The sequence below is a fragment of the Streptomyces sp. NPDC046727 genome (assembly GCF_040645635.1).
Taxonomy (GTDB): domain Bacteria; phylum Actinomycetota; class Actinomycetes; order Streptomycetales; family Streptomycetaceae; genus Streptomyces.
Genome location: NZ_JBEYYR010000013.1, coordinates 113,536 through 170,530, shown reverse-complemented (window position 1 = coordinate 170,530; position 56,995 = coordinate 113,536). Strand labels below are relative to the sequence as shown.

Here is a 56,995-nt window from a genome sequence, read left to right as displayed (position 1 = left end):
GGGCGTGGCCTTCGGGTCGGGCGCGTCCTCCTTCACGGCGCATGTGGCCTCGGGCAGCGGCGGCGGCACCGTCGAACTGCGCCTGGGCTCCCCGAGCGGGACGCTCGTGGGCCGGTGCGGCGTGCCCAGTACAGGTGGCTGGCAGGCATGGACGTCGGTGACCTGCCCGGTCAGCGGCGCCACGGGAACCCAGGACCTCTACCTGAGGTTCACCGGCGGCAGTGGCTACCTGCTCAACATCGACTGGTGGCAGTTCACCCCCGCCACGTCCTGACCCGACAGATGGCGATGCTCGAACAGAAGGGGAGTTGCATGACGACAAGACGAGATCCCTCTTATGGCCGGCCCTGGTCGCGGTGCTGTTGGTCCTCGGCATGAGCGGCACGGCACTGGGCCGCGCCGCTGCCGCACCCGTCAGCGCCGCTGCCGCACCCGTCAGCGCCGCTGCCGCACCCGTCAGCGCCGCTGCCGCGAGTCCCGGATGCGGCAAGGCTCCGACTCTGACGAGCGGTACGTACACGATCCAGAGCAGCGGCAAGAACCGTAGCTTCATCCTGCGGATCCCCGACGGCTACGACCGTAACCGCGCCTACCGGATGGTCTTCGGATTCCACTGGCTGGGCGGCACCTCCACCGACGTCGCCACGGGCCGCACCGTGGAAACGGGCACCTGGGCCTACTACGGGCTCCAGCGACTGGCGAACAACAGTGCCATCTTCATTGCGCCCCAGGGCCTCGACAACGGCTGGGCCAACACCGGGGGAGAAGACGTCACCTTCGTCGACGACATGATCAGGAAGATCGAGGCGGATCTGTGCGTCGACACGACACAGCGCTTCGCGCTCGGCTTCAGCTACGGCGCCGCCATGTCGTACGCCCTCGCGTGCTCCCGGGCGACGGTCTTCCGCGCGGTCGCGGTCCAGAGCGGCGGGCAGCTCAGCGGATGCAGCGACGGCACCCGGCCCATCGCCTACCTCGGAGTGCACGGCCTCAGGGACAGCGTCCTCGGCATCTCCGGCGGACGGGCGATGCGGGACAGGTTCGTCAGGAACAACGGCTGCACACCCCAGAACCCGCCCGAGCCGGCGCAGGGCAGCCTGACGCACCGGGTCACCAGCTACGCGGGCTGCTCGGCCGGGCATCCGGTCGTCTGGGCCGCGTTCGACGAAGGCCACATCGCCGCTCCGCAGGACGGTGCCACCGGGGACAGCGGCTCCAGGACCTGGCTGCCGCAAGAGATCTGGAAGTTCTTCACGCAGTTCCAGACGTCCAACCCCTCCCCGGGGACGGCGACCTGCCAGGTCACCAGCACCGTGAGCGCGTGGGACACCGGCCTGACCTCGAACCTCACCATCACCAACACCGGTACGACCGCGATCGACGGCTGGTCCCTCGCCTTCACACTGCCCGAGGGCCAGACCATCACCTCCGGCTGGAACGCGGACTACTCGCCCGCCTCCGGCCGGGTGACGGCCAGGAACGTCTCCCACAACGCCACCATCGCGCCCGGCGCGTCGGTCGACATCGGTTTCCAGGCCACCCACAGCGGCAACACCGCCGGGCCGAGCTCCTACGCCCTCAACGGCACAGCCTGCACAGCCACGGGCAGTGCACCGAAGTGACCAGGAGGCCGCTGAGCGCCTGACCGGTGAACTCCGGCTGCCGTGACGCCGTCACCCCGGGCCGAGCAGATCGGGCCGGGGCTGACGGCACCACGGCGAAGGTGCCGCTCAGCGCGCCGCACACACTCGAGTGCCTCCCGGGATGGAGGGATGAGCCCGGTGCACGACCACCTTGCACGGTTCAAGGTGGCGTACGGGGCGTTCGACTTCGGACCGGACTCAGTCGGCGTCCACCCAGGCACTGGTACGAGTGCAATCCGAACGGCCAGGTCGCCGTTGACGCCATCGCAGACCAGCTTCAGCAACCGGATCGAGATCACCGATAGGGTCGACCCCTTGACTGGCCGGCAGCGAGCGCATGACGTGCTCCGTCCCGGAGGCTGGATGGCGCTCCTCGGCAACGTCGTCGTCCGCCGGCCGGGCCCGATGTTCGTGCGGTGGTATGCAACCCGTTCAGTGGTTCAACGGGGACGGCTTTGCCGATGTCCTTCGCTCCACGTCGCTGCATCGGAGGCTCGACCGCGACGTCCGTGAGCCCCTGTTCGACACCATCGCCGAGCGCATCCGCACGCGGATGGGCGACCCGGCATGACGCCGATATCGGAGCGTCCTGCGTGTCGGACGGCGCGCCTACGAAAAGTCGTCACCAGGGCCAGCGTTGCCTGATGCGGCAGAGGCGCGGCGTCCGCCTCGGCGGTCGGAACTGCGGCGGCCCGCTCCAACGGCACGGCCCGTGGCCCCGCCGGATCCGGCCCGGCGGGCGGAACCGCGCCCGCCGGTTGCGGAGGTGCTACCAGACGCTGTCGCCTTGGCCGCGGCCCGGCGGTCGGAGCCTTGGCTCTCCGTCCTGGTGGCGGCGCCTGTCGCCGCTCCGGGCCCGCCGCCGTTTCGGCGTCGGCGGCCGGATCGCCTGCCGGGCTTGGTGCCGGTCTTCTGGTCAGCGCGGGACGCCGTCGGTGTCGCCGGCTGGGGGACCTCGATGGTGACGGGCACGCCGGAAGGCTCCCTGGCGCCGGTGATGGTGGCCAGTTCCGCGTCACTCGACGTGATGCGGGCCGTGCGGGGTCGGATGCCCGCGTCCGACATGAGCCGGGTGACGTCCCTTTTCTGGGCGGGCAGGACAAGCGTGACCACGCTGCCAGAGCCGCCGGCGCGGGCCGTGCGGCCGCCCCGGTGGAGGTAGTCCTTGTGGTCGGTTGGGGGATCGACGTTCACGACGAGGTCGAGATCGTCGATGTGTATGCCTCGGGCCGCGACGTTCGTCGCCACCAGGGCGGTGACCTGGCCGCTCTTGAACTGTTCCAGGGTGCGGTTGCGCTGCGGCTGGGAACGGCCTCCATGCAGCGCCGCCGCACGGACACCGACGGCCAGGAGCCGCTTGGTGAGCCGGTCAGCGGACCTCTTGGTGTCGAGGAACAGGATGACCCGGCCGTCACGCGCCGCGATGCGCGTGGTGACCGCCTTCTTGTCGGTCTCGTCCAGGACGTGGAGCACGTGGTGCTCCATGGTGGTCACCGCCCCCGCGGACGGGTCCACGGAATGCACCACGGGGTCGGTCAGGAACTTCTGCACCAGGCGGTCGATGTTGCGGTCCAGGGTGGCCGAGAAGAGCATGCGCTGCCCGTCGGGCCGTACTTGCTGGATCAGCTTGGTGATCTGCGGCAGGAAGCCCATGTCGGTCATCTGGTCGGCCTCGTCCAGCACCGTGATCCGTACGTCGCCGAGCGCGCAGTCGCCGCGTGCCACAAGGTCGTTGAGCCTGCCGGGGGTCGCCACGAGCACCTCGGCGCCGCGCCGGAGCGCACCGGCCTGCTTGGTGATGGACAGCCCGCCGACCACCGTGGCCAGCCGCAGGTTCACCGCCGTCGCGTACGGGGTCAGTGCGTCCGTCACCTGCTGGGCGAGTTCGCGGGTGGGCACCAGCACGAGGGCGAGGGGTGCCTTGGGCTCCGCGCGCAGTCCGGCCGTGCGGGCCAGGAGCGCGAGCCCGAACGCGAGGGTCTTGCCGGAGCCGGTGCGTCCCCGTCCCAGCAGGTCACGGCCGGCGAGCGAGTTCGGCAGGGTGGCGGCCTGGATGGGGAAGGGGGTGGTTACGCCCTGCGCGGTGAGGGTCTTCAGCAGTCCCGCGGGCATGTCCAGACCGGCGAAGTCCTCGACGGCGGGAAGTGCGGGTGTCGTGCTTTGCGGCAGCCGGAATTCCCTCGGTGACGACGCGGACGGTGGGGGTGACGAGGCACGCCGGTTCGGTTTCTGGGGCCTGCGGGACATGCAGTTGTCTGCCTTCCTGGAAACAGCACGAACCGGGGTCCGCACCATGACGGTGCGGACCCCGGTGAGCGGGAATGCGCGTCCGGCGATCAGGCGGGGACGATGTTCTCCGCCTGCGGGCCCTTCTGGCCCTGCGTGACGTCGAAGGAGACCCGCTGGCCCTCCTGCAGCTCACGGAAGCCCTGGGTCGCGATGTTCGAGTAGTGGGCGAAGACGTCGGGGCCGCCGCCGTCCTGCTCGATGAAGCCGAAGCCCTTTTCAGAGTTGAACCACTTGACGGTTCCCTGTGCCATGACTTTCTCCTTCTGTAGGCAGAGGCCCCATCCGGAGATGCCGGAAACAAATAATGCGCCTGAAGGAGAAACATTCCCGTCAGGCGCGCATAAGTTCATGGGTACCACAACTGCAACACCAAGAGAGTAGCACAGCTCGGCGGCCCGTGGTGGATCACTGAGGGGCACGCCGGGAGCGGTCGTACGAGGCGATCCGTCCTGGGGTGTGGGTGGTGGACCCGCCAGCGGGGAAGTAGTCGGAGGACGCAGCACCACCCAGGCCTTCCTCCCCCTCCGGGTCCCCGACGTCCTTCAGGAGCTGCTGACGTGCTGGCCCGGCACCTACAGGACCTGCGGCCGACCCCTGCCGACCAGCAGAACCAGAGCCAGAACCTTCGGCCCCTTCGAAGCAGCCGTGTACACGATTCCGCGCCGTGGGCGCCCAGCCGCGCCGAGTGGCCGTCGCGGCCTACTACGTCGGTCCAATGGGGCTGACCGCAGGCGAGCGCGTCGTTGCCGGTCTCGTGGGATGCGGTCGGGGACGTTCGGCCGGTAGCGGCCCCGTCGCTCGCCCCGCCTGTTCGACTGCCCGGTCATCACCGGCATGGTCTCCCTCGGGCAGTACCCAGCGATCACCGGACCCGACCTGGCACAAGCATTCGACGCCCACTTCGTCCGGAACGTGGCCTTCGAGCCGATCACCCGAGCAGATGGGCACCTCCGTCGCGCCCGTGATCGGAGAGGACCCCGCCGCCGACGTCACCGGCCGCTATTCCCTGGTCGGCAGCTCGCAGCGGACCAGCTGGCTGCACGACAGGGCCCGCCGGGCATCAGCGAGTGGCGCGCCACCGTCGGCGACGTCACGAGCGCCTTCTGTTTCCGTGCACCCGCACGTGGGACACCGGGCAGGGCTCGGACCGTCGGGGCCCGGGCCCTCGCACCGGCTCTTTGGCGCGTCGGTCCGTCTGCGTCAGGGCCTGCCGCAGGGATGGGAACCCTTGCCTTCTTCATGCTGAGCGCCATGTGGGCCCTGGCGTGTGGGCATGCCGCGCATGCCCACACGTGTCGTCACAGGGACGAACCGGGATCTCCGGGTCGGATCCGGCCGCGCCAGCCACCGCCGGCGTCGCCGCGCGTTTCGACGTAGCTCTTGAAGCGGCGCAAGTCTCCTTTCACCCGCCGGTCGATCACGCCCAGCGCGTCCGCGCCCTTCTCGGCGACGCCGGAGGGCTCGACGTCCATCGTGAGCTCCACGCGCGTGTGCGTGTCGTCGATGCGCTCGAATCGCACCGATCCGCGCTGCTGGGTTTCGCCTGCGATGGACCGCCATGTGATCCGGTCGTCCGGCAGCTGGTCGACGATCTCCGTGTCGAACTCGCGCCGTACCCCGGCGATGTTGGTGGTCCAGTGATTGTGCCGGTCGTCGAGCTGCCTGACCTCCTCGACACCTTCCATGAAGTTTGGGAACTCCTCGAACTGCGTCCACTGGCCATACGCCACGCGGAGCGGAACCTCGACGTCGACCGCTTCCTTGATCGTGCTCATCGACTCCTCCTTGTCGGCTCGTCGTGTGCGTGGTACCGAGTACCCGGCACAGCGGTGCGAAGGCATTGTCTGTTGCCAGGCACCCCGGCCCAGCTGCGATTGCCTTCGGGCGTGGTCGCGTGTGTCACGTCGTCGAGGCGGAGACTCGGCGGCCACGAACGCTGAGCATGGAATCCGTAACTGCTCGTACCGGATCGAGACCGCGCCACATGGATGGGGCCCTCCATTTCTGACGCGAGTGTCCGTATCCCCGAGGAAGCCGGGGACCGGCTTGCCGCCATACCGGCGGCCGAGGGCATGTCGCTGCGCGCCTGTCCGGCCCGGCTCGCCGACACCCTGCTGACCCTTGCCGAGCGGGCCGAGCAGACGCGCGCCGGCTTGAAGGAGTGGATCGGCTACGGGCCGCCCCAGCGGAGGATCAGGACACCTCGGCAGCGCGCTGTGCCACCGCCGGCCGGCCGAGGCGACTGCCTGGTGAGCGACGCCATGCACACCGTCCTGGACGACACCGCCATTGCCGCAGCCGGCCGCAGCGATGTCCTGGCCTCCCGGTTGATCCACCGCGCCCACGTGGAGACCGGCGCGCGGTCGCTCTGCGGAATACCTGTGCGGCGGCGCACTTGCCAGTACGTCGCCCGGCCCACCCCGGACCGTCCCGACGGAGCGCTCACCGCCACCACGGTCCCTGACCGGTGGATCGGCGAGCCGGTCCGCGTGCTGGACGCGACCCCCTGGTCACCTGCAGAGAGGCGGACGGCAGTGACAGCCCTGGATCCAGGTGACCGCGGACACAAAGAGGAGGGTGCGTCACCACGCGGATACGGCGCATCTGCGCCAACTTCACCGATGGTGTATGCGCTCCTACTGAGGGCTGTGGCACCGTGGTGCCTGGCCGGGCTGGTCACTTCCCCCGTAGTGACGGGCCCGGCCGCCTTGCTCAGCGAGCGAGGGGGAGGTCTGGCACATACGGCAGTACGAGGCGCAGATCGCGCACCGGCTGCTGGGTCTTCTCCTCCACGCCGCCGCCCCCGACACCTGGACCTGTCCGATCATCCAGGGTGGGTTGCTGGATGAGGTGCAGCCCTGGCGGGCAGGACGGCCGGCTGGCCGCCTGGTCACACCGTGCTGTCCCGGGTCGGTGAATCCGAAGCCTCGCCTAGAACATGGTGTTGTCGTTCTTGGAGGTGGGCGGGACGACCTGGAGAACGTCCCAGTGTTCGACGATCTTGCCGTCGGCGTCGAAGCGGAAGATGTCGATACCGGCGTACTCCTCATCGGGCCAGGTCTGGTGGCAGTGCAGGATGACATGGTCGCCGTCGGCGAAGGCGCGCTTGAACTCGACGCGCTTACCCGGGTATTCGGCGGCCATGCGCTCGAAGTAGTCGATGAATGCCTGCTTGCCGTCGCCGACGTGCGGGTTGTGCTGGATGTAGGTGTCGCCGACGTACTGGTCGATGGCTTCGGCGGGGCGGCACTGGTTGAACATGAGGTCGTAGAACGCCTTGGCCGTGGCTTTGTTCTTCTCCGGGTCACTCATGATGCCACCGTAGGTGTGTTGACTGGGTCGGGGTGAGTGGGGTTGATGCGTACGAGGCGTGCCTGGGGTAGATGGCGTACGAGGTGTTCGCCCGGCCATTGGATGACACCGGGGGTGTTGAATCCGGTGCCGAGCTCAAGGATCAGCCGGCAGGGGCCGGCGGGGGCCGTGCCCAGCCAGGGGTGAAGACCCGGTCGGGGGCGAAGCCGCCCCGGGTGAAGAGGCCGTCCACGTTGGACGTCATCACCCAGTGATCCTTGTCGCCGACGAGCGCGCGCAGCCGCTGGTAGAGGGGGTTGGGGGCGGGGGAGGAGCGGATGTCGTCGATGTGGACGGCCCAGTAGCCCCACAGTAGGGCGGTTGGCAGGGGCACGCCGACCATGTAGCGAGAGCGCAGGCCGTGGCGGTGCAGGGCGGGGAAGAGCTCCCGGAAGCGGTCGTCGTCGCCGTAGTCGTATCCGACGGCGGCACTCAGGCCGGCGCCGACGGTGATCAGGACGCGGCCGGCCTCGGTGAGCCAGGTGCGTGTCGTGCCGGCGGCAGCTTCCAGGTCGAGGGTGGGATGGTTCATCGGGGCGGGGGTCCTTCGGTCAGTGCGTGGGTGTAGGCGACGTGGTCGTCGTTCGCGTACACGTTGAAGACCACGCGGTCGAAGCGTCTGGGGTGGTGATCGAGCCAGTCGGCCACGGTGTCCAGGGCGGTGCGGGCGGCGGGCTTCCTGTGGTAGCCGAAGACGCCGGTGCTGATGCTGCAGAACGCGACGGTGCGTCTCCAGCCTCGTTCCAGTCCCGCAGACGGCGCCGGCAGGTCATGCCCGAGCCCAAACCCAGCCCCTGTGGCAGGTACTCCCCTTGGATGCCCGGTCAGAACGTAGAGGATCCCGCACAGCACGTCCCACAGTTCATCCGACATGGTCCACGGCGACGTCACCACACCGGCCTGAGGACTCAACTACCGTCCTGGACACGGCCACCAGGTTCGATCCACCTCATGCCGTTCCGTCGAACCACGAGCGATGTGTTCCAGCCAACATTGAGATTCGCGCGGGCGAATTTTACCTACCCTTTTAGCCCGCTTTTGAGTCTATTTGACACCCCATTCATTGTTTCGCTGACCAGCGTGAGAGCGCCGGGTTGATTGTGTCGTGACCTGCATCTTTGCTTGACGCAGAGATGTCAGGGCCTCCTTGGCCGTCGAGCAACAACAAACATGGGCATATTGCGAAAAGCAGCAAAGGCTGAAAGTTGCCCTTAGTGACGGAGCTCGCTCGGCGTTGTCCGCACTGTTAGGCTCTCCCTCATGGGACCTTTGAAGCCAGAGGTAAACGAGCTCATCATTGCGGTGATCTGTTTCGCAGTAGTCTTCTTTACTTTCGCGAAATTCTTGGTGCCGCGAATCACCAAGACGCTTGAGGCCCGGCAGGACGCTATCGAGGGCACCATCGAGCGTTCCGAAGCCGTCCATGCGGAGGCGCGGCGGATTCACGCCGAATACCAGGCCGAACTCTCCGAGGCGCGCCACGAGGCTGCCCGCATCCGACAGGCCTCAGCCGACAAGGGAAGCCTCCTCATTCAGGAGATCCGGGCCGAGGGGCAGCGGCAGCGCGATGAACTCGTGGCATCGGCCAGGGCGCAGCTGGAAGCCGATCGGATCGTCGCCGAGGCGGCACTCCGGGAGGATGTGCTCAGGCTGGCCATCGATCTGGCCGGGCGCATCCTCGGCGAGCCGATCACGGACGAGCGCACGGCACGGGAAATCGCTGATGCGTTCTTCGCCGAGGTGGACACCGACTCCTCGGCGAACGCGTAAACAAGCTCAAGCCAAGGTTCGGTGTTTGATCAAACAACAGAGCCCACGACGCCTGAATCAGTCAGAGTCGTGGGCTTCTTCTGTCTCGCTGGTCAGCGAAGTGCGGCCCGACAGGACCGCGCCGTGGCCGTTCACCCAGGTCAGCGCAAGCCAGCCGAAAATGATCGCAGTTTCCCAAGGGCTCAGGCACCGTCGTCACGGGCCGGCCGCTGCGGCTTGCTCTGGCCGACGGAGCCGGCGGCGTGGTTGAGGCCGGCGGGGCTGCAGCGAGACACACGCGCGCCTGATCGGTCGGCTGTCCCGCCATCGCGGCTGACGGGTGCATGTGGTCGAAGGCGACCTTCTCCGAGTGGTGGTTCGTCGGTGCGCCCACGGTGTGTGGGACCTTCCCGGTCGTCGTAGAAGACCTGGCGGCCGCTCACCGTGCGCTGGGTCAGGGGTGTTCCGGCTTGACGTCCGCTGACGCTTCATCCGGATGACCCTGCGGCCGCGGCAGACCGCTGTCCCCTCCCAGCATTCGATGGGCTGCAGACCGTCCGGGTCGCTCTTGGTGCCCGGGTTGTTGTCCGCGTAGGCGTAGCCGTTGATCTGCAGCGGGTCGGACGGGTCGATGACCGGGTCCACGGAGAGGAAGCGGCCGGCGGACTGGTCGTACTCACGAGCACCGAGGTGGATCAGGCCGGTGCTCGCGTCGTCGATGCCCGTGCGCAGGTAGGAGCGCCGGGCGGACCAGCCGGCCGGCTGGGCGCCGCGTGTCTGTCCGAACGGTTTGACGAAGCGGCGGGTAACCGGGGGTGAATGAGGTGACAAGCTCGGATCAATAGGTGCTCGATTCTCTCTCGTAGGTGCTCGTAGCTGCAGTCAGGCCGTCGAGGACGTGGCGGGTGTCGGGGTGCTGGCCGGTTCCTCCGCGGTAGAGGGCATGGATGCTGCGGTGCACCGGCGTTTTCAGCGGATGGATACTGACGTCCGGTGCGGGGATCGGCAGTGCGAGCCGGGGGATGAGGGCTACTCCCGCCCGGCGAGCTGCCAGGGCGGCCAGGACTGTGAAGTCGCTTGCGACGGCCACCGGACGAGGGACGAAACCAGCAGCTCCGCAGGCACGTTGGGTCATCTCGTGGCAGGCGGTGTCAGGCCCCGGCAGCAGCCAGGGAGTGTCGGCGAAGCGGGCGAGGTCTGCGGCTGCTCCGGGATCCAGGCCGTGGTTGGTGGCGTCAGCCGGGTGAAGGACGAGGTAGACGGGTTCGTGACCGAGACTGCGCTGCTCACAGCCCGCCGGGAGTGGGCGTGGCAGAAGGCTGTAGGAGTGCGTGACCGCGATGTCGATGTGGTGTTGGCGTAGCGCGAGTTCGGCGTTGTCCGGGTCGCATTCGATAACGTGCAGTGACGGGGTCCGAGGGTCCTGGGGCGCATGTGGCTCGGGCCACAGCCGCGGGATCAGGGTGCGAGCCGCCGAGGCGAAGGCGGCGATGCGTACGGTGCCGCGCTCGCCGCGCTGCAGGGCCGCCAGTTCGGACTCGGCCGCCGCGAGATTGCCCAGTACCACGTGGGCGTGATCGACCAGGCGCTGCCCGGCGCTGGTCAGACGCAGAGTCCGGCCGCGCTTCTGCAGCAGAGTCAGCCCGGTCTCCTTCTCCAGCGCCGCCAGTTGCTGGGATACCGCGGGCCCGGTGAGATGCAGGGCCCGCGCGGTGGCCGTCACCGTGCCCTGTGCGGCGAACTCGGCGAGCACCCGCAGCCTGCGGACCTCCAACAAGAAGCTCACCTACCGAATGACGGAAGAAAAGGTAACTGGACCTAACTGATACTAGGTTGCAGAGTCGGTGAGGTGAAGTCCTACAAGACCTTGCTCGCTCTGGCCGCAACCGTGTTGCTGTGGGCCTCTGCGTTCCCCGCGATCCGCGTGGCTCTGGCCGGCCTGGGCCCGGCCGATCTGTCCTTCCTCCGCCTCGCTGTCGCTTCTGCCGTACTTGCGGTGGTGGCGCCGCTGATGAAGGTCCGCCGGCCCGCCCGCGAGGATCTGCCACACATCGTTCTCGTCGCCGCGGCAGGGATGAGTGCCTATCAGTTGCTGTTGAACTGGGGTGAACTCCATGTGCCCGCAGGCACCGCGAGCCTGATCGTTGCCGTGGTCCCCGCTGTCAGCGCCCTGCTCGCTGCCGCGTTTCTGGGAGAGCGCCTCACCTTCGGCCAGGCCATCGGCTCCTGTACCGCCCTCGCGGGGACGGGGATCATCGCGGTGGCGAGTGGCGATACCGGGTACACGACTGCCGCCTGGACGGTCCTTGCCGCTGCCGTCGCCCAGGCCGTCCACCACCTGGCCATCAAGCCTCTGCTGCGTCGCTACACCGGGCTCGAAGTGGCCGCCTATGCGATGTGGGCCGGGACCGTGCTGCTCCTCCCGTTGGCGCCGGCAGCGCTGCACGCAGCTCTCGAGGCTCCGGCCGATATCTGCATGGCCATGCTCTACCTGGGTGCTCTGCCGTCCGCCGCTGGGTTCGTCGTCTGGGGCTACGCCGTTGCACGACTCAAGGTCACCGCAGCCACGGCGGCCCTCTATCTGGTACCCGCTGTCACACTTGCCGTGTCGTACTTCTGGCTGGGCGAACGCCCCCGAGCCTTCGAACTCCTCGGCGGGCTCATCACCATCGGCGGTGTGGTGCTGCTCGGCCGCCGCTCCCGCCCGTCCCGCCGCAGCCCGCAGCCAGGTGCTGTCCCGGCCGGCCGAGGAGCACGCGACGACGTCTCGTGGAATCGGATGGGCACGGCTCGACAGGACGACTGGTGATCGCCGGCGTGATCGGGGCCGCCATCGTGAATGACGTTGCGGAGATCGTGCAGTGATCCGTGAATGTGCGACGTACGGGTTCGGCGTTGTCCGGGCAACTGGCGTGTGGAACGGCGTGGCTGAGGGGCAGGAGGTGCGTGTGTGAGCGACCCCGGCGCATCGATGAGCATTGTCAAGGCGGCCGCGCCGCTCTACGTGTCCACCCTCGCTGCTACGGCGGCCTCCCTCGTCGACACGGCACTCCTGGGCCGGCATGGCAGCGTTTCCCTCGCCGCATTCGCCGTGACGGTGGCGGTCTTCAGTCCGGCTACTGCCACAGTGGCGGGAGCGCTACGCGGGGTGATGCCGTTCGTTGCGCCGCACCGCGGTTCTCCTGAAAAGCTGATACCGCTGGTGCGCAGCGGTATGTGGCTGGCGTTCTCTGTGGGCGCGGTGTGTGCGGCGGCGGTGGCGGCGGTGCCGCTGGCCGGCGGTATGTTCGGCATTCGGGCTGCTGTACTCGCCGAGCTGGGTGCGTTCCCCTGGATGCTGGCGGTCAGTGTGTTGCTGATCGCGGTCAGTTCGTCGGCGACGTCCGTGCTGGTTGCTCTTGGCCACTCCGCTCAGGTGATGCGGTCCGGCCTGGTGGCTACCGCGGTGTCCGTGACGCTGTCGGTGCTGCTCGTCGCAGGCCCGGGATCGCTGCCCAGCTACGGTCTGACCGGCGCCGGGCTCGCCATGCTCGCCTCCAGCCTGGTCGGCACCGGCCTCAACCAGTACGCGCTGCGCCGCCTTACGGTGCTGGCCGGCCGGAGGATCCGCCCCGGTCGGCCGGATCCGCGCCAGGTGCTGCGGCTGGCGCGGGTAGGACTCCCGCTCGGTGGGACCGTGCTGGTGAAGTTCTCGGTGCTCGGGGTGCTCACCTTCGCTGCCGCCCGGATCAGCGCCGACAGCGCCGCCGTGCACAGTGTCTCCGAATCGCTGGTGAACGTGATCTTCACCGCGGCGGTGGCGGTCGGTCAGGCCATGGTCCCGCTGATCGCCGAACACGCCGAGGCACGGGACGTCGTGCGCATCCGGAGCAGTGTGTGGGCGGGAAGCCGGGTGGCGCTGTGCGCAGTCGCCGTGCTGGGGACCACCCTGCTCGTGCTGCAACGTCCGGTGGTGGGCCTGTTCACCAAGACCACAGCTCTGGAGGAGCAGGTCGTCCGGTTGTTGCCGCTGGTCCTGGCGGTCGTGGTCACCGATGCCCTGCAGGCGGTGGCGGGCTTCGGCCTCGTGGGGCTCAAGCGCACCGGGCCGAGTCTCGTGTCGACTGCGGTGTGGTTCGGGATCCTGGCCGCGCTGTCCGTCCCGGTCGCCGACGCGGCCGGTCTGCCCGGCCTGTGGACCGCCCTGGCATGTGCGAACCTGCTCCAGGCCGGCACCAAACTGGTTTCTTTCCTTCGGCACAGTGCCCGCATCGGGGCGTCCGTCCCATCGAATGCGTCGGGCGCGAACGTCGCCGCTGTACCAGGATCAGGTCCAGAACGCTGAACGCCTCCGGGTATGACAGCCCTATGCCCGGGGTGTGACGTCGCAGCACCATGTGGTCGGACCAGAGGAGGCTGGGCAGTGAGGCGCGCCCGGCGGCCTACAACAAGGTGGGCCAAGCTAGCGTCAGAGCCATAGGCGAGCTTGCGGGCGAGGGTGCCGTCCGGCTGGAGCACGTAGCCGGCGCACTGGTAGCGGCCGTCCTTGCGCTTGGGTTCGGGTTGCGCTTGCGCTGACTGACCATCAGGAGACCTCCTCGATCCGGCCGTCGCACCAGTCGCCGACAGCAGATGGAGCGGGACCGGCCCGAACTCCTTGAGCGGCGCTCATGCACGAGCGCCCTCACGGCCGTCCTCGGACCGGAGAAGGGCGCTCAGCACCATCGACTCGGGGTTCACCGGTGGCGGCTGTCCGCCTCCGCCTGGATCAGCATCCGCTTGAGCAGGGCGCTGAGCGCGTCCTGCTCTGCCGGGTCGAGCGGGGCGACCATCGAGTCCTCCGCCTGCCCGCGCAGCTCCATCGCGGCCAGCCAGCGGGTGCGCCCCGCTTCGGTGAGCTCCACGTCCACCCGGCGTCGGTCCTGACTGCTGCGCACGCGCCGCACCAGCCCTGACTGTTCCAGGGTGTCCAGGCGGCCTGTCATGCCAGCGGGGGAGAGCATGAGTTCAGCCGCCAGCTCGGAGGGGGTGGCCCGCCCCGGGGCCTCGCGCGCGGCGAGCCGGTGCAGCGTGGCGAACTCGAACTCCTGCAGGCCAACCTCGGCCAGGGCGCGGTCTTTGGCTTGGCCGACATGCTTGGCCAGGAGCTGAATGCGGGTGATGATCCCCTCCACCCGCGCGTCGAACGGGGCCTTGCCGCGCCAGCGTGCAAGGTGCACGTCGACGGAGTCGTCCCCTTCTGCGGGCCGCTCCCGGCCCTGACTCACGGTGTCCATGCCCTCAGTATGCTACGCCAGCTTATATTTCGTTGCCAAACGATTCGCTGGCGAAATACTATCCGTGCATGACGCAACCCATGCGCCGACTGCTGGTCGGCCGTACCTGCGCGGCGCTGGCCACCGCGCTGATACCCACCACGCTCACGCTCGCGCTGCTTCGAGGACACGCCGCAGGCTCGACGGGTTCGGCAGGGGATCTGGGCCTGGTGCTGGCATGCGAACTGCTGCCCATGCTGGTGCTGCTGCCGGTCGCCGGCGTGCTGGCGGACCGCTTCCCGCCACAGCGGGTCGTGCTCGCCGCCGATCTGCTCAGGGGCGCGGCGCAGACCGCGATCGGCGCGGAGCTGCTCTGCGGCCTGGTCCGGGTGCCCGACCTCGCCGTGCTCGCCGCGGTCACCGGCGCCGCGGTCGCCTTCGGCACCCCAGCGGTCCGCACCCTGGTCGCGGCTACCGTCGACGCCGACCAGCGGCTGCGGCTGAACTCGCGGCTGGACGTCGCCACCGGCCTGGCCCAGACCGCCGGCCCTGCTACGGCGGGCGGCATGATGCTGATGCTCGGCGCCGGCTGGTCCTCGCTGCTGACCGGCGCGCTCTTCATCGGCTCTGCGACCACCCTGGGCGGCCTGCACACCCGCCGGGCCACCAGGCCGGCCGACGGCGGCCACGCGGGGTTCCGGGCGCAGTTGCGCGAAGGCTGGACCGAGACCCGGCGCCACCGCTGGTTCCTCACCAATGTGCTGGGCCATGGAGTCTGGCATCTGGCGGCCGGCTTCCTGCTCACCCTGGGACCGCTGATCGCTGTCCGGAGCATGGGCGGTGACGGCGCGTGGGTCCTGGTGGCCCAGCTGGGGACCCTCGGCATGCTGGTCGGTGCCTTTGCCGCAGGACGGCTGCCGGTGCGCCGCCCGCTGGTCGGCGTGGCCGTGGGCGCAGCCGTCTACGCGCTGCCGCTGGCGGCCTTCGGGCTGGAACTGGCGCTGCCCTGGGCGGCGTCTGCGTACTTCCTGGCGATGTTCGGTCTGGGAGTGCTCAGCCCGCTGTGGGAGACCGCCATCCAGCGCCGCATCCCGCAGGAGGTGCTCGGGCGGGTGGGCTCCTTCGACGCGCTGATCTCGTTTGCCGCCCGCCCGTTGGGCCTGGCCGTGGCCGTTCCGGTTGCCACCCTCCTCGGCACCTCGGCACCACTGCTGGCAGGTGCGGTGCTCGTGGCAGCGGCGAACCTGGCCGTGCTGCTGCTGCCCGAGGCATGGGAGCACCCGGAGCCGGTCATGGCACGGGGCGATGCCAGGCGCGAACCTGTGGCCGCGGCGGGCCAGGGTCAGTCGGAGGCCGGCTCCACGGCAGCGGACGGCAGGTAGCCGGGGGAATGCAAACCCGGTGTCGGCCCGTGCCGTTTCCTGACTGGCTGTCGTCGTGGCCATTTTGAGGGCCACGACGGGGTCCCGATGGGGTGATCGTGGCAACTGTCGTGCGTAAGAACAGGGCGTCTTGGTAGCTCGAAGGGTGTCTACGCCAACACGCTGTCCAGAAGGCCCTGTTGCCGCGGTTCTACGGCATGGCGGGAGCGGAGTCCACATCGGTCAGTCGCGCGTGTGACTGCTTGGCGCACAGGTTCGGGAACGCCGGCGACCACGGGCGCGCCAACGCCGCTACCCGACCGACATGTCGGACGCCGAGTGGGCGGTGGTCAGGCCGCTGCTGCCGGTGCCGGGCTGGCTGCGGGGCCGGGGCGGCCAGCCGGAGGCATACTGCCACCGAGCGATACTGGACCCGGTCCGCTACCTCTTCGACAACGGCACAAAGTGGGGGCGATCCCGATCGACTTCCCGCCGTGGGACCGGGTCTATGCGTTCTTCCGACGCTGGCGCGATCACGGTCTGGTCCGGGAGTTCCACGACAGGCTCCGCCGCCGAGTGCGCGAACAGGCGGGGCGGGATCCGGAGCCGAGTGCGGGCGTCATCGACTCCCAGTCGGTCAAGACGGACGCGGTGGTCGGATCCGGCAGCCGGGGCTTCGACGGTGGCAAGTTGATCAACGGTCGCAAGCGGCATGTCGTGGTCGACACGCTCGGCCTGCTGCTCGCGGTGATGGTCACCGCGGCGGACGTGGGCGACCGTGCCGCCGCCAAGGTGCTGCTCGCTCAGGTCGCCGCCGCACCACCTGCTGGCCCTCGTCTGGGCCGACGGCGGCTACACCGGCAGCCTCGTCGAGTACAGCCTCGCCGTTCTCACCGTGGTCCTTGCCATCGTCAAGCGCAGCGACGACACGCGCGGCAGTCGCATCAGTATCACAACAGCTGACACAATGAGCCGAGGTGTCGGTGGGTGATGAGGCAGCAGGCGAGTTCCAGGAATGCCTCGTGGATGTCGGGCCACCGTTCCCAGCGGATCCGCAGGCGTCGGAAGCCGTGCAGCCAGGCAAAGGTCCGTTCGACCACCCACCGGTAAGTTTCCAGCCCGGTGCCGTGCCGGGTTCCGCGTCTGGCGATGACCGGCACGATGGCGCGAGCGCGGACCTGGTCGCCGTAGATGTCGTGGTCGTAGCCGCGGTCGGCGAACAGCGAGTCGGGCTTACGGCGAGCACGGCCGATGCGGCCACGGACCGGCGGGATTGCGTCGAGCAGAGGCAGGAGCTGGGTGACGTCGTTGCGGTTGCCGCCGGTCAGCCGGACCGCGAGCGGGGTGCCGTGTCCGTCAGTGATCACGTGGTGTTGTGAGCCTGCCCGGCCCCGGTGACCGGCGACGGGCCCGTGTACTGCCCCCTTTCAGCGCCCTGACGTGGGAAGAGTCGACCACGCAGCGCGCCCAGTCCAGCTTCGCCGCCGCCGCCGTTCAGCTCGGCCAGCAGCACCTCGTGCAGCCGCTGCCACACTCCCGCCTCGTTCCAGTCTCGCAGCCGTCGCCAGCAGGTCATACCCGAGCCGAAGCGCAGGTCCTTCGGCAGGTACTCCCACTGGATGCCGGTACGCAGCACGTATCCGCAATATCCGGGTCGAGCACGGCGACGACTGCCAGTCGTGACCGCACACGAGGCGAGAAGCCGCTGTTCGAGCCGGTCGCCCGCGTGGCTGTCACCCGCGACGTCCGGCTCCCGTCGCCCGCGCCGATGTCTGTCGGGAGAACGTCCTTGCCTGGACATGCTGCACTGGCTGACGCTTCGGTCAAGCGCCGTAGTGGACGTAGGAGGACCACACGTCGGGGCGTCGGGGATGGCGCTCACGGGCGTGGTGGATGGCTTGGTGAAGTGATCGGGCGGGCCCGGTCGTCGCAGCGAGCGACTCATAAAAGTCCTTGGCGATACGCGGGGCTTCCGCGTCGTAGATGGGCCACAGGGTGGCGATGACATTGCGGTATCCGGCCAGGAGGAACGACGAGGCGAGGGTGATGGCCTCGTCCGGCAGGGTGTAGCCGCCCTGTGCGGTGCTGCACGCTGACAGGAAGGCCAGGTCAGCGTCCATGTCGATGCGACTGACCTGACTCGCCCGCAGTGGGGTCCCCCCGTGCAGGATCAGGGAGCTGTTCGATGGGCTGTAGGGGTCGCTCGTGCCGTGGCAGGCGAAGTGCACCCGGTCAGCGTCGACCAGCCGTGCGAGTACCTGCTGCTCTGTCGCGTGGGGGCCCGAGAGGAAAGCACCGGCGGGGAAGCGGTCGCGCAGGAACTCGATCTCGTCCGGCACACCGGGCAAAAGGGGCCGGCCAGGGACGTCGGGGACGGCCACGCCGAGGAAGCCGTCGGTGCGGGTCGACCTAGGCCTTCTGGCGTGGGCGAGCGCGCGGATGGTGGGGATGAAAGAGGACACGGCGTAGTCGAGGACCGTGTCGCAGGAGCCGTGATGTCCCGCGGCCCCCAGAGGCAGGAAGGTGAACACTCCGGTCGGGCACCACCACAACCGTGGGGCCTGCTCGGGAGCACACGGGGCGTCCAGGCCCAGCGCATGCAGGACGGGCTGGGTCACGTTGTCCCACAGCCATTCCAGGATCTCGAACATGTGTTGCTCGGCGCCGCCGCCGGCACGGACGCCCGGCTGGATACGAAGCAGCTCGTTTGCGGCACGACCGACATCCTCTTCTGTGACCGGCAGCCTCAACGCGTCGATGTCGTTGCCCGAGATGACGATGGCGTCGGTCCGTGACGCGTGGGAGTTGACCACGACAACGGCGCCTTCGGCGGCGGCGTTCGCGAGGGCCTGGTGAGACAGCGGCGCGAGCATGTCTCCCACGTCCGGCAGGGCGCGCAGGTCGTTGCGCAGGCCGGCCCATCGCGCGGCGCGCTGGTGGCGCTGGACCAGCGTCTCGGGTCCGGAGACGGACGATTCCTCCCGTAGTTGCTGCCACTGAGCAGCCAGGTGGGGAGCGCGCTCGGCCACGCCCGACAGTGGGCCACGCAGGTCGAGCGCCTGCGCGATCAGGGTTGCCCGGCCTGCTTCGAGCAACCGTACCGCCCGGAGCGGATCGCCCAGTTCCAGTGTGCAGGCCGCTGCCGCGAGAGCGACTCCCGTTGTCTGTGACAGCAGTGCCTCCTGAGCCTCACGTGCCAGGCGCGGGCCGATGGCGAACGGCAACTGATCGATCGCCACGGCGTAGTCGTCCGTTGCCGCCTCCCAGTTCCCGCACTCTGCGTTGAGCTCCCCGCTCTGCCGTGCCGCGCTCAGCCGTTGCATGGGAGAGGCGTTCGTGAACCGGGCGGCTCGGCCGAGCGCGGCGATGGCGGCCTGCAGGTCCGTCGGCTCGCCGGTAGCCGCGTAGCGGTCGTGATGGAGGCGCCCGAGGTGGAAGAAGCGCCGGGAGCGGCGGACGTCGTCGACCTGCAGATCCTCGGTGAGAGCGCGGAAGATCCGGATGGCTTCGTCGAGGTGGCGGGGGTCGTCCTCGAGCCTGGCTTGGATCTGCAGGCCGAGCGCCAAATCGAAGGCACAGCGGTCGTGCTGGTCCGTGCCTGACTGCGTCTCCCTGACCAGAGCACGGGAGATCCGCAGTGCCTCCTCAAGGTGGCGTTTGCTCCCGGTCCTGTTCGCATGGTCCTGCAGTGCGCCGCTCAGTGCGGTCCGTGCGCTGAGCTGCCTGGGACTGCCGGACGGAAGGAGTTCGACGGCCTCGCGCCCGAACCGAATGGCGTCGGTGAGCGCGGTCGGCCCCTGGAAGCCGACCGCGGCGGTCAGCAGGCTGCACAGCCTCAGTGCGACCTGCGCCCTGCTCTGGTCCAGGCCGGCGAGTAGCGCGTGCGCGTGCCTCAGGATGCGGATTGCCTCATCGAGCGCGACGGGGTCGCCGCAGCTCTCGAACAGTCTCAGGAACGGTTCCGACTGGGCGATCAGATAGTCGGTCAGGTGGATGTGGTGCTGCCCGGCGTCGGTGGCGAGCACGGAGGCGGTGTCAACGGCTTCGTCCAGCAACTCGGGACGCGGGTCGAGCTGGTAAAGGAAGCACAGCCCCTCCGACAGGGCGACAAGCAGCTCGGCGTGTTCGGCCGAGCCGTGCTCGGCTGTCTCCAAGTACCCGCGGATGACCGGGAGGAGGCGCGACAGGTCTTCGAGGGACGCCGCCTTCTCGGCGATGGCCTCCCGCCACGCGTTGACCAGGCCACGCAGGATCTCGGCCCTCCCGAAGCGGGTGGACGTGACCGTCCCGCTCGCCTCCCTCAGTGCGTCCACGGCCTTCGTGAGATAAGCCCGCTCGCCCGTGCGCCTGAACTGTGCACGCAACGCGGCCGCGTAGTTGTAGATGACACCCGAATAGTCCGGGTGGGACGGGGGCACGGCGGCGACGCCACGACGCGTGATGTCCGCGCACTCGTCGAGAACCAGAGTGTCGTCGGTCGAGCGATAGCACTCCAGCAGGGCCCCGGCGAGGGCCGCCAGCCGGTTGGGGTATTCGGGGTGGCCGGGCGGCGTCACCTCCAGTGCGGCGCGGGCCATGCTGAGGGCTTCTTCGATCAGGCTGTCGTTGCCGGTGAGTGTCATGAGGTTGAGCAGGGCGAGGGACAGGTTGCCGCAGTACAGGCCGTAGTGGACGTGCTGGGGAGGTGTGACGGCGACCGCGCGCCGCCCGGCTTCGACCGCCCGGCCGAGGCCCGTCGCGTCGGTCGTCGGCAGGAACCGCACTCTCAGCGCTTCGCCGAGGTTCGAGTACCCCATTCCCGGGTCGGGCTCGTCCGGGTGCTGCCGGGAGACGACGCGCGTGTACAGATCGATTGCCTCGTCGATGTCGCTGCTCCGTGCGGTCACCTTGAAGCGCAGGGACAGAGCGCTCGCCAGATTGTTCGCCCGAGCCGGCCAGTTGACGTCCTCGGTCGGGGTGTGCTCCACAGCCTGTCGTCCGTAGTCGACGGCTTCGTCGATACGGCCGAGGTCGGACGAGATCTCGTAGGCGACTCGCAAGGCCACCGACAGCCGGGACAGGAACCGAGGGCGGACCTCACCGCGGGCGCGGGCGACGGATACCGCCCTTCGGCTGAGGTCTACGGCCTCCTCGATGGTCTCCCGCGCGCCGTCGGCCTCGGCCTTGAGGCGCAGGCAGTCCGACAACTGGTCGGCCAGCTGCGGCCAGCCCGCTTCGGGGCTGTTGGCCACGCCCCGGCGTGCGGCTTCGATCGCCCGGTCGAGCTGGTCGGGCTGCCGAGTTTGCTGGTACAGCCTGGCGTGGTGCTGGGACAGCGTGAAGTAACCGGCGACCAGCCGGTGCAGCCACGCGTCACGCTCCGGGTCATCGGTGTCGATGGTGGGTACGGCACCTTCGAGGAGGATGACCGCCAGGAAGAGCGCCTCCTCATCACCGGACCGCTCGTACTCCTCGAGCTTCCAGGAGCCATGGAGGAGGGCGTGTCCGGGGGATTCGTCGATGAAGGTTGCCAGGGTCTCGTCCGGGACGCGCGCGGGATCGTGTTGGTAGGTCAGGTAGAGGGCGGACCACGCCTGCTCCCAGGCGGTGGCGTTCTGCCCCGCAGGCAGGACACGGGCCCTGAGGAACTGCACCCACCCGAAGGCCTCCGTCGCCTCGAAGTCCAGTTCGCCGGGGCGGATCTCCTGTCCGGACGCGAACCGGTCGAGCCCCGTCGTGTCGGCCAGAACGGCCAGCGCGAGACCAGTCTCCGGCGCAAGCACGATCCGGACGAACTCCGCGGTGGCCGCCGGCTCCGGTTCGGTGCCCAGTAGTCGGTAGCGTTCGACGAGCAGTGCCGCCCGTGCCAGAGCCTCCTCCCGCTTCACTCGCGGGCCCCCGCCGCCGGGGGTTGCTCCGCCGTCGTGTCGATTGCCCGCGCAGGCGGACCGTCGGTCGGCTCGATCACCCAGACCCGGCGCGCGTAGTCCTTTCGGACCAGCAGCCAGGCATCGCTGTCGGTGGGGAGCCTGAGCTGGAGGATGGCCACCGCCTCGCGGTCGGTGAGGTCTGCAGGGAGCTGGAAGACGACGCGGCGTACGGTGTCGACCAAGGCCACCTGGCCGTCGTCCAACAGGTGTTCCTCGGCAGTCCGGGCCTTCTTTCCCGACAGGATTCTGCGCACCCACTCGTAGAGGTCCTCGCCTGCCTTCTTCGCCATCCCTCCGAGGAGGGGAAGCATGACGGATCCTTCCAAGAAGGCGAGGAGCACGTCCCCGGCCGAGCGGGTGGGCCCCGCCGCGTCGGCCGGTTGTGAGGGGGATTCTTCTGCCATGACGTCATGCTGCCTGTCGGCGCCTCCCGGCACGACTGATCAGTACTGCACCTGGGGCAAGCGCTAGCGCCGGAGTGGTCAGGGCCCTGCCCCGGCGGTGCGCCGTCGGCTCCTCCGCCTTGGGACGTCTCGTCCAGATCTCGCTGCGCCGGCCACCGGTGAGAGGTGCCCCCGGACCTGCGCCGTCCGGCACCGCACCTCGCCGCCGTCGCCCGCACCGGCTGGCGACGGCGGGCTGGGATTCGCCGACCGTCTCGCCCAGGCCGACCCGACAGCCTCCGACGCGCTCGCCGCCTGGCCGGACGCCTCGTTCCCACCTGCGTCGTAGCTGTCGCGTTGCTTGTTGATCTTGATTGTGACCTGCTGTTGCTCAGATGTACTGAGCGGTGTGTCTGTTCCGTGGATGAGTGTCACGGAGGTCGAACTCCCCGGCGAGCTGTCGCCCACTGGTAACAGCTGTTACCATGCCGCTATGGCGAAGACACAGCTGGGCGCGCGCGTGGACGAAGACGTCGCGGAACTCGCGAAGAAGCGCGCCGCCGACCTCGGACTGAGCATCGGCGACTACCTCGCCCGTCTCGTGCAGGACGACGCCAGCGGCCTGCGCGCCCGCGCGGTCGACGCCGCCGCCCGATTCCTGGCCGAACATCAGAGCGTCTTCGACGAAGCCGAGGGCGCCCAGCAGGCACCGCGGGGAGCACACGCGGCCTGATGGATCTGAACATCGACGTGCCCTGGATCCTGCAGGTGGCCGAGGCGGCCGGAGCGAACGATCCGGCACCTGACGATTACGGCGTTCCCATCTCGGCGGTGGCCCGCCACCGGGCCGAGCTGTTCGAGCAGGCCGTCTACGACGGCCCCTACGCCAAGGCCGCCGCCCTGGTGCACACGCTGGGCCGCTGCCGCTGGCTGGAGCGCTCCAACCTCGCCGTCGCCGCCGCATCCGGTGTCATGTACCTCGAGGCCGCCGGAATCACGGTCAAACCCGCCCGTGAGGACGCCATCGCCCTCAAGGACCTGCTCCTGGACCCGGCCTGCACCGCTGGGAAGATCGCCACCCTCCTGCGGGCCTGGCCGACCATCACCTGAAACGACTCGGTGGCCGGCCCCGCACTCTGGGGCGGGCTTCGCGGCGGCAGAACACCAACCACCAGGGGGAAGCGCAGATGGACATGGGATCGGTGCTCGGCGGCATAGGCCGGGTGGCGGCCGGGGTGGGCCGGTTCCTGTGGGAGGCGATGACCGCGCCGACCACGGGCACAGAGGATGACGCCCGGTACGAGATCGGCAGGCTCGCGCAGAAGATCGAAGACGAGGTCCCGGAGGAGCTGCGAGACCGGGCGTGGGGTCTGGTCCTGGAGGCGCTGTACGAGGTCCCCGGGGAGATAGAGCAGCTGGTGGAGGAACACCAGGGGCCGGGAGACGAAGAGGCCGAAGAGCCGCCGGCCAAGCAGTGAGGCCGGCCCCAACCCTCCCCGGCCGCCGCTTGGGGCGGGATCGCTTCGACAGAGGGGCCCCCGGCTGCTCGCGGCGTGGGCCAGTACCGAGAAGGCGGGCTAGCCGCCGGTCAGGTGCTGCTTGACGCGGACGCCGTCCAGGTCGAGGTCCATCGCGGACCGAGGCATGCCTGCCGTGAGGCATTCCCGGGCGATGGCGGCTTCCGCACCGACGGCGGCGATCCAGGGACGCATCTCCACGCGATGTAACTCAAAGGCTGCGGTCCTGGTGCGGTTCTGTGGCGAGAAAGTCTCGCGCCGCAGAGGTGACTCGGTCGCGCATGTGCTGCCGGTCCGGAGGTTGACCGTTCGGCGAGTCGAGTGCTCTCGCCAGATCAACGATGGGCTGCAGCGCGTCGGGGTAGTCGAGTTCGGCTGCAGACTCCCGATGGATCAGCTTGGCTCCGTGTCCAGGATCGAGTCGGCACGCCACGATCTGGCCGGCCCACCACCGGGCCGCCGTCCATCGTGCCTTGGCAAGATTGTCCGAGGCCAGCGGCAGCAGACCCAACTCCTCCAGCACAAGGTCGAACAGCTCACGGGCCTGGGAGTACTCGCCACGCGCAAGGCCGGCCAGCAAGGGAAGCGAGGGAGCCTCGACGTCGGCCATCAGGGCGTCCAGGCCCAGCTGGACCAGATAGGCGTCCGAGGGGCGCTGCCAGGATTCCATGGCCAAGTCTGCAGCGGCCATGCGGATCAGGCTTGTCGCTACTACTGCGTCCATGCTGTCGCCCCCCTCATTGTCCTTCCGTAGAGGCAAGTCCTATCACCGAGAGCCGTGCGGTTGATCAGTCCACCGCGACGACTGCTGTCGGCATCGCACGCTCCTGTTCACCGGTCACAGCTCGCACACCGGGAAGCGACTGCTCAGACGTGGCTCGGCCGGGGGTCGCAGTGGAGAGGCAGGGGCAGGGCTGATGTCTCCATTGCCCCCGGACGTCGGTCGAGGAGGAACCGTCGTTTCCCGTGCAGAGCCAGCGGTGGGACACGGGGAAGGGCAGTGGCGGACCGGGTGGCTGGGCCTCGGTCCGCCATGCGGGCAGTCCGCAGGTCGCAGCGGCACTCGCCGGCCTCGCTGCTGAAGCGGGTGTCGCGGGTTCGAATCCTGCCGGGGATACAGGAGCCGGCGGAGGCCCCCGAGTCCGCCGGCGCGCTCGTGCCCCTGCTGTACGACCCGCCGGGCTGCAGTGGTGACAATGGGGCCGTGGAGATCCCGCCGTAAGCTGCGCCGGGTTTCTGATTTCAGGGGAGGCGTGGGTGGGGCGGGATATGGTCCTCGGTGGCCGGTACGAGCTGGTCGAGATGCTCGGTCAGGGTGGCATGGGAACGGTCCATCGCGGGGTGGATCAGCGGCTGCGCCGCGCTGTCGCGGTGAAGCTGCTCTCCTCGGCGCTGGCCCACGACCCGCAGTCGCGAGCCCGTTTCCGGCGCGAGGCGCACGCGGTCGCCGCGCTGAACCACCCGGCGGTGGCCACCATCCACGACGTCGGCGAGGAGCCGCACCCGGATGGCCCACGGCCCTACCTGGTCATGGAGTACGTGCAGGGCGCCACGCTCGCCGAGGTCCTGCGGGACGGCCCGCTGCCTGTCGCCGACGCCGTCAACGTGGCATGCGCGGTGCTGGACGCGCTGCGGCACAGCCACGAGTGCGGGATCGTGCACAGGGACATCAAGCCCTCGAACATCATGCTCACCGGACCCGACACCGTGAAGGTCCTCGACTTTGGCATCGCCAAGGCTTTCACCGAGACCGCCACCCGCATCACCGGCAGCGGCGCGGCGATCGGCACTCCCGCCTACCTTTCCCCCGAGCAGATCAACGGGGCGGAGATCGACCACCGGGCCGACCTGTACGCGATGGGGTGCCTGCTGCACGAACTGCTGGCCGGGCAGCCGCCGTTCCGCGGCGAATCACCCTTCGCCGTCATGCATCAGCACCTGTTCGCCGCACCCGAGCCGGTCTCCCGGCTGAGACCGCAGACACCACCGGCGGTGGAGGCGGTGATCCTGCGCGCCCTCGGCAAGGACCCGAAGGAACGGTTCGCCGATGCCGGGCAGATGCGCGAAGCCCTCGCCGACGCCCTGACACAGGCATCCATGCCGACGGTCCAGGCCGCCACGCCCGGGCCCCCGGCGGCGCGACCCGGCGGCCGAACCGCTCTGCGGGACACGTTCCGTATCTCACTGCGCCCTTCCACCGACAGCGCCCTGGCTCTCCTCGGATGCCTGCTGTCGCTGCTGTGCGCACGCGGCCGGCTGGTCGACACCGCTCACTTCGGCTGGGTCGCCATCGCGGCCGGCGTGCTGGGCCTGGTGGCTCTGCCGTGGTCGACACGCCTGTCGTGCGCGGTGGGCTGGGGACCGGTGGCCGAGGCCGCGGCGGTCAACTCCGAACTACGCCGCGCCTACGTCGGATGGGCCCACTCCTACGTCGCCATCGCCGCCCTGCTCGCACTGGCCGCCGCCTGCTGCCTCGTCAGCGCGGCACGCGGCCGGGAACGCGGCGCCGGCTCGCTGGTCGCCTTCTGGTTCAGTGCCACGGCGTCGATCTGGTACTTCCTCGACGACCTGCACAAGCTCTACGTCTTCTACCTGCTGCTGTCGCTTGTGGCCATGGCCACCGTGTCGTGGGAGACCGTCGAACTCGTACGCCGCCGGGCCTCGGACAGACGGGGAGCCCCGAAAGCCCCGTAGCAAGAGACGATCTTCACCCGGGCCCGCTCGGCTCGCCGAACGGGGCCGGTGCTCGGGGCTGCTGCGCTGTGGGGGCGCATGGCCGGCCGGGCCGTCGCTGTTGACCGGCCCGCGCGGGCGTCATGCCGTGTGCTGGTACGCCGGGTAGGTGAGGTAGCCGGTGTCGCCGCCCTGGTAGTACGTGGCCTCGTCGACGGGGGCGATCGGCAGGCCGGTGCGGAGGCGTTCGACGAGGTCGGGGTTGGCCAGGAAGCCGCGGCCGAAGCTGATGAGCTCGGCGCCGAGGCCCAGCCAGTGGTCGGCTTCCGCGCGGCCGGTCTGCTTGGGGCCCATCGGGAGGACCGGATTGACGATCAGAGTGCCGGGCCAGGCGCGGCGCAGCCCCACGAGCACCTCCTCGTCCGTTGTCACCTCCAGGTGGACGTAGGCGAGTTGGAGCCGGGCCAGTTCGGTCAGCAGCGCGGTGTTGAGGGCGAGCGCGTCGGTCTCCTCGACGCCCCAGAAGCCGCCCCCTGGGGAGAGGCGGATGCCCGTCCTGGCCGCGCCGATGGCGTCCACCGTCGCGGCCACGGCCTCCACGGCGAACCGGATCCGGCCCGCGATCGTGCCGCCGTAGCGGTCCGTGCGCCGGTTGGCGTTGGAGGAGAGGAACTGGGAGATCAAGTAACCGTTGGCACCATGGAGTTCGACTCCGTCGAAGCCGGCCTCGATGGCACGGCGAGCCGCCTCGGCGTACGCGTGGGCGTGCTGGGGCACCTCGGTGGTGTCCAGTGCGCGGGGCATGGGTGCGGGTTGCGGGCCGGTCGGGGTGAAGACGTCACCCACTGCGGCGATCGCCGAGGGGCCGACGGGCTGGTGGCCGGTCGTGTCGGGGTGCGAGACCCGGCCGCCGTGCATGATCTGGGCGAAGATCCGCCCGCCGTTGATGTGTACGGCGTCGGTCACGGCACGCCATGAGGTGGCCTGCTCATCGGTGTGCAGTCCGGGCGTGCCCGGGTTGGACTGCCCGATGAGGCTGGGCTGGACACCCTCGGACACGATCAGTCCGGCCGTCGCGCGTTGCGCGTAGTAGGTAGCCATGGATGGTGTGGCGAGGCCGTCGGCCGTGGCCCTGACGCGGCTCATCGGGGCCATCACCATCCGGTTGGGCAGGGTCAGGTCGCCGAGTCGGTAGCTGCTGAACAACGTCGTCACGTCGGGCTCCTCCGTCCGTATCGCGTGCCCGGATGCCGGGCACAGCGCTACGCTAAAACCTGACATGGATGTCAGAGGCAAGCGGTGTGGTGTGGTTCACCATGGGAGGCAGTCGTGCGGATCGGCGAGCTCGCGGCGCGTACCGGCGTCAGCGTCCGGTCGCTGCGCTACTACGAGGAGCAGGGGCTGCTGACCAGTAGTCGTAGCGCCAGTGGGCAGCGGCATTACACGGATGCCGAGGTGGAGCGGGTGCGATTCATCCAGCGCCTGTACGCGGCGGGCTTGTCCAGTCGTACGATTTCCGAGCTGCTGCCCTGCGTCGACACGCCCAGTGAGGGCAACTACGATGCCGCTCTTGAGCGGATGGCGCAGGAGCGCAACCGGCTCTCCGAGCACATCGACGAGCTCGTGCGGACCCGTGCCGCATTGGACGGCCTGATGGCCACGGCCCGGGCCCATCGGGAGAGCGACGCGCTTGCTCAGGGTGTCCGCTGTGGGTCAGGTGATGGGGTGAGCGTCCCACGCGTTCCGGAGAGCTGACTGCACGCCGTCCCCGAGAACCAGCTGCGTCATCCCGCCTGGCAGGGTGGGCAGCTCAGCCCAGTGAGTCACGGTTTCAGCACTGGCAAGGCCGTGAGGCAAACGGACAACACCGTCGGAATCGACGAAGCAGTCCCTGTGCTCGGCCCCGTCCTCACTCCAGTGCAGAGTCGTGAAGACCATCGGCCTCACGAGCCAGAATTCCTCACCCGACGCCGTATCGGCCTCGGACCCGGTGGCGCTGTCAGCTGGATACCGGCCCGTGATCGCGGCTGCCACCGGTGTACCGCTCCGAGGCAGCCGCTCGCGTGCGTCAACCCACGTCACCACGGTGTTCAGATTCGTCATCTCCACCTTCACCCGGGTACTCGGCACATCGTCCTCTGCCCATACGCCGGCGTCCGGCAAGGACACTGCCCCGACCCCGGCATCCGGTAAGACCGACCGGCGCGCGAGGGTTGCTTGAGCCGGAGCGAACACCGCGCCGGACAAGCGCGGCCTCAGGCGCGTTCCGGCTCGTTCGTCTCCTCGGCGGCTGGGGTCCGGGCGCGACGGCGGCTCAGCAAGGTGCCTCCAGCGACCACCAGGCCGACGGCGATGGCCCTAGCGGCCTGGTAGTAGCCGGACGCCTGCTCCTGTGGGGTGCCGGGCAGCCGGAAAAAGACCCACGCTGCCGCGAGACCTCCGAAGACGATCAGTGCAAGAGCCCCCCACGTCCCCAGGCTCGCCCACCAGGGCCCCGGGTCGTGGCCCCGCTCGTCAGTCTGCTCAACGTCCCTGTCGGTCACGGTCTGTTCTCCTGGGCGCGTGGTGGCGGTCGCGCGGGAAGACGCGGGCCGAGCGCGGAAGGTTCACCGGGCCGGGCCACACGTTTCCGGCCGGAGCCGGCATCCTGTCGGCCGGCGAAATCCCCCGTCGGCCAACTCAGACGAACGACTACCGCTGGGATGCCGGCAGGACCGGTCACCGATGCCGCCCCCGCGTCGATCGCCACGCGCAGATCCTTGGCACCGTCGTACGTCATCTCGTTCTTCCTCCGATGGATTTTCTGGCCAGCGGCGCTACGCGGACGGTGCGGTCGACCATGCGCCCGTCGCTCGACGCTCGGACAGGAACTTGACTCCAGCTCGACGCACTTGGCAAGCGCGCCTCTCCAGGGGCGGCGCCGACGTGGAGGCGCGGTGCGCACACGAACGCACAGCGGGCGCCGAGCGCAGTGTCAGCCGACCCGTTTCAGCTCGCGTTCGGCGACCTCCCGAAAGCTGTGCGGCGGGCGGCCAGTGAGACGCTGCACGGTGTCGGTGGTGCGGTCCTCGGCACCTGCGGAGATGGCGCGGTCCATGCCGGCCAGCATCGCGGCGAACTCCAGCGGCATCTGTGCGGCCAGGCGGTCACGCATTTCCTCGTACGTCACAGCGCGGTGGACCACGGGACGGCCGGTGACCTCCGTGACGACGGTGGCGACGTCGTCGTAGCCGAGCGTCTGCGGTCCGGTCAGGATGAGGTCGGTGTCAGGCGCGCGGTCGTCGGTCAGGGCGTGTACGGCGACGGTGGCGATGTCGTCGGCGTCGACGAACCCGACACGACCGGTTCCGGCCGCGGTCAGGCCAAGGGTGTGTGTCACGCTCCCCGAACGCCGCTGCCCGGATCCCTGCGCCCCGGAGGACTTCTCCTCTTTTCCCTGCTCGACGTGCGCGAACGCCACCATCTACGTCATCGACAGCGTTCTCCAGCCCCCGTCCTGACCCACGGCTCTGGTTCCCGGTGCGGCGCGGTCATCGAGGGCGACGGCGGACCACCCCGCGCAGCCACCGCTCAGGCCGCGCGGGACCGAGCTGAGCGGTCAGCTGGTGCGCCGCACGGCGGAAAGCCCCCTCGTGTGACCGATGTCTGAAATGCGACTTTTAGCCTAATGTATGGATGAGGTCATTTGGCTAGATCATCCTGTTGGTTGATCACGCTCGGGTCAGGAGACTGTGGGTGCACAGACCGCGCGAGTGGATGCACGAGGGGCTCCGCCGGGTCGTGGAAAGCGGACATGGCGGGCCGTCGTACTGCGACGTCGGCTCGTTGGGGTATCCGAACCCGGACAAGAAGGAGAAAGGCGCCCACTCAGGCATCACCGTCTTCTGCCCGCAGAAGGCGGCCGAGAACGAGTACCGGTCTGCCAGGCGATCGTGATGGCGGGCGGCAAGGAGGGCAAGGCGGCGGAGCAGTCGCACCGTCCTGACCTGCTGGCACGTCTGGACGCCGAGCTGGGTCGGATCGACGAGCAGTTGCGCGCCCTGACTGCCGCCAAGGACCGGGTTCAGAGCCTGCTGGACGCGGTGGTGACCATCACCAGGGAGGTGGAGCTGCCCGCGGTGCTGCGTCGCATCGTGACCACCGCCATGCACCTGGTCGGCGCCCGTTACGGGGCACTGGGGGTTCTGGACGAGTCCGGCGAGTATCTGAAGCAGTTCATCGTCGCGGGTCTGTCCGAGCAGGAACACGCGGCCCTGGCCGAGGTGGGGTTTCCTCGCGGCCTGGGCGTACTCGGACACCTCATCGGTCACCCCGAACCCCTGCGGGTGGAGCACATCCCCTCCCACCCCGCCTCTGTCGGGTTCCCGGCCGGTCACCCGCGCATGCGCACCCTGCTCGGCGTCGCGATCAGCGTCCGCGGCGAGATCTACGGGGACCTTTACCTCTCCGAGCGACGCGACGGACGGCCGTTCGACGTGCACGACGAGAACGTCGTCGTCGCTCTCGCCAGCGCCGCCGGCATCGCGATCGAAAACGTCCGGCTGCTCGAACAGGTGCGGGCCGGGTCCGAGCAGTTCCAACGGCTTCTGTTGCCGACGCTGCCGGACATGCGGCCTTTCGGCGCCGCCGCCATCTACCGGCCCGCCGCCGAACCCCACCATGTCGGCGGCGACTGGTACGACGCCATCCTGCTGCCCGACGGCGCGGTGGCGGTTGTCATCGGCGACGTGGTCGGCCACGACCTTCACGCCGCGGCCGCCATGGCCTCCACTCGCAACATGCTGCGCGCACTGCTGTTCGCCCTGCGTACTCCGCCCAGCGCGGTCCTCGCCCAGCTCGATCGGACCCTGGAGGCCATCGCTGACGGCCCCGTCACCACCACCAGCCTGGCGCGCGTCGAACCCGTCGGCACCGCCTGGAGGCTGCACTGGAGCACCGCGGGCCACGTCCCGCCGCTGCTGATCCTGCCCGGCGGCCGGGCGGAATATCTGTTCGCCGAGCCCGGACTGCCACTGAACGTCAACAGCGCGCAACACCGTCCTGACCACACTCACCCCCTGCCCCGGGACACCACCGTGGTCTTCTTCACCGACGGCCTCATCGAGCACCCGGACCGCTCCATCGACGAGTCCCTGAACGACCTCGCCGCCCTCGCCGCCTCGCACGCCGCCCTGCCCCTGCAGGACCTGGTACAGGCCCTTGCCGACCACCATCCCAGCGACGGGCACGACGACATGGCCATCCTCGCCCTGCGCACCCCGCGCTGAAGCGTCCGACAACCCTCGGAGGCAGGGCTGAAGAGGGACCGTCAGAGCGTGTCACCCCTCCCGAGCGGTCACCCGAAGCAATCCTGGCAGGGAAGATCGCGAAAGGTCACACAGATGAGCAGAGGTGTGGTGGATCCGGCGAGGTCAGCGCACGGGGACCGACCGGCCAACGCGGACCGGACGACTTTCCGATGACTCCGGCTCACCGTGACAGGCTCCGGCGCGGTGGCATGACGGCCCTGCAGATAGGTGCCGTCGCCGCGCTGTACTACGTCTCGGGGAAGTTCGGACTGATCCAGCAGCTCGTGCGCGGCCAGGTCACCCCGCTGTGGCCACCGACCGGCATCGCGCTGGCCGGCCTGCTGCTGTTCGGCCTGCGGATCTGGCCCGGCATCGCGCTCGGCGCCTTCCTGGTCAATCTCTCACCCGGGCCGTCGGTCCTCGCCGTACTCGCGATCACGACGGGCAACACACTCGCACCCCTGTGCTCCTACGAGCTTCTTCACCGCGTCGGGTTCCGCACCCGGATCAACCGCTTCCGGGACGCGCTCGCGCTGGTCTTCCTCGGCGGGCTCACCGGCATGCTCATCAGCGCGACCGTGGGCAGCGGCACCCTGCTCCTGGCCCACGCGCTGCCCGCCGGCGGGTTCTGGCCCACGTGGTGGGTCTGGTGGACCGGCGACGCCATGGGCGTCCTGGTGGTCACCCCGGTGCTGCTCGTCCTCCGCTCGGCGCACTGGCCGAAGCACGCGCCACCCTCCCGATGGCGGGAGGGAACACTGCTCGTCGCGGCCACCATCGGCGTCGGCTTCCTCGAAAACGCCCCCGCCCCGCTGGCCTTCCTTGGCTTCCCGTTGCTGACCTGGGCCGCCTTCCGCTTCCAACTCGCGGGAGCCGCACCCTGCGCGCTGGCCGTATCCACCAGCGCGATCCTCGCCGCCACCCGCGGGACAGGCCCGTTCGCCGGTCACACCCTGGTCACCAAGATGATCGGGCTGCAGGCGTTCAACGGCGCCGCCGCGATCACCGCGCTGCTCCTCGCCGCGGTCATCACCGAACGGAACGAAACCCAGAAGAAGATCGAGGAAACCTGCAGGCGGCTAGCCGAGATGGCGGCGCGGATCGCACCGGATACCGGCGGACCGCCGGTTCTTCCTGGCGACCGGGGTGACGAGCAGGAGAACGGCGGACCGACTCGGTGGCCGTGATCGATCGACAGCACCGTCGCAGCCCACGCCATGGCCGTCACCCAACGAGCCTTTTGCCGCTCTCGGCGTGCCTCACAGAGAGAACTCACCTGTTTGCGCCGCTGGGGCAGGCAATTCCGCCCAGATCGTCTTGCCGTCCGCGAAGTGGCGGGTGCCCCAGCGCATGGCGAACTGCGCCACCAGGAAGAGACCTCTTCCTCCTTCCTCGCCGAGCTTCGCCCGTCTCAGATGCGGAGAGGTACTGCTGCCGTCCGAGACGGCGCAGATGAGCCGGTTCTCGGTCCTGATCAGCCGCAGCGAGACGGGATCGCGGGCATGCCGGATCGCATTGGTGACCAGTTCACTGACGATCAGTTCCGCGGAGAAGGCGAGATCCTCAAGCCGCCACTGCGCGAGGCACCCACTGGTCAGTGATCGGGCCTGCCCCGCTGCCTCCGGCTCGAAGGCCAGGTCCCAGGAGGCGACGCTGTCGGGGGGCAGCGGGCGAGGACGGGCCACCAGGAAGGCGACATCATCCGGGGGGCGATCGGGCAGCAGGATGCGCTCCATCGTGCCGCAGATCTCCTCCAGGGGGCGGTCCGGATGGGCGAGCGCGAAGCTCAGCCGGGCGAGGCCGGTCTCCGCATCACCTTCGGAGGCCATGATCAGACCATCGGTGTACAGGGCCAGGACACAGTCGTCCGGGATGTCGATCTCGACCGATTCGAAGGGCATGCCACCCACCCCGAGCGGGGGGCCGGTCGCGATGTCGCAGAACTCCACCGGCTTGTCCCGATGGGCCAGGGCTGGTGGGGGATGCCCGGCGCTGGCGAACGTCGCACGGCGCGTGACCGGATCATAGACGCCGTACAGGCAGGTGGCGCCGAGTACGCCTTCCACGCCGAAGGGGTGCGCTGTTTCGGCCTCCTCGGCCAGGCGTCGGACCAGGTCGTCGAGGTGGGCCAGCAGTTCGTCGGGCGGCAGGTCCAGGTCGGCCAGTGTGTGGACGGCTGTGCGCAGCCGGCCCATCGTGGCCGCGGCGCGCAGGCCGTGACCGATCACGTCCCCGACGACCAGCCCCACCCGGGCGCAGGAGAGAGGCAGCACGTCGAACCAGTCACCGCCCACCCCGGCCTCCGTGTCGGCGGGCAGGTAACGGTAGCCGGCTTCGACGGCGGCACGGGCGGGCAGCGCGTGCGGCAGCAGACTGCGCTGCAGCATGAGCGCGGAGTGGTGCTCCCTGGTGAACCGGCGTGCATTGTCGATGCACACTGCGGCCCGGGCGGCGAGTTCTTCGACCAGAAGCAGGTCCTCGGGGGTGAAAGGCTCGGGATTGCGCCACCGCAGCAGGGTCGCCACCCCCACGGTCACGCCTCGCGCGCGCAGCGGAACCACCATGTGGGAGTGGATGCCCAGCACTCGCAGGCGCTTACTGCGCTCGCCGTCCTCCGCCAGCCACGGGACGGACGGCTTCAGCACGGCGTTCAGTACGGGATGCCCGCTTGTCAGACACTGCCACTGGGGGGATTTCCGCGGGTAATCGACCGTGTGGCCAGGCGCGATGACGGCTTCGGGCAGATCCTCGCGGACGGAGCGGTGGATGGCCCGGCGCATGTCGCCCGTTCTGCCGGCAGAGCGGACATCGGGTTCCCGGCCGTCCAGTACGGCACCGAGCAGGTCGACGGCGGTGAAGTCGGCGACTTCGGGCACCAGCACACTGGCTAGTTCCTCCACCGTGTGGCTGAGGTCCAGGGTGCTGCCGATCCGGACGCCGGCCTCGTTCAGCAGCGCCAGTCTGTGCTGCGCTCGGTACAGGTCCGTGACATCGACCGATTCCTCACACACCCCCAGCGTCCGGCCGGCCTCGTCTTGCAGTCGGTAGTAAGACAGCGACCAAACGTGTTCGCGGTCCGGATCCGCGAGGGTGCGTCCTCGGTACCGGAGATCGACGATGGTCCGCCCGGTGGCAAGCACCTCGCTCATCAGCTGTGTCACGGAGGACGGATGGCCGGCGGAGAGCACCTCGCTTCCCGGATACAGTTCGGCTTCGCTGCACCCCACGTACCGGTTGAACTCCCCCGGTAGTTCCTGCCGTGCCGCGGCGTTGGCCCACGCCACCCGCAGATCGGGTCCGTAGATCGTCAGCGCCACGGGGGACTCGGCGGACAGGCCGTTCAGCATGGCCTGCCGCAGCTGCCACTCGGCATGTTCCTCCGCTTCCGCCATCAGGAGAAGGAACACCGTGCCCGCCGCTGTGACCGGGAGCCGGTACAACGATGTGGCCGTCCGAAGCGAGTGGCCGGACCGGTGACGGAACAGCATGCTGCCACGCGTGCCGCAGGCCTGGTCCGGGCTGGGCCAGTCGTCGCCCGCTCCTTCCTCCGTCTGCCCCCACAACGTGCAGATTGGTTTGCCGAGCACTTCGCTGGCGTGGTAGCCGAGTAGCCGTTCGGCCTCCGGGCTCCAGCCGGTCACCCGTTTCCGGCCGTCCAGCGTGACGACGGCCGCGCGCGCCATACTCAGCGGGTCGCCCCGATCGCCCGGCCCGGGGACATTTGCTGATGTGGTCACCACATGTCCGTCCTCGCTGTCGCTACGGCCGGCGACGCAGGCCCGCGTGCTTCACTTCAAGGATCGGCTTGCAGCGGCGGAGTCACAACGTCTGCACGGAAACCGCCGCCGCGTCGTGGGCCTCACCCTTGCCAGCATGTGCGTCCGTGCTGGTGAGCACGTAGTCAAGGGCGCCATGCATGCCGGATGCCGCCCCGAGTGAAGGCGGCCACCAGTGTCGCCGCGGGGCCCTTGCCGCGCGCATCACCGATCGGCGCACGAACACCGTGGCTGGTGTTGGCGGTCCTCTGGCCAGGTTCCCGCGGTTTCGCCGCCACGGCGCCCGGGCGGCATCACGAGGCGGAGTCGTTGCCGGTACCCGGCTCTCCGCGGCCCGCACCCGTTGCCTCCTGGCGCCGGCACGGCCGGAGAAGGAGCAGGGCGATGTCGTCAGTGCGCTCGGTCTCAACGGTGAGCTTCTGCGTGATCAGGCGTACGGCGCTGTCGAGAGCGTGCTGGTGGTAGGTGCTCAGGGAGTCGCTGAGGGCTCGGATACCTGTGGAGAGGTCGGATCCCACGCGTTCCACCAGGCCGTCCGTGTAGAGGGTGAGCACCGACTCCGGAGGCAGGACGACCTCGCGGTCGGTGTAGGCGGCTTCCGGGTCGATGCCGAGCAGGAGACCGGATTCAAGCTCGAGGGTGACGGTCGTGCCGTCGGGTGCGGTGAGCAGAGGAGGCAGGTGGCCGGCGTTGGCCAGGCAGGCCGTGTGCGTGGTCAGGTCGATACGCACGTACAGGCAGCTGGTGAACAGGCCGGTGTCGAGGTCGGTGAGCAGACGGTTGGTGTGGGCCAGGACCTCGTGTGGTACGGCGCCGGCCGTCGTGTGGGCCCGGATGGCGGTACGGACCTGCCCCATGAGCGCGGCGGCCGTCACGCTGTGGCCCTGGACGTCGCCGATCACGGCGGCCACGGTGTCGTCGTCGAGACGGATCAGGTCGTAGAAGTCGCCGCCGATGTCCATACCGTGACTGGACGGCAGGTAGCGGGCAGCCACCTGGAGTCCCGGCTGGGCGGGCAGGGCGCGCGGGAGCAGACTCTGCTGCAAGGCCTGTGCGACAGCGTGCTCGGCGTCGTAGAGGCGTGCCCGGTCGAGGGCCTGGGCGATCAGCCCGCTCAGCGAGGTCAGAGCCGCGCGTTCCTCGGCCGGGAAGATGTGCGGGCGGTTGTAGGCAAGGACGCAGGTACCGACGGGCCGTCCGGACGCGATCAAGGGCAGGAAGGCCCAGGCTGCCTTCCCGTCCTGACGGCCTGCGCGCGCCGGGTAGGCGGCCTCCAGTTCCTCACGGTTGGCGAAGAAGCCGGGCGTGCCCTTCGTCAGAGCGGCCACGCCAGGTGTGGGGGACGTGAGCGGAGTGCCGTCGAAGCACTGCATGATCTCGGCCGGGTAACCGTGGTAGCCCACGATGCGTAGCCGTCCGCCTTCGGCGGTGAGTATCACCAGCGCCTGAGCGTCGAAGGCGGGTACCACCGTGTCCGAGACCAGGCGCACCACGTCCTTGACGCTGACCGCCTCGGTGAGCGCGCCCGCGAGGTGCATGAGGTGATACAGCGAGCCGACCCGGGTCCCTGCGGCTGCCGGCGATACTCGCGGCGGCCGGAGGGTATCTGCGGGTTCGGCGCGGGTGATGCGGACACTGATGCCGGTGTCGTCCGGGTACAGGTGGAAGTCGAGCCACTGCCCGTCGGGGTGGCGGGCGCTGAAGATCGTGTGGTGCCTGCTGATCACTGCTGTGCGGTAGCGGTTCTCGTAGACGGGGTCGTCGAGCCAGGGCACGGACTCCCACGGCAGGGTTCCCATCAGCGCGGACGGTGTGCCACCCAGAAGATCGGCTGCCACAGGATTCAGATGGACGATGCGTCCCTGCAGGTCCAGGCAGACGCAGCCTTCGGGCAGCCGGTGCGAGAAGGAGGCTGCAGCAGCCGGATCTCCCGAGGCCGTCGCAGCCGACCGGGCCACAAGGGCGCGGGGCCTGTCTGAGGGGCTGAGAGGCACAGATCCGCCGCGGGCGCAGTACAGGGCTGTCGCGAGCAACGCGCACCCCGCTTCCAGCCGGTCCTGGACAGGCGACGTCAGCGGTCGTTGCCGGGAGGCGGGCCACGTCAGGAGCACCGCGCCCAGCACTTCCTCCCCGTACACCAGCGGCGCTGCGGCAAGCGCGAAGTCGTAGGGCAGGACCAGGGCGGCTCGCGGGTAGTGGCGGGCCAGCTGCTGCTGGCTGTCCACATGGACGACGACTCGGCCGGTCACCGCGTCGGTCACGGGTACTGAATGCGTCAGGGCGATCCGGTGCCACGGCGCGGCGAACTCCAACGGCATGCCGACCATGCATTCAAGAACCAGGAGGTTCTCGCCGGGAGCGAGCAGCCACAACCCGGCCGCGTGCGCTCCCGTCTGCTCGGCGGTGTCGAGCACGATCCGATCCATCAGGCGCCGCACTGCTTCCCGCCTGCCCCTCTGCGGTGACGTCATCGGCACCCCCAGGCGGACGCGCAGCCCATAACGGAACAGTAGCGATTAAATCGGAGTACAGCGAAGATATGCCGTGAAGGGGCCACGGATCCCGGTCCCCTCGCTGCTGCACAAGCCACAAGCCACAAGCCACAAGCCACAGCCGCGCCCGCCGACCTGCGTCCGGCTGGGCCTGGAGCGGCTCACGCGGCGGTCGGTCGGCCGTCCAGGGCGGAGCCCTCGTAGGGGCTACAGGGATGGGTAGCGGGGCGAGGCCGAACGGGTCCTGCGGGTGTCGAGGCCCGTGCAGGGCGCCGTACGGCCGCAGGAGCGGATCTCCGGGTGGCAGCGGGCCATCTGCTCCAGTGCGGCCGCCTCCCGCGGCGGTGCCGCATGGGCACAGCAGCCACCGGGTCGGACCGCCGGCGAAAGCCTTGTTCAGCAGCCACTCGCCAGTGCCCCCGCCCAGGACGCCCGTGAGCGGCCCGGTCGGCCGAAGACCGGCCACGAGACTGGCTCCGCTCCGGGCAGCCGTCGGGCGCGGTGAAGGCCGGCACGAGCCAGGTGAACGGCCAGATGGCGTAGAGCAGCATGGCGATGACGGTGTGCAGCTGGAAGGACGACGGAGCGGGCTGCCGATGCGCAGCAGCCTCGCCTCGTAGAGTTCGGAGGAGCGGGTCGTCCAGCCGAACTGGTCGTACCGGTAGCGCCACACGGTGCCGACGACGAAGTCACGGCCTCGGCGACCAGCGGGACGCGGGAGCGGGCCGGCCGTCTGGTCGGGGTGCTGCAAGAGGACCGAGGCGGCCTGGCAGACCACCGCGGCGTGACGCTCGGCGACGTCCGTCCGAGCATCCCCGCAGCGGCGGGGATGCGTTCGTCGGGCGGGTCACCGAGGTTGACGGCTCGCGTGTACGAGCGCATGGCGGAGAGGCGCTGTAGCGCCTGGCGGACGGGTTCGGGGGCGTCGGCGGTGAAGAGTTCGGCGAGGTACTCGATGGGGATCCGCAGGGTGTCGATGGCGCCGAAGAGATTGTCGATGTCCTCCGCTGACAGGTGCGGTGCGTACCAGACCATCGGCATCGTGCGGTACTCCGGGTGGAGCGGAAGCGCCACCCGGTGGGTCTTGGCGAGAGCGTAGACGGGCGAGCGGCGCGCGGCCTCCAGCCAGTCGTCGGGGATGTCCTCGCGGTACGCCTCCGCGATCACCTGCGCTATGGGCGCCAGTCCGCCTCCAGGTCGTGGGAGTCGGCCTTGGTGAGCTGGGTCGGTGCGGTGCCGTCGGCTCGTACCAGGTAGAGGTGTTCGGGGTCCGCGTCGTCGGCGCCGCCTCGGGTGAACACCAGGCGGGTGCCGTCCGGGGACCAGGAGGGGTTCTTGTCGTTGAGGCGGGCCGCTGTGATGCGGTGCAGGCCGGTGCCGTCGGGGCGGGCGGTGTAGAGGTGGGCGAAGCCCGTGGAGTCCACGCGGCTGAAGGCGATCCGGTTGCCGTGCGACCAGTCGGGCGTCCAGTCGTGGGAGGCGGACCCGGTGATGGCCGTCTGGGCCAGGGTGGACAGCCGGATCCGCATCAGCCTGCTGTGTCCGCCCGAGTCCGCACGGTTGAAAGCCAGGTACTTGCCGTCCGGGGACCATGTCGGATGGAGGTCGTCCGCCGCGCTGTGGGTGAGCCGGGTGGCAGGGGTGCCGTCGATGTCGGCCACGTAGATCTCGCGCTGGGTACCGACCGGCTTGGCGTAGGCGATGCGTTTGCCGTCGGGGGACCATGCGGGGTCGGAGGCGCCCTTGGTGCCGGGGACGGCTTTCAGACCGCCTCCCGCGGTCTTCATCGTCCAGACGCCGTCGATGGCGCCGGCGGATCCGTAGCGTACGAAGGCCACCCGCTTGCCGTCCGGGGACCAGCTGGGCATCACGTCGCTGACGGTGGAGGTGTGGGTGAGTTCGACGGGCGTGCCGCCAGTGGGGGAGATCGCGTAGAGGTCTTCGGTGGGCGCTGTCGCGGTGTAGCGGGCGAAGACGATCGAATGGTCCGCCGCCGCCCCCGCGTCCGCTGCGGCACCGAGGGTCAGTGGGGCGGCCACGGCGAGTGCCGTGGCGGTCACCGCCGCCAGGCGGCGCCGCGTTGAGCCGTTTCTGCCCGGTCCTTGGATGTTTCCGGCGGTTCTGCCGTTGCCAGTGCGGTGTTGTTGACGCGTCAAGGTGTCCACCCCGATCCCTCCCTGCGGCCCACTGAGGGCGGGCCGCTCCGGCCGGCAAATATCCCACCCGACGGGGCTCTGGGAGAACCACCGGCAACCGGCGGTACGAGCCCTGTGACACGTTCCGTACATCGCTGTCACATGCCGGGGAGAGAGACTTCGCCCTGCTCGTGACCCCCGTCCAGACCCCGGGCCGATGTTCTCCGTGTTCCGTACCGGCGGGGGTGAGGGTGGTGCGGGGCATGTGGCGCGCCCGCCGCGGCCGGGAGTGCTTCATCCTCGTCGTCCATGGCCCTGCGCCGCGTCGTCGGCGGGATCTACCTCTGCTGCCCGCCCTGGTGGGGCCGAATTTCGTGGTAGATCTCATGGACATGCCGACCCGCGTCAGGTGCTATCAACGAGACCTCGCGGCGGCTGTCGTGGAGTTCGTGCAGGGCTACCTGCGCCCGAATCCAGGCGTCGCTCGACTCGTTCGTCAAGGCGGCCCGGAGCCGGTTCAGCGCTCTCGGGACGCGTCGGAAGGCCCTGTCTTGCTCGCACCTCCTCGCCTGCTCGCGTCCCTTCGTGGGAACACCAGTGGCGGCCGTGGACCGTGTCGGATGAACTGTGGTCGCTGGGGTGGGTCCGGCCGCCCGTGGGCCGGGTCGTTCGGTGCTCAGGAGCAGAGGTTGACGTGTCGGACGGCCAGGACGTGTCCGGCTGCGTCGATGAGGCGGCTGCGGGCGAGGTGCTTGCTGGTCACTGCGTTGGTGATCGCGGTGGCGATGGCGGAGGTCTGGGAGCTGACGTTGCTACCCAGGTCGAACATGACCATGTCGGCGCCGGAGCGCAGGGCCTGGACGGCGGCGGAGGGGACGCTGAAGCCGGCGGCGGAGATCGCCTTGGCGCTGAGTGAGTCGGTGACCACCAGTCCCTTGAAGCCCAGCTTGCCGCGCAGCTCGGAGCTGATGACGGTGGGTGACAGGCTCGCCGGGTTGGTGCCCAGTCCCGGCACGATGTTGTTGGAGACCATGATGGCAGGGGCACCGGCCTTGATGGCCGCTGTGAACGGCGGGATGCCCACCTTCTGCAGGGTGGACCAGGGCAGGGTGCGGGCGGGACCGAAGTCGGAGTTGTAACTGGAGCCGCCCAGGCCGGGGAAGTGCTTGACGACGGGTATCACGCCTCCGGCGCGCAACCCGTTCATGTAGGCGACTCCGGCTGCGGAAACCACCGAGGTGCTGCCGCTGAAGGACCGCCATCCGTCGGGGTTGGTCTTGCTGGGGGCCACGTTCCTGCCGTCGACGTCGACCACCGGTGCGAGGTCCATGTTGACCTGGGCGGCGGACATCTTGGTCGCGACCTTGGTGACGTTCTGCTGGATCTGAGCCGGGGTCCAGTGCGTGCCCATGTATGCGGCCCAGGGCAGGGATCCGACGAGGTTCGCCATGCGCTGGATGCCGCCGCCTTCCTGGTCGGTCATCACCAACAGCCCGAGGTGGCCCGGTACGTGGCTCTTCAGGACGGTCAGTCGGGAGCCGAGGTCGGACGGTGCCTTGCTGCCGAACAGCAGTACACCGCCGGCACCGGCGCTCACCTCGGAGGTGACGTCGGACACCGAGGCCTCCGACACCGGGACGGCGATGGTCAGCATGGCCAGCCGGCGGTTCGACCACCCGGCCAGCTTCGTGCTGTTGGTGCACGCGGCGGGTACGGCGCGGTCCGGGGCGATGGACGCAGGGGAGCGGGAGGGCGCGGCGGGGCCGCTGGGGTGGGGGGACGCCTTGGGGGCGGCTGCACCGCAACCCGCCAGGAGCATGGCCGCCACGGCAGCGGCGCTCAGTCTTCTGGCGTTCTGGGCCCGGCGGGGCAGCCGTGGCGGTGCTGTCGCGTGTGTGCGGGCACAGTACGACGGGAGTTCCATCGCTTTGCCTCCTTCGGGACGTCGCGACGGTGCCCGTCGCGCTGAGGGCGGTGAGAGCCCGGGCGGGCTCTATGAAGCGTGAGATGCGCTTCGGCCCGCTTTTGTTCGAGGCTCCGCGGTCGGCGTACCACCAGAATCTCGCCTTCTGAGCCGGCCGGAAACTCGGTCGGCGTGATCGGGACCCCTTCGACGAGTGACATCCGGCGAATGTCCGGTTCGGCTGGGAAAAGAGGGGATCACGGGCTACGTTTACGTCTACGTCCAGGTCGACCCGACGACTACGAAACGGCCCGCGGGCCTGCCCTCATGGAGCACGCTCTCGCCCTCGTCGCACCGGTCGGAAACTGTGCGATCTTTTGCCCACTGCCCGCTGTGTAGGCATGTGACCTGCGAAGGACCTTCCGGCCGTCCCTCTGCCCAAGGGCCTCGTCTGCTCATGGACCGCCTCCACAAGCGGTCCACGGCTGGGCCGCGCGGCCCCTTCGCAGCCCTTGTGGCCGCCGGTGAGGATCCTGAGGGCTGTTGCAGGCCGCCGGGAAACAGCGCGGCGGCGTGGCCGCGGACGAAGCCGCTGCCGCCTGCGCCGTCTCCTGTTGCGATCACGCACCATGTGGGCGCCGCCTTCGTCGACCGCGAATGCCCCGTGGTCGACGGCTTCGTGCCCGGAGATTACGCCTTCGCAGGCGGCGGTCTGGTGGTTGCCGCCGCTGAGCATGTCGATCCGCAGGCCGGACGATGACCGGCGACAAGCTGCGCGACGCGGGGCCACCGTCCCGGGCGGGCGTGGGCGCCTCCCGCGCTCAGGCCGCCCGTGGCCACCCATGGCCGGCCACGGCGTCCACCGCGCTCCGGTCCCGGCTCGTCGCATCGTGCAGGCGATCGCTCGGCGCCGTACCCGGTACGGCACCGGCCCGGACACCCACGGCTGGGACGTCGGCCTCGGGCGGCAAGGGTGCCGGTCCCCCTGGACGTCCGCTCTTCGAGCCACGGCGCGGTTTTCCCCGGCCGCCCGTGAGGTCCATCCAGGCGGCCACGACGATCAAGCCGCGGCTCGCACGCTCGCCCGAGGAAGCCTCACCGGACGCGGGCGGCCTCCCTGGACGAAGCCGGGCTCGACAGGGTGGCTGATGACCTGCGGTGACCTGCCGCAGTGTCTGGAGCGGTTGGAGCGATCCCTGACGTCGTTCGTCGCCGACGGCGAGCCAGGACACGTATCGGTACGACCCTTGGCACCCACTGTGTCAGCCGCTGTAGGTCGGCGATTTTGGGATCCTTGTCGGGCGGCAGTGGTTGCACGCGCTGATCTGGCTGTCGAGCCGCCGCCGGGCTTCTTCGCGGCCGACCGGGGCGGCTGCCCCGGCTGCAGCAGGTAACCCGGTGGACTTGTACGCCGTCCCTCGCCCCGTACCTTCCTGCCCCTCGGGCACGCTGTACGCGAACGGGGGCACTTTCACGTCGCTGTGCTCGCGGGCGTGGAGAACATCGTCAGTGCCCGGGCCGGCGCCCACCGTCCGGCCTGCCCGTTGACCTACTTGTCCCTCTCCGTCTTCGCCGTCCTCACCGCTGGAGCGGGTCTGTCGTTCTGGTAGCGGCTTCGGGCGTGCGGCCGCGGCCCCGGGCTGCTCCACCACCCGGGCGTCGTGCGCCCCGAGCGTCCCGAGCGCCTCCAGTGGCTGCGGCGACTTCGCCGGCCCGCCGGACGTCCGGCTCGTGATCATGGTGTACGGCGTGCGTTCAGGGGCCGGTCGGTGGACTGGTGGTCCGGGTGATGGCCAGGATCGCCATGTCGTCGTCGCGTGGACGGCCGGTCCATTGCTCGACGTCGTGTACCAGGGCGTCGATCACCTGGCCCGGCTGCCGGAACGGTCCCTGGCCGCTGAGCCGGGCGGCCGGGTCGTAGAAGGTCCCGGAACGGTCCCGGGCCTCCGTGACACCATCGGTCACCAGCAGAAGCGTGCTGCCGGGCGGGAAGGGCCAGATCTCGGGCGCCGGCTGCGGCACTCCCAGGCCGCTCATGCCCAGTGGAAGCCCGGGTTCGCTCGGATCCAGCGCGCGCACGGTGGCGTCGTGGACGAGGTACGGTGAGGGATGGCCGCAGCTCAGCAGCCGCACGTGCTCCGCCTCCGGGGTGATCTCACCGAGCAGCGCCGTGACGAATCCCTCCATCCGGATCTCCTCCTCGCGTAGTGAGCCCTCCCTGACGAGTGCGCGCTCCAGGTGCCCGGCCAGCACCGCTAGGTCGGGGGCCTGGTCTGCCATGGCCCGGAACGTGCCGAGCAGTACGGACACCACACCGACCGCGCCCATGCCTTTGCCCCGCACATCGGCGATCAGCAGCCTGGTGCCGTACTGAGTGTCCTGCACCGCGTAGGCGTCGCCGCCGATCAGGGCCTCGATATGCGCGGCCTTGTAGAGCGCGGCGACGGCCAGTGGGCCGACGCGTGCCGGTGGGGCGGGCAGTACGGCCCGCTGGGCGGCCTCCGCAACGGAACGCATCGTCTGCAGACGGCGCCCGTGGCGAGCGACAACTCGGTTCACCCCGATGGCGATGAGCCCGGTGAACCCGAGGTTGGCCAGTTCGATTGCCGATACGGCGGCATTGCCGAGATAGCCACCCTGGAACAGCAGCGCCGCCTCGACCAGGACGATGGCTACTGCGGCCACGATGGTGTGCCGGAGCGAGAGCAGTGCTCCTGCCACCGTGACAGCGGCGACCAACAGGTAGTCGCCCCAGTACGCACGCGGCGACAGGAGGTTCCACAGAGCCCCGCCGACGATCATGGCGGCTGGCATGAGCGAGACGTACCGGGGCCAGTTTGTGGAAGAAGGGCCCATCCGCATCCCCGATCCCGAACCCGGCCGACCAGTGCCCGAAAGGAGATCATATGTGCCCTGCTCGGGGCATGGCGCACGCATCGCCGACCCTGCACGTGATCAGCGTCGAAGACCAGTCCGATGGCGACGGCCATGGTGTCCGGCAGAGTATGTGCGGTGACCCTCGATGGGACGAGTGGCCAGGCCGCTCGCGCTGAGTACTACGGCTGTCGGCAGGTTCTGCGAGGGCACCGCGCCGGCGATGGTGTCGCGGTCTCGGAGCACGAACGCAGGGTGAACCGCCATCGGCGTGTTCACCCTCGTTCGCGGCCACGCGGCCCTGCGCCGCCGACTCCCGTCACCGCCAGGCCGACCCACTGACCGCTCTGGCGTGCACCGTTTGCAGCTGGTGTGCTGCGCCCACGCAACCGACACTGCCGGAGCCACAGAAAGGCTCGGGGATCCGGGCGGGGTCTGTGTCAGGCCCCTGTGGGGGCGTCAGAAGAGGTCGCGGTACGGCTTGAAGCCAGTGCCGATCTTGACTCGGGGCTTGAAGGGCGCGGCCGCCTTGCCCGTTCCCTTGAGCAGCCACAGGTTGCCCTTGGGGTCGCGGGCGAGCAGGTCGCTGTGGCCGTCGCCGTCGACGTCACCCGTGGACACCAGCTTGTTGAACTGGTTCCAGCCGGAGCTCACCTTGACGCGGGACGCGAACGGTTTCCCCAGATTGCCGGTGCCCTTGTACAGCCAGAGGACGCCCTGCTTGTCGCGGGCGACGATGTCCGGCTTGCGGTCGCCGGTGAGGTCGCCCTGGCCGGTGATCTGGGTGAACTGGTTCCAGCCGGGACCGACCTTGACGCGCGGTGCCAGCGAGCCGTCCGCTTTGGTCTGGAAGCGCCAGAGGACGCCCTGCTTGTCGCGGGCCAGCAGGTCGGGGTGCTTGGCGCCGCCCAGGGTGCCGGGGGAGAAGACGACGTTGTACTGACCCCAGCCGGTGGCCACCTTCTTCAGGCGTCCGTTGCGCCAGAGATTCAGCGTGCCGTTGTCCATGACGTGGTACGCGCCGTCCTGGTAGCCGGTCAGATCGGGGTCGACCGACACCCCGTACCTGAAGTGCGGCCACACGTAGCCGTCCGACCGGGCATCGAAGCCGCCCTTCCCGTCGGGCATGTAGACGTACATCTGGCCCGACGGCAGGATCCCGGAGAGGAAGAAGAACGGCGCGGCGGGGGTGGGCTTGTGCTGCCCGGCCGCGGCTGCGCTCCGGGCGATGTTTTCCCCGGGACTATTCGTTGCAGGGGCGTCGGCCAGGGCGGTGCCGGCGGTGGCGCCGACCAGGGCGACGCCGATCGCCGAGGTGACGAGACGCGACAGGGCGCGTGCACGCCGGGAGGACTGGGTCACGTATGACTCCATGAGGTATGCGGAATCAGGCGGTGCGCTCGGTACAGGTGTGGGGAGCGCCCGCATCATTGTCCGGATCTTTGCACGTCTGTCCCAGTGGTTTTGCGGCGGGCCTCGGAACGCGAGATTCCGGCCAGATAGCACCGCGGAAGGCGTAACCGCTTGTATCTCCGAGCCGCAGTGTGTGGTGTTGGACTGGCCGATGCCGTTGGGGCTCTGACGTTCGCGGGCGACGCCGGCCGGGACGAGGGTTCGCGGACTTTGACTGATCGGTTGATGGACGCCGCCGGCCTGCGACGCGCCCGCTTGGCCGGGATGGTCCTCAAGGGCGGGGACCTCATCGGCGGCGGCCGGGGCGCCCAGCAGATCAGCGTGGACGCCGTACTTGGTCCCGGCTCTTCCCGGAGCAGGCCACGAACCGCATCCGTCACAAGTTCGGCGCCGGCTCCGCCGGTCCGGGCGCCGTCGTGCCCTTGCGCCGTGCTTCATGAACAGTCGCTCCGGTGCGGCCCGGTACCGCGGATCCAGCCGCGTTCATCCGCGCCCCGGCGTCGGTGATCGGCCAAGTCAGCACGCATGGCGGAGCCGCGAGGAATTCGCGTGGGGCAAGTTCCGCGGCTGGGCCGGTGCGTACGGAGGCATGCCCGGTGCACGCATCTCGCCGGCCGACGAAGCCGCCCGCGATGCACTGAGCCTCCGGGCAAGGACGTGATCCTGGCGGGCGGCGGTGTTGTCGTGGGTGCGGCCGGGCCGGGCTGCGGATATCCAGATCAGCCGGCCCTTTTCATCGGTCAGGGCGAGGAGGTGCAGGCCGTGACGCTGGTGCTTGCCGGAGTAGTTCCGCCGGTCGGCCTTCCCGGTGCGGCGCTGGGTGGCGATGAGGGTGCCGTCGATCAGGACCGCCTCTCCGCCCTGCCTGGCGACCTCCTTCAGGGCGCGGTCCAGCCGCGGCGCCTGCGCGGCGAGCAGGCAGATCAGCTCGTCGCGCCAGCGACGGACGGTCGACTCGGACGCGTCATTGCCGTCGGCCATGTCGGCCAGGCGTTGGTCGTGGCGCAGCACAGCCAGAACGATCGCCGCGATCTGTCCGGGCGGCAGGATCCGCCACCTGGACCGGATTGCTTTCAGATGGCGCCGAAGGAGATCGGCGAGGTGTTGACGGTCCGCGTGGTCAGCGGCAGGCGGCACTGGTAGACAAGCGGGCGGGTGTCCTCGGCGTGCTGTTTGGTTTTCGTCACACAATTCCAACGGCCGCCGGGGGCGCCCCGGTTACGCCCGCGCCGCACTTCCCGAGGCGGTGGAGCAGGTCACAGGCGAGTGGTGAACCGGCCGTCGGGCAGTTTGGGCAGCCAACCGCGGTCGACGGGGCTGACCAGCTTCCCGCGCAGCGGCTCCAGCTTGGACCGCACGCTGATGTCAATTCCCAGAGCGTCGCCGACCGGCCGGGCCATGACCGGACCGGCGGCCTGCCGCACGACGGCGAGAATGCGCTGGTGGTCCGGCGGGAGCAGGGTCTCCTCCATGTCCGGCGTGCGGTGTGGGACCAGCATCACCGCACGTCCGCCCACCTGCCCCGGCGCCGGCGCGGCAGAGTCGCGTTCGTCGGCGAGCTGTTCACTCATCCGCTCAAGGACCCCCTCGGCGACGGCGAGCTCGTCCCGCACCTCCACCAACTGCTTGGCCAACTGCTCTTCGAGATCATCCAGCTCCGCCCGCCGCGCGGTGATCCGTTCCAGTACTCAGGTTGAACTGGTGGAGTCCGAAGGTCTGGTCGCGTCATGGTCCATGATCAGGCCAGTCGTCGTCAGCCAGATCCCTCTGCTCAGCATGAGCCGAGTAGCGAATCACATGATCGGAGAGTCACGGTATTAGGCCGCAGGGTGAACCCTGGCATCTCGGGGCTTGGGACGGGAAGCAACCGATCATGGGATCCCTTGCACATCCGCAGTTCCACATGCCGTTCGAGTCCCGCCTCAACCCCCATGTTGACCAGGCCCGCGCACATGCCAAGGAGTGGGCCCGACAGACGGGCATGTTCGACGATGAGTACTTGGAATGGCCTCAAAGGTGGAGCGAGGAGAAGTTCGATCAGGCCGACTTCCCGTTGTTCATCGCCTTGACCCATCCCGACGCCGATGCCAGCGAGTTGGAGCTGGTCACCGATTGGCATGTTGCTCTGTGGTTCGTTGACGACCTGTTCCTGCCGCTCTACCGGCGTGACCACGACCAGGAGTCGGCTGCAGCTCAGGTGGAACGGCTGATGCTGTTCTTGCCGTTGGACGGATTGCCGCGGCCGCTGAGGCCGGTCAATCCCGTGGAGCGGGCCTTCGCAGGTCTGTGGACCGGCACGTCCGCCACCATGAGCCTGGTCTGGCGCGATCGGTTCGTCAGCAGTGTGCGGCGCTTCCTCGACGGAGTGCTGTGGGAGCTCGATCACGTCGACCATGCCTTGACCGACCTGATCGAATATCTGGGAGCCCGCCGTGACTTCGGCGGCTTGCAGTTCACCGCCGTGCTCATGGAGCACGCGATGGGCGAGCTCCATGAGCATGCAGTTCGACGCAGGGAGTTCCGCACCGCCGTTGACGCGTTCGTTGACGCCGTCAGCCTGCACAACGACATCGTGTCCTACGACCGGGAGGTCGATGAGGGCACAGTCGGCAACAACGGCGTGGAGGTTGCTCGCAAAGCCCTGGGGCTCAATCGGCGCGACGCTGCTGCCGTCGTCAACGATCTGCTGACCGCCAGGGTCGACACTCTGGCCGAGGCCCCGGCGGCCGTACCGCCCGAGGCAGAACAGTTCGTCAAGTCGCTGCAAGAGGCTCTAGCAGGCTCGTACTTGTGGCACGAGCTGACCGGCCGCTTCGGCCAGGCAACGGCAAGAACTCTTGGGAGGCCCTGCGGTCTGGGCACATCCGCGGTATATGCCTTTTCAGGGCCGCTCCGGGGCTACTCGGGTTGAACTACGCGGAGGCCGGCGGTCTGATCGCGTCGTCGTCAATGGTCAGACCGGTGGGTGGGCTCGCGGGAGCCTCGCGCTTCGGGTATCTGCTCGACGTGGCCACGAACCCGGGGTAGCACAGTGGCGGTGGCGGGAAGCCGCCGCCACCGCCGCCTACTGCCTCCCCCCGCTCCACCTGCGCCGCGGCGGCCTCCGCGACGCCGAGCACCGGCGGACCGGGTGAGCCGGTGTGCCGTACCGCGTCAGGAAAAGATGACGGAGCGTACGAGCAGGCGGTCGGAGGCGCCCTTGCCCGGGAGCAGGCTGTAGTAGGTGTCGCCGTTGCAGTCGGAGTCGAGGAAGACGGTGGCGGTGGCGTCCGTGTAGTTCTTGGGGGCTCGTGAGGCAGCTCCCGGTGCGGCTCCCGGCGCGGCGAGGTTGATGCATTCGCCGCTTGCGGGGTTGTTCAGGAAGCCGACGGCCTCGTATCCCTCGGCGGTGGTGTACGAGTAGCGGAACTGGCCGGTTGCGGCCGAGGCCGAGGCAGGCACGGCCGCCAGCAGAACGAAGGCACTGGCTGCTGCGCCGACGGCTGCGGTGATGGAGCGAAGAGACACGAGGATGTCTTCCTGTCGGTTACCGATGCGGTCACTGCCAGCGATGCCCCAGGTACCGGGGGCCAAGCGCACTGTCCCTCGAACGTGAACACCGAATCGTTTCTTTAGGGCAGACGGAGGTCCCGCACCACCTCGGCATTGGTGCGTTCAGGCGCTGTTGATCGGTATGGACTGTGGAACCTCGCCCTGGTCTCCGCCCTCCTGGCGGTGTTGGGGAAGGGCGGGCGCCGGTGCTCGGTCCCGGGCGCCCGGGGGAAGGGAATGGGGCCGTGGGCCGGTCAGGGGATGGCGGGATCCGGCACCTGGGTTGTCGGGGTGGCGGGCGGGGTGAGGCGGTCGGCTCCCGGTGGTACGGGGACAGCGGCGAAGACGGCGTTCTGCTGGGCCTGGAGTTCCTGTTTGCGAGCCTCGGTGGTGGAGGGCAGGCGCTGCTCTTCGTAGAGCAGGTGGGTGACTTCCTGGGCGTGCTTGCTGGCGGGGGTGTGGAACTGGATCTCGAAGAGCTGGCCTGAACCTGGGGCGCGCCAGCCTGTGTTGAGGCCCTTGTAGCCGCTGGGGCGGTTCCAGGTGTTGGACCACTTGGTGGTGTCGTTGCCCCAGGCCGACAGGACGGCGGACGCGCGGGTCACGCCGGCGGTGTAGGCGTTGTCGGGCCACTGGAGGGTGTAGCGGACGGCGTCGCTGAGCTGGGCCAGGACGGTGTCCACGTTCTGTCCGGGGTGGTCCTTGAGGGAGGTGGCGACCTTCCGCTTGAGCGAGTCGGGGGATTTGAGGCGGTGGTCGAAGCCGACCAGTTCCGCGCCCGAGACCAGGGCCGCGGTGCGCACGTCCGTGCTGATCGACCGCTCGGCCTGCCGGGCCCGGGTGACGTAGGCGTCGACCCTGGCGTTGTCGGCGCTGTTCAGCGTGAGCCCGCCGGCTCCCTTCCAGCCTTCATCGTCGGCTGCGGCGGCTGCCGAGGGCCCGGCTGAGAGGGTGGCGGCTGTGATGAGTGCGACCGCGAGCATGCCTTTGCCGTTGGAGGAGGTGGTGGTGACCGTCATAGAACGTCCGCCTTCACGCTGAGGGGATACCTTGCGACAGGCACAACCGCCCAGGCCGGGGGAGAGTCACTGACGCGGGCGCGGAGCGCGTCGCCGCGGCTGGCCTTGTCGGGGTCTGCGTCGGCGCCGACGGTGCTGCGCTCACCGAACTGCTCGAGGGCTGTACGGCCGACATCGCACCGTCGGACCGGGAGGAGCAGGATCGTGTTCGTGAACTGCTCCAGCGTGGGGTCTGCTTCTCCTGGTGCCGAGGCCGTGCTGCGCTCCGCAGAAGGGGCCTGTTGCCGGCGGCCCGGGCCTGTCGCTTAGGAGGCCGCGCAAGCAGCATCTGGACCGTCCCGAGGGCGCGGGGATGGGGAACCCCCCACGCCCCGCTTCTCCAGGTGCACGGGAGAGCTGCCAGGGTTGTGAGACGGAGCTCGCTCCGCCCCTGGCTGGCCCGCCCGCGTGTTGGGCGATGGAAGAGTGGGCGACTACGACCAGGACCAGACCATCCTCATCCCGTCTGCCGCGCTCTGGGGCGTCCAAGCGCCTGCCCAGCGGTGACCTGCTGAGTTCAGCCCAGCAGACGATCCTCGTTGACAAGGAAGGCCAGAACCGAGTGCAGCCGGGCCACCCACTGGGTAAACAGCACTCCTAAAGCGGGTGTCGCAGGTTCGAATCCTGCCGGAGGTACAGCGCATTGCCGCTCTGACCTGGGGTTTCTCCCTCAGGGAGGGGTCCTGTTCGGCCTCGGACGTCTCGTCCGAGGCCGTTTGCGTGAGCGGTGCGTGAGCGGATGGGGTGCCAGGCCCCGATGATCCCGGCGAGCGCCGATCGCGGCCGGGCCGCACAGAGACTGAACTAGGTGGCGCTAGGGGGTGTCCGATGGATCGCGTGACGGACTCTTCAACGGATCGTTCGGTTCGCTGTGGGACGGGGCGATTTGTCTGACAGCGAGTGGGCTCGATTGGAGCCGCACCTGCCAAGGAGCCTGGGACGCGGGGGGCCGGTGGAAGGATCACCGCACTGTCATCAACGGCATCTGCTTCCGGCTGCGGACCGGCGTTCCGTGGGGGGACCAGGACCTGCCCACGTGGTTCGGGAAGTGGAAGACGGTCCGTGACTGTCACCGCCGGTGGTCTGCGGAGGGCACGTGAGAGCGAATCCTGCGGGCTGTCCAAGCCGACGCGGACACGGAAGGTCGGATCGAGCTGGAGCGTGGTGAACGTGGATTCCACGGTGTGCCGCGTGCACCAGCATGCCGCCGGGGCCCGTCACCGGCCGGCTCGGATTCCGGGACAACGCCGTCGCCCGGCACGACATGTCCCCGATGAGGCGATCGGTCGCTCGCGCGGCGGGCTCACGACAAAGATCCATCTGGCCAGTGAGGGCGGGTGCCGTCCGCTGGCTGTCCTGGTCACGCCTGGGCAGTGGGGTGATGCACCGCAGTTGATTCCGGTCCTGGACCGAATCCGTGTCCCTCGCCCGTTGGGGGGACACCCGCGGACACGACCGGACCACGTGTGCGGCGATAAGGCGTACAGCTCGCGTCGAAACCGCCGCTACCTGCGGCGACGACAGATCCGGCACACCATCCCCGAGCGCCGGGATCAGCGTGCCAACCGTCAGCGGCGTGGCAGCCGGGGCGGTCGCCCCACCAGCATCGACCGGGACCGGTACGCCCGCAGGAACGAAGTCGAGCGCACCGTAAACGCACTCAAGGGGTTCCGCGCCGTGGCGACCCGGTACGACGAGAGAGCGTACGTATTGCACGGCACGGTCACCCTCACCGCTATCCGGCTATGGCTGCGCCGGTAACCCGCCGGACAGTCCCTAGCCGGGCAATACGAACTTCACCGACCGGAAGGTGACATCATCCGGCGCTTGGTCACTGCCTGGCTTGAGGACGACCTTGGGGGTACCCGTGCAGTCGTCAGTCTCGAAGATCTGGGCATTGGCCCTGGTACTGGTGTTCTGAGGCGCGAATGCATCCGCGTATTGCTCCCCAGGTGCGATTTCGGCGACTTGCTGGATGAGGACGCATTCGTTCAAGGGGGGCTGTTCCGGCAGGCTCGCGCTCTCCGCGGCCCCGGTTGAGGTGTTGGTGTACTTGTAGTTGAGTCCGAGCTCGTCCTGTGCGTGTGCGGCGGTGGCGGATGGGAGGGCCAGGGCGAGGGCGCTCGTGATGGCGAGCAGCGCGGAGCGCAGACGCATGGGGGGTCCCCTTCGGCGGGCTGGTGTGGGTGAGATGCCCCCATGATGCTGGCATCCGGACGGGAAATACGCCGATAGGGCCGTCCATGGGATCAATCCACTCGCCGGTGTGAATCAACGGGCGTCTAGCGGTCGTTGCCATGGCAGGACAGCGACCGCCGGGAAGGTGCCGGGGGAACAGGCCCCGGCCGGGCTGGAAGTCTCGGCGCTGCGGCCGCTGAACGTGCTGGCGATCGCGGTTTCGGCGATCTCCCCGACGACCTCGGTCTTCCTCGTCTACGGGACCGGGCTCGCCTCGGCCGGCACCGGTGTGGTCTACGCCTTCCTCATCGCCGCGGTGATCGTGCTGGCCATGGCGGTGTGCTACGCAGAGACCGGTTCGCTCTTCCCGTCCGCAGGCGGTGCCTACACCATCGTGCACCGGGCGCTGGGACCGTTGTGGGGCGGGCTGGCGACCGTGCTCTTCCTGCTGCTCGGGCTGGTGACCACGGCTTCGGTGTGCACCGCCGCCGCGACCTATCTGTCCGGGCTGGTGCCCGGTGGGCTCCCGGTCGGCTGGACCGCGCTGGCGATGCTGGCCGCGATCACCGCGCTCTCGATGGGCCGGATCGCACCGGCGAGCTGGGTCGCGACCGCCATGCTGCTCCTCGAACTCGCGGTGATCCTCGCCTTCACCGGTTGCGCCCTGGCCCACGACGCCCCGGACAGCCATCCGTTCACCCACCCGGTCGTACCCAGCACGTCGGGGCTGATCGCCGCAGTAGTGCCCGCGCTGTTCGCCTTCAACGGCTACGACTGGCCGCTGTACTTCGCCGAGGAGGCCCGCGGGCCGCGGCGCGCGCTGCCGCGGGCGGTGGTGTGGGCGGCGGGGGTGTCGGTGACGGTGGAACTGCTCGCGGTGGCGGCGGCCACCTTCGCCGTACGGGACGTCGGCCGGACCGCGGCCGACGCCTCGCCGCTGTCGCTGATCGCCCATCAAGTGATGGGGCCGACGGGAGCGAACATCCTGCTGGCCGGGGTCGTGGTGGCGATGTTCGACACCGGGCTGTCGGCCAACCTCGGCTACGCCCGCGTCTACTATGCGGCGGCGCGCGACGGCATGCTGCCCGGGCCGCTGGGGCGGTTCTTCGGGCACACCTCGCCGCGCTCCCGGGTCCCGGTGTACGGCTTCGTATTCCTTCTCGTGGGCAACGGCGCCCTGTGCGTCTTCAGCTCACTCAACGACCTGATCACCTTCACCGGTGTCGTGATCGTCACCGTGTGCCTGCTGGTCGCGGTGGCGGCGCTGGTATGCCGGGTCCGTGCGCGCCGGGTCGCCCCGAGTGGTCGGCCTCCGTTCCGCATGCCGCTGTGGCCGGTGCCACCGCTGGTCGTGGTCGCGGGCGTGGCCGTGGCGCTGACCCAGCAGTCCGCCCGTGATCTGCTCATCGTGAGCGTCGTTTGCGTGATCACCGTCGCCGGTTACGCCGTTGCACAACGAGCGGGTGGTGCGGGAGGCGGCCTGCGTCAGTAGGGTGAGCGCCCTTCCGGTTGTCGCTCGGGCGTGATCAGAACTCCATGCGGTGTTCTTCAGACACGCTCGTGCGGCCCGGCCAGCGCACCCGCAAGTTGCGCGTATGCGTCCTTGGCCTGGGGTGTCTGGCCATGGACCAGGTGGAACGACGCTTCCGTCATCAAGCGTGCCGCGGTGGTGTCCGAGGACATGGAGCGGGCACCTGCGGCGGCGATGCAGGCGGCGGCGGTGCGCAGGGCAAGGTCGACGGTGGCTGCGCGGGTTGCGAGCCGTTCGTCGATCGCTTCGCCGGGTGGTTGTGCGTCGATCAAGGCGTAAGCGCGGGAGCGCAGTTGGTCGGCCCGGAGCTTTGCGCTGTCGGCCCAGGCTTTGAACGTCTCGTACTGGCCGAGGAACTGGGTGGTTGCCCGCAGGGATCCGAAGACGGCCGGGTGGGTGTTGGCGTTGTGGTTCAGGTAGGTGCGCAGCCAGTCCGCGTGCTGGGGCATGCTCACGACCTGGTCGGGTCCGACGGGTACGTCGTTCAGGTCGATGGCGACGGCGTGGGTGGCGTGCATGCTCCACAGGGTGTGCCGGTGTACGGCCTGGGGCGAGTCGAGGTCTTCGGCCGGGAGCAGGGCGAACAGGATGCGGTCGCCGGGCGCGATCGCGCCGACCAGGACGACGTCGGCCAGCCCCCAGCTGGTGAGCCAGGCGATGCGACCGTTCAGCGTCCAGCCGCCGCCGGTGCCGGGTGTGGCGGTGATGGCGGGCGGTCCGGGGCGGGCGAGGTGGGAGACGGCATGGCCGCTGAGGGTGCGGCCGGTGAGCAGGGGGATGAGCCACCGGTGCCGCAGGGCCTGGTTGTCGCTGGCGGCGACCGCCCGGACGGGTTGGTGGTGTTGGGCGTAGACGAACCAGGTGGCGCCGTCGGCTGCCGAGATGATCTCCGTCGCCTGCCGGAGCAGGGCTGGGGCGCGGGTCGCCAGTCCGAGAGCTCCGGCTGTGGCGAGGGCGTCCAGATGGCCGCGCGGCACGCCCTTGCGTGCGGTCTCGTCGGCGCGGGGGCGCAGCAGTTCGTCGGCGACGCGGGTTGTCCCGGCGAGCACCTCGGTGTCGTCAAGGCTCGGGACCGTCGGTCCGGCCATCAGGCGTGCGCGTCGGTGGCCAGGGTGGCGAACTTCTCCCCGAGCGGCCTGATGATGTTGCGTTCGACCTCGTAGTAGCTGGTCAGCGCGCTCATGGGGGCGCGGCGCAGGTGCCAGCGGCCGGTCAGGTTGCAGCCGATCTCGCGGCCGGCGAAGGCGCCGGTGGCCCAGCCGTCCTTCTCGTCGTCCAGGGTGCGCTCGACGCGGAAGTAGTTGAACAGGCTGGTGGCTGTGGTGCGGACCGTCTCGTGCGGGTCGTCCGGGCGCGGGTCGGTCACGCCGAACCAGCACTCGGGTCCGTCGGCGTCCTTGACGTAGGCGTCGTTGAAGCCCAGCCAGGGCCAGATGAAGGCGATAAGACCGGCCTTGTCGGTGGGACAGTCGTCCACCGAACAGTCCGGGGGCACGAGCTCAGGGTCGATGTAGAAGCGGCCGAGCCAGGTGGGCAGCCAGAGGTAGAAGGGGTAGGAACTGTTGTCGGACAGCAGGTAGCTGTTGGCGTTGGAGTGCAGTTCGTTTCCGGCCACAGGGGTGAGGCGGACGCCGTATTCGGGAATTGCGAAGCGGACGCTGATCACCTCGTAGAAGGCGCGGATGTCCCGAAAGTATTCGGACAACGCATCGTAGGCGGAGGGCGCTTGGGCAAGTACGTCGGTCCTGAAGATCACGTGGTCTCCCGTTGTCACGACGGCCGCTTGGTTGTTCACCCGATGTTCCATCTCCTGTGCAGAGCGGTAAAGAGTGACAAGTCGGATTGGCTCGAACCGGGTGGGGTGACGCGTGGGCGGTGTAGTCGTGATCGGCGCGGGGGTGGGAGGCTGCTATGCCGCCTTCCGGCTGGCGGCGGGCTCGCAGAGCGTGACACTGTACGAGAGCGGATATCGGGTCGGCGGCAGAATCTGGTCCGTTCCGGTGCGCGGCGGAGGGTGGGCGGAACTGGGTGCCATGCGACTGAACAGGGAAGCTGCGCCGGTGATGGCACTGCTGAATCATCTGGGCCTGGCCGACTCACTGACACCGTTCCATTTCGACCGGCCGGAGAATTTCGTACTGGCGCGGGGAGATCGGTTACGCCAGCGGGATTTCGCCAACGCGGTTCGCATTCCGTACGCGGTGAGAAGGCGAATTCATGAGACGGATGCGGGCGGGTTGACGCTTCAGGCGGTGGAGTCGGCGGTGCCGGGATTCGGACGGCTTCGGGAGACGTACCACAGGGCGGTGCGGGAGCGGCGGCCCGCCGAGGCCGCGTCGGCGCGGGCCCGGTACCGGACAGCGCGGGGAACAGCAGTTGTGCAGGGTGAGCCGCTGGGGAAGGTCTCCTGGCCGCAGGTCCTCGCGGCGGCATTGGATCGGGAGGCGTTGAGGCTCGTCGCGGACACCGGTGGATACGACGTACACGCGGGCGGCGCGGCCGAGTGGATCGACGTCCTCTTCCACACCCCGCCACAGGCCGAGTACGTCACGCTCTCCAGCGGGATGCAGTCGTTGCCCAGGGCCTTGCACAGCGCTTTCGAGCAGGCCGGCGGCCGAACGCTCCGGGGCCGTCGGCTGTGCCGGATCGCCTTCTCCGACAGGGCCGGCGGTCCGTACGAGCTGACCTTCGCATTCACGGACCGTAC

The 56,995-nt window shown here is 69.3% G+C and carries 47 protein-coding genes and 9 pseudogenes (2 of these 56 running past the window's edge); 22 read left to right on the top strand and 34 right to left on the bottom strand.

Translation table 11 applies throughout. The annotated features are described in order from the left end of the window. Both ABZ937_RS18845 and ABZ937_RS18840 read left to right on the top strand, forming a co-directional pair. A protein-coding gene (locus ABZ937_RS18845; protein ID WP_361693223.1) for a glycoside hydrolase family 43 protein crosses the window boundary here: on the top strand, positions 1–274 show its final stretch. It extends 1,142 nt beyond the left edge of the window; 274 of the gene's 1,416 nt are visible here — the last part of the coding sequence; the start codon falls outside the window, past its left edge; it ends in the stop codon at positions 272–274. 100 nt (positions 275–374) lie between these two features. Next, positions 375–1,622: a cellulose binding domain-containing protein gene (locus ABZ937_RS18840; protein ID WP_361693138.1), complete on the top strand. Its 1,248-nt coding sequence runs from the start codon at positions 375–377 to the stop codon at positions 1,620–1,622. A 630-nt stretch (positions 1,623–2,252) separates the two neighbouring features. Here the strand turns inward: ABZ937_RS18840 and ABZ937_RS18835 are convergent. The 3 genes from ABZ937_RS18835 to ABZ937_RS18825 form a co-directional block, all read right to left on the bottom strand. Beyond that, positions 2,253–3,890: a DEAD/DEAH box helicase gene (locus ABZ937_RS18835; RefSeq protein WP_361693136.1), complete on the bottom strand. Its 1,638-nt coding sequence runs from the start codon at positions 3,888–3,890 to the stop codon at positions 2,253–2,255. A gap of 89 nt (positions 3,891–3,979) precedes the next feature. Next, complete coding sequence (locus ABZ937_RS18830; protein WP_007502648.1) at positions 3,980–4,183, bottom strand: cold-shock protein; 204 nt, start codon at positions 4,181–4,183, stop codon at positions 3,980–3,982. A 1,047-nt stretch (positions 4,184–5,230) separates the two neighbouring features. After that, on the bottom strand, positions 5,231–5,707 hold the full coding sequence (locus tag ABZ937_RS18825) for an SRPBCC family protein (protein WP_361693134.1): 477 nt from the start codon (positions 5,705–5,707) through the stop codon (positions 5,231–5,233). A 225-nt stretch (positions 5,708–5,932) separates the two neighbouring features. Between ABZ937_RS18825 and ABZ937_RS18820 the strand changes: the two are divergent. Continuing rightward, a pseudogene (locus ABZ937_RS18820) lies at positions 5,933–6,112 on the top strand (hypothetical protein); the annotation flags it as partial. An 81-nt stretch (positions 6,113–6,193) separates the two neighbouring features. Continuing rightward, positions 6,194–6,439: pseudogene (locus ABZ937_RS18815) on the top strand (hypothetical protein); the annotation flags it as partial. A gap of 424 nt (positions 6,440–6,863) precedes the next feature. Here the strand turns inward: ABZ937_RS18815 and ABZ937_RS18810 are convergent. The 3 genes and pseudogenes from ABZ937_RS18810 to ABZ937_RS18800 form a co-directional block, all read right to left on the bottom strand. Next, on the bottom strand, positions 6,864–7,244 hold the full coding sequence (locus ABZ937_RS18810) for a nuclear transport factor 2 family protein (RefSeq protein WP_361693132.1): 381 nt from the start codon (positions 7,242–7,244) through the stop codon (positions 6,864–6,866). Positions 7,245–7,386: 142 nt separating this feature from the next. Continuing rightward, positions 7,387–7,815, bottom strand: coding sequence for a hypothetical protein (locus tag ABZ937_RS18805; RefSeq protein ID WP_361693130.1), 429 nt, complete (start codon positions 7,813–7,815; stop codon positions 7,387–7,389). 199 nt (positions 7,816–8,014) lie between these two features. Next, positions 8,015–8,156: pseudogene (locus ABZ937_RS18800) on the bottom strand (transposase); the annotation flags it as partial. Between the two features lie 387 nt (positions 8,157–8,543). Here ABZ937_RS18800 and ABZ937_RS18795 point away from each other — a divergent pair. Further along, on the top strand, positions 8,544–9,053 hold the full coding sequence (locus tag ABZ937_RS18795; protein WP_361693128.1) for a F0F1 ATP synthase subunit B: 510 nt from the start codon (positions 8,544–8,546) through the stop codon (positions 9,051–9,053). Between the two features lie 195 nt (positions 9,054–9,248). Here the strand turns inward: ABZ937_RS18795 and ABZ937_RS18790 are convergent, their stop codons facing one another. Then, positions 9,249–9,863, bottom strand: a complete 615-nt coding sequence (locus ABZ937_RS18790) for an RHS repeat-associated core domain-containing protein (RefSeq protein ID WP_361693126.1) — start codon at positions 9,861–9,863, stop codon at positions 9,249–9,251. A 7-nt stretch (positions 9,864–9,870) separates the two neighbouring features. Continuing rightward, positions 9,871–10,809 carry a LysR family transcriptional regulator gene (locus tag ABZ937_RS18785; protein ID WP_361693124.1) on the bottom strand — a complete coding sequence of 313 codons (939 nt, stop codon included), beginning with the start codon at positions 10,807–10,809 and terminating at the stop codon, positions 9,871–9,873. A 72-nt stretch (positions 10,810–10,881) separates the two neighbouring features. On the opposite strand from ABZ937_RS18785, the gene ABZ937_RS18780 reads away from it, so the two are divergent. Next, the gene (locus ABZ937_RS18780) at positions 10,882–11,841 is read left to right on the top strand and encodes a DMT family transporter (RefSeq protein ID WP_361693122.1); all 960 of its coding nucleotides are present in this window, start codon (positions 10,882–10,884) and stop codon (positions 11,839–11,841) included. Positions 11,842–11,982: 141 nt separating this feature from the next. Next, on the top strand, positions 11,983–13,356 hold the full coding sequence (locus tag ABZ937_RS18775) for an MATE family efflux transporter (RefSeq protein ID WP_361693120.1): 1,374 nt from the start codon (positions 11,983–11,985) through the stop codon (positions 13,354–13,356). A gap of 391 nt (positions 13,357–13,747) precedes the next feature. On the opposite strand, the gene ABZ937_RS18770 is transcribed toward ABZ937_RS18775, so the two are convergent. Continuing rightward, the gene (locus tag ABZ937_RS18770) at positions 13,748–14,287 is read right to left on the bottom strand and encodes a MarR family transcriptional regulator (protein WP_361693118.1); all 540 of its coding nucleotides are present in this window, start codon (positions 14,285–14,287) and stop codon (positions 13,748–13,750) included. A gap of 68 nt (positions 14,288–14,355) precedes the next feature. On the opposite strand from ABZ937_RS18770, the gene ABZ937_RS18765 reads away from it, so the two are divergent. From ABZ937_RS18765 to ABZ937_RS18755, 3 genes and pseudogenes are all read left to right on the top strand, one after another. After that, a complete protein-coding gene (locus tag ABZ937_RS18765; RefSeq protein ID WP_361693116.1) occupies positions 14,356–15,648 on the top strand; it encodes an MFS transporter in 1,293 nt (430 codons plus the stop codon). Positions 15,649–15,952: 304 nt separating this feature from the next. Continuing rightward, a pseudogene (locus ABZ937_RS18760) lies at positions 15,953–16,036 on the top strand (transposase); the annotation flags it as partial. 56 nt (positions 16,037–16,092) lie between these two features. Beyond that, the gene (locus tag ABZ937_RS18755; RefSeq protein ID WP_361693114.1) at positions 16,093–16,590 is read left to right on the top strand and encodes a transposase; all 498 of its coding nucleotides are present in this window, start codon (positions 16,093–16,095) and stop codon (positions 16,588–16,590) included. Here ABZ937_RS18755 and ABZ937_RS18750 read toward each other — a convergent pair. The 3 genes and pseudogenes from ABZ937_RS18750 to ABZ937_RS18740 all read right to left on the bottom strand — a co-directional run. Then, positions 16,578–17,266 (bottom strand): annotated as a pseudogene (locus ABZ937_RS18750) (IS5 family transposase); the annotation flags it as partial. The gene ABZ937_RS18755 and the pseudogene ABZ937_RS18750 overlap by 13 nt on opposite strands. A 184-nt stretch (positions 17,267–17,450) precedes the next feature. Further along, positions 17,451–21,494 carry a CHAT domain-containing protein gene (locus tag ABZ937_RS18745; protein ID WP_361693112.1) on the bottom strand — a complete coding sequence of 1,348 codons (4,044 nt, stop codon included), beginning with the start codon at positions 21,492–21,494 and terminating at the stop codon, positions 17,451–17,453. After that, positions 21,491–21,940: a hypothetical protein gene (locus tag ABZ937_RS18740; protein WP_361693110.1), complete on the bottom strand. Its 450-nt coding sequence runs from the start codon at positions 21,938–21,940 to the stop codon at positions 21,491–21,493. Before ABZ937_RS18740 ends, ABZ937_RS18745 begins: the two co-directional genes overlap by 4 nt. 472 nt (positions 21,941–22,412) lie before the next feature. Between ABZ937_RS18740 and ABZ937_RS18735 the strand changes: the two genes are divergently transcribed. From ABZ937_RS18735 to ABZ937_RS18725, 3 genes are all read left to right on the top strand, one after another. Further along, positions 22,413–22,652 (top strand): hypothetical protein, encoded by a 240-nt coding sequence (locus tag ABZ937_RS18735; protein WP_361693108.1) that lies wholly within the window; start codon positions 22,413–22,415, stop codon positions 22,650–22,652. Then, a complete protein-coding gene (locus tag ABZ937_RS18730) occupies positions 22,652–23,029 on the top strand; it encodes a fic family toxin-antitoxin system, toxin component (protein WP_361693106.1) in 378 nt (125 codons plus the stop codon). The genes ABZ937_RS18735 and ABZ937_RS18730 overlap by 1 nt, the downstream gene beginning before the upstream one ends. Positions 23,030–23,106: 77 nt before the next feature. Then, positions 23,107–23,397, top strand: a complete 291-nt coding sequence (locus tag ABZ937_RS18725; protein ID WP_361693104.1) for a hypothetical protein — start codon at positions 23,107–23,109, stop codon at positions 23,395–23,397. Positions 23,398–23,496: 99 nt separating this feature from the next. Here the strand turns inward: ABZ937_RS18725 and ABZ937_RS18720 are convergent, their stop codons facing one another. Continuing rightward, entirely contained in the window at positions 23,497–23,637 is a 141-nt protein-coding gene (locus tag ABZ937_RS18720) for a hypothetical protein (protein ID WP_361693102.1), read from the bottom strand. A 10-nt stretch (positions 23,638–23,647) separates the two neighbouring features. After that, the gene (locus ABZ937_RS18715) at positions 23,648–24,127 is read right to left on the bottom strand and encodes a hypothetical protein (RefSeq protein WP_361693100.1); all 480 of its coding nucleotides are present in this window, start codon (positions 24,125–24,127) and stop codon (positions 23,648–23,650) included. A gap of 566 nt (positions 24,128–24,693) precedes the next feature. Here ABZ937_RS18715 and ABZ937_RS18710 point away from each other — a divergent pair. Then, entirely contained in the window at positions 24,694–26,130 is a 1,437-nt protein-coding gene (locus ABZ937_RS18710; RefSeq protein WP_361693098.1) for a protein kinase, read from the top strand. A 120-nt stretch (positions 26,131–26,250) separates the two neighbouring features. Here ABZ937_RS18710 and ABZ937_RS18705 read toward each other — a convergent pair whose 3' ends face one another. Further along, complete coding sequence (locus ABZ937_RS18705) at positions 26,251–27,324, bottom strand: alkene reductase (RefSeq protein WP_361693096.1); 1,074 nt, start codon at positions 27,322–27,324, stop codon at positions 26,251–26,253. Positions 27,325–27,438: 114 nt separating this feature from the next. On the opposite strand from ABZ937_RS18705, the gene ABZ937_RS18700 reads away from it, so the two are divergent. Beyond that, entirely contained in the window at positions 27,439–27,864 is a 426-nt protein-coding gene (locus ABZ937_RS18700; RefSeq protein ID WP_361693094.1) for a MerR family transcriptional regulator, read from the top strand. Here ABZ937_RS18700 and ABZ937_RS18695 read toward each other — a convergent pair. The 3 genes and pseudogenes from ABZ937_RS18695 to ABZ937_RS18685 form a co-directional block, all read right to left on the bottom strand. Continuing rightward, a complete protein-coding gene (locus ABZ937_RS18695) occupies positions 27,823–28,212 on the bottom strand; it encodes an AQJ64_40280 family protein (RefSeq protein WP_361693092.1) in 390 nt (129 codons plus the stop codon). The genes ABZ937_RS18700 and ABZ937_RS18695 overlap by 42 nt on opposite strands. Before the next feature lie 152 nt (positions 28,213–28,364). After that, entirely contained in the window at positions 28,365–28,652 is a 288-nt protein-coding gene (locus ABZ937_RS18690) for a hypothetical protein (protein ID WP_361693090.1), read from the bottom strand. A gap of 431 nt (positions 28,653–29,083) precedes the next feature. Next, a pseudogene (locus ABZ937_RS18685) lies at positions 29,084–29,467 on the bottom strand (ergot alkaloid biosynthesis protein); the annotation flags it as partial. Positions 29,468–30,044: 577 nt separating this feature from the next. On the opposite strand from ABZ937_RS18685, the gene ABZ937_RS18680 reads away from it, so the two are divergent. Both ABZ937_RS18680 and ABZ937_RS18675 read left to right on the top strand, forming a co-directional pair. After that, complete coding sequence (locus ABZ937_RS18680) at positions 30,045–31,376, top strand: GAF domain-containing SpoIIE family protein phosphatase (RefSeq protein ID WP_361693088.1); 1,332 nt, start codon at positions 30,045–30,047, stop codon at positions 31,374–31,376. A 230-nt stretch (positions 31,377–31,606) separates the two neighbouring features. Next, entirely contained in the window at positions 31,607–32,584 is a 978-nt protein-coding gene (locus ABZ937_RS18675; protein WP_361693086.1) for an MASE1 domain-containing protein, read from the top strand. Positions 32,585–32,656: 72 nt separating this feature from the next. On the opposite strand, the gene ABZ937_RS18670 is transcribed toward ABZ937_RS18675, so the two are convergent. From ABZ937_RS18670 to ABZ937_RS18640, 7 genes and pseudogenes are all read right to left on the bottom strand, one after another. Then, on the bottom strand, positions 32,657–35,080 hold the full coding sequence (locus ABZ937_RS18670; RefSeq protein ID WP_361693084.1) for a SpoIIE family protein phosphatase: 2,424 nt from the start codon (positions 35,078–35,080) through the stop codon (positions 32,657–32,659). Positions 35,081–35,466: 386 nt separating this feature from the next. Then, positions 35,467–37,599, bottom strand: a complete 2,133-nt coding sequence (locus tag ABZ937_RS18665) for a SpoIIE family protein phosphatase (RefSeq protein WP_361693082.1) — start codon at positions 37,597–37,599, stop codon at positions 35,467–35,469. A 227-nt stretch (positions 37,600–37,826) separates the two neighbouring features. Further along, a complete protein-coding gene (locus ABZ937_RS18660) occupies positions 37,827–38,234 on the bottom strand; it encodes a hypothetical protein (protein WP_361693221.1) in 408 nt (135 codons plus the stop codon). 14 nt (positions 38,235–38,248) lie between these two features. Further along, positions 38,249–38,338 (bottom strand): annotated as a pseudogene (locus ABZ937_RS18655) (respiratory nitrate reductase subunit gamma); the annotation flags it as partial. A 137-nt stretch (positions 38,339–38,475) separates the two neighbouring features. Next, positions 38,476–38,805: pseudogene (narY, locus tag ABZ937_RS18650) on the bottom strand (nitrate reductase subunit beta); the annotation flags it as partial. Positions 38,806–38,837: 32 nt separating this feature from the next. Continuing rightward, positions 38,838–39,725 carry a hypothetical protein gene (locus tag ABZ937_RS18645; protein ID WP_361693080.1) on the bottom strand — a complete coding sequence of 296 codons (888 nt, stop codon included), beginning with the start codon at positions 39,723–39,725 and terminating at the stop codon, positions 38,838–38,840. 751 nt (positions 39,726–40,476) lie between these two features. After that, the gene (locus ABZ937_RS18640) at positions 40,477–41,724 is read right to left on the bottom strand and encodes a glycoside hydrolase family 3 N-terminal domain-containing protein (protein ID WP_361693078.1); all 1,248 of its coding nucleotides are present in this window, start codon (positions 41,722–41,724) and stop codon (positions 40,477–40,479) included. Between the two features lie 610 nt (positions 41,725–42,334). Between ABZ937_RS18640 and ABZ937_RS18635 the strand changes: the two genes are divergently transcribed. Next, positions 42,335–42,463, top strand: coding sequence for a hypothetical protein (locus ABZ937_RS18635; RefSeq protein ID WP_361693076.1), 129 nt, complete (start codon positions 42,335–42,337; stop codon positions 42,461–42,463). Positions 42,464–43,458: 995 nt separating this feature from the next. On the opposite strand, the gene ABZ937_RS18630 is transcribed toward ABZ937_RS18635, so the two are convergent. The 4 genes from ABZ937_RS18630 to ABZ937_RS18615 all read right to left on the bottom strand — a co-directional run bounded on the left by ABZ937_RS18630 (position 43,459) and on the right by ABZ937_RS18615 (position 47,624). Next, positions 43,459–44,517 (bottom strand): PP2C family protein-serine/threonine phosphatase, encoded by a 1,059-nt coding sequence (locus ABZ937_RS18630; RefSeq protein WP_361693074.1) that lies wholly within the window; start codon positions 44,515–44,517, stop codon positions 43,459–43,461. 519 nt (positions 44,518–45,036) lie between these two features. Continuing rightward, a complete protein-coding gene (locus tag ABZ937_RS18625) occupies positions 45,037–45,939 on the bottom strand; it encodes a VCBS repeat-containing protein (RefSeq protein WP_361693072.1) in 903 nt (300 codons plus the stop codon). Between the two features lie 567 nt (positions 45,940–46,506). Then, the gene (locus ABZ937_RS18620) at positions 46,507–47,001 is read right to left on the bottom strand and encodes a transposase family protein (protein ID WP_361693070.1); all 495 of its coding nucleotides are present in this window, start codon (positions 46,999–47,001) and stop codon (positions 46,507–46,509) included. A gap of 245 nt (positions 47,002–47,246) precedes the next feature. Beyond that, positions 47,247–47,624, bottom strand: coding sequence for a hypothetical protein (locus tag ABZ937_RS18615; protein WP_361693068.1), 378 nt, complete (start codon positions 47,622–47,624; stop codon positions 47,247–47,249). A 239-nt stretch (positions 47,625–47,863) separates the two neighbouring features. On the opposite strand from ABZ937_RS18615, the gene ABZ937_RS18610 reads away from it, so the two are divergent. Then, positions 47,864–48,901: a terpene synthase gene (locus tag ABZ937_RS18610; protein WP_361693067.1), complete on the top strand. Its 1,038-nt coding sequence runs from the start codon at positions 47,864–47,866 to the stop codon at positions 48,899–48,901. A 242-nt stretch (positions 48,902–49,143) separates the two neighbouring features. Here the strand turns inward: ABZ937_RS18610 and ABZ937_RS18605 are convergent, their stop codons facing one another. Next, positions 49,144–49,497 (bottom strand): hypothetical protein, encoded by a 354-nt coding sequence (locus tag ABZ937_RS18605; RefSeq protein WP_361693065.1) that lies wholly within the window; start codon positions 49,495–49,497, stop codon positions 49,144–49,146. A gap of 278 nt (positions 49,498–49,775) precedes the next feature. Then, a complete protein-coding gene (locus ABZ937_RS18600; RefSeq protein WP_361693064.1) occupies positions 49,776–50,540 on the bottom strand; it encodes an ATP nucleotide 3'-pyrophosphokinase in 765 nt (254 codons plus the stop codon). 910 nt (positions 50,541–51,450) lie between these two features. Here ABZ937_RS18600 and ABZ937_RS18595 point away from each other — a divergent pair. After that, positions 51,451–52,340: pseudogene (locus ABZ937_RS18595) on the top strand (IS5 family transposase). Between the two features lie 15 nt (positions 52,341–52,355). Here ABZ937_RS18595 and ABZ937_RS18590 read toward each other — a convergent pair. Beyond that, a complete protein-coding gene (locus ABZ937_RS18590; RefSeq protein ID WP_361693062.1) occupies positions 52,356–52,736 on the bottom strand; it encodes a hypothetical protein in 381 nt (126 codons plus the stop codon). Positions 52,737–52,902: 166 nt separating this feature from the next. On the opposite strand from ABZ937_RS18590, the gene ABZ937_RS18585 reads away from it, so the two are divergent. Next, positions 52,903–54,249 carry an APC family permease gene (locus ABZ937_RS18585; protein WP_361693060.1) on the top strand — a complete coding sequence of 449 codons (1,347 nt, stop codon included), beginning with the start codon at positions 52,903–52,905 and terminating at the stop codon, positions 54,247–54,249. Positions 54,250–54,305: 56 nt separating this feature from the next. On the opposite strand, the gene ABZ937_RS18580 is transcribed toward ABZ937_RS18585, so the two are convergent. Both ABZ937_RS18580 and ABZ937_RS18575 read right to left on the bottom strand, forming a co-directional pair. After that, positions 54,306–55,376 carry an acyl-CoA dehydrogenase family protein gene (locus ABZ937_RS18580; RefSeq protein WP_361693058.1) on the bottom strand — a complete coding sequence of 357 codons (1,071 nt, stop codon included), beginning with the start codon at positions 55,374–55,376 and terminating at the stop codon, positions 54,306–54,308. Then, positions 55,376–55,993, bottom strand: a complete 618-nt coding sequence (locus ABZ937_RS18575; RefSeq protein WP_361693056.1) for a hypothetical protein — start codon at positions 55,991–55,993, stop codon at positions 55,376–55,378. Before ABZ937_RS18575 ends, ABZ937_RS18580 begins: the two co-directional genes overlap by 1 nt. 163 nt (positions 55,994–56,156) lie before the next feature. Between ABZ937_RS18575 and ABZ937_RS18570 the strand changes: the two genes are divergently transcribed. Continuing rightward, positions 56,157–56,995: the 5' portion of an FAD-dependent oxidoreductase gene (locus ABZ937_RS18570; RefSeq protein ID WP_361693054.1), read on the top strand. Its footprint extends 700 nt past the window's final position; 839 of the gene's 1,539 nt are visible here — the first part of the coding sequence; it begins with the start codon at positions 56,157–56,159; its stop codon lies off the right edge, out of view.

What these genes read in the sequence shown, in the direction of transcription:
- ABZ937_RS18770 (WP_361693118.1), bottom strand. Translation starts at nt 14,287, where the DNA reads ATGGACACCGTGAGTCAGGGCCGGGAGCGGCCCGCAGAAGGGGACGAC.
- ABZ937_RS18795 (WP_361693128.1), top strand. Translation starts at nt 8,544, where the DNA reads ATGGGACCTTTGAAGCCAGAGGTAAACGAGCTCATCATTGCGGTGATC.
- ABZ937_RS18805 (WP_361693130.1), bottom strand. Translation starts at nt 7,815, where the DNA reads ATGAACCATCCCACCCTCGACCTGGAAGCTGCCGCCGGCACGACACGC.
- ABZ937_RS18835 (WP_361693136.1), bottom strand. Translation starts at nt 3,890, where the DNA reads ATGTCCCGCAGGCCCCAGAAACCGAACCGGCGTGCCTCGTCACCCCCA.
- ABZ937_RS18590 (WP_361693062.1), bottom strand. Translation starts at nt 52,736, where the DNA reads ATGCGTCTGCGCTCCGCGCTGCTCGCCATCACGAGCGCCCTCGCCCTG.
- ABZ937_RS18640 (WP_361693078.1), bottom strand. Translation starts at nt 41,724, where the DNA reads ATGGAACTCCCGTCGTACTGTGCCCGCACACACGCGACAGCACCGCCA.
- ABZ937_RS18665 (WP_361693082.1), bottom strand. Translation starts at nt 37,599, where the DNA reads ATGGATCGGATCGTGCTCGACACCGCCGAGCAGACGGGAGCGCACGCG.
- ABZ937_RS18735 (WP_361693108.1), top strand. Translation starts at nt 22,413, where the DNA reads ATGGCGAAGACACAGCTGGGCGCGCGCGTGGACGAAGACGTCGCGGAA.
- ABZ937_RS18630 (WP_361693074.1), bottom strand. Translation starts at nt 44,517, where the DNA reads ATGCCAGCCGCCATGATCGTCGGCGGGGCTCTGTGGAACCTCCTGTCG.
- ABZ937_RS18765 (WP_361693116.1), top strand. Translation starts at nt 14,356, where the DNA reads ATGACGCAACCCATGCGCCGACTGCTGGTCGGCCGTACCTGCGCGGCG.
- ABZ937_RS18730 (WP_361693106.1), top strand. Translation starts at nt 22,652, where the DNA reads ATGGATCTGAACATCGACGTGCCCTGGATCCTGCAGGTGGCCGAGGCG.
- ABZ937_RS18680 (WP_361693088.1), top strand. Translation starts at nt 30,045, where the DNA reads ATGGCGGGCGGCAAGGAGGGCAAGGCGGCGGAGCAGTCGCACCGTCCT.
- ABZ937_RS18670 (WP_361693084.1), bottom strand. Translation starts at nt 35,080, where the DNA reads ATGGCGCGCGCGGCCGTCGTCACGCTGGACGGCCGGAAACGGGTGACC.
- ABZ937_RS18840 (WP_361693138.1), top strand. Translation starts at nt 375, where the DNA reads ATGAGCGGCACGGCACTGGGCCGCGCCGCTGCCGCACCCGTCAGCGCC.
- ABZ937_RS18580 (WP_361693058.1), bottom strand. Translation starts at nt 55,376, where the DNA reads ATGGCCGGACCGACGGTCCCGAGCCTTGACGACACCGAGGTGCTCGCC.
- ABZ937_RS18810 (WP_361693132.1), bottom strand. Translation starts at nt 7,244, where the DNA reads ATGAGTGACCCGGAGAAGAACAAAGCCACGGCCAAGGCGTTCTACGAC.
- ABZ937_RS18695 (WP_361693092.1), bottom strand. Translation starts at nt 28,212, where the DNA reads ATGACGAATCTGAACACCGTGGTGACGTGGGTTGACGCACGCGAGCGG.
- ABZ937_RS18740 (WP_361693110.1), bottom strand. Translation starts at nt 21,940, where the DNA reads ATGGCAGAAGAATCCCCCTCACAACCGGCCGACGCGGCGGGGCCCACC.
- ABZ937_RS18610 (WP_361693067.1), top strand. Translation starts at nt 47,864, where the DNA reads ATGGGATCCCTTGCACATCCGCAGTTCCACATGCCGTTCGAGTCCCGC.
- ABZ937_RS18675 (WP_361693086.1), top strand. Translation starts at nt 31,607, where the DNA reads ATGACGGCCCTGCAGATAGGTGCCGTCGCCGCGCTGTACTACGTCTCG.
- ABZ937_RS18600 (WP_361693064.1), bottom strand. Translation starts at nt 50,540, where the DNA reads ATGACGGTCACCACCACCTCCTCCAACGGCAAAGGCATGCTCGCGGTC.
- ABZ937_RS18825 (WP_361693134.1), bottom strand. Translation starts at nt 5,707, where the DNA reads ATGAGCACGATCAAGGAAGCGGTCGACGTCGAGGTTCCGCTCCGCGTG.
- ABZ937_RS18715 (WP_361693100.1), bottom strand. Translation starts at nt 24,127, where the DNA reads ATGGCCGCTGCAGACTTGGCCATGGAATCCTGGCAGCGCCCCTCGGAC.
- ABZ937_RS18830 (WP_007502648.1), bottom strand. Translation starts at nt 4,183, where the DNA reads ATGGCACAGGGAACCGTCAAGTGGTTCAACTCTGAAAAGGGCTTCGGC.
- ABZ937_RS18725 (WP_361693104.1), top strand. Translation starts at nt 23,107, where the DNA reads ATGGACATGGGATCGGTGCTCGGCGGCATAGGCCGGGTGGCGGCCGGG.